At 59.1% G+C, this 57,671-nt stretch carries 38 protein-coding genes and 5 pseudogenes (2 of these 43 running past the window's edge); 18 read left to right on the forward strand and 25 right to left on the reverse strand.

Annotated features, from left to right (window positions below; genetic code table 11):
* Both OGR47_RS19170 and OGR47_RS19175 read left to right on the forward strand, forming a co-directional pair.
* Positions 1 to 4,373 carry the 3' portion of a chemotaxis protein CheB gene (locus tag OGR47_RS19170; RefSeq protein ID WP_165056220.1) on the forward strand. The gene continues 22 nt to the left of window position 1, outside the view, so the window shows 4,373 of its 4,395 coding nt (coding positions 23-4,395); its start codon lies off the left edge, out of view; its stop codon occupies positions 4,371 to 4,373.
* Positions 4,374 to 4,861: 488 nt separating this feature from the next.
* The gene (locus tag OGR47_RS19175) at positions 4,862 to 5,239 is read left to right on the forward strand and encodes a hypothetical protein (RefSeq protein WP_165056218.1); all 378 of its coding nucleotides are present in this window, start codon (positions 4,862 to 4,864) and stop codon (positions 5,237 to 5,239) included.
* Here OGR47_RS19175 and mgtA read toward each other — a convergent pair.
* On the reverse strand, positions 5,186 to 7,963 hold the full coding sequence (gene mgtA / locus OGR47_RS19180; protein WP_165056216.1) for a magnesium-translocating P-type ATPase: 2,778 nt from the start codon (positions 7,961 to 7,963) through the stop codon (positions 5,186 to 5,188). The two genes, OGR47_RS19175 and mgtA, sit on opposite strands and share 54 nt — an antisense overlap.
* A 498-nt stretch (positions 7,964 to 8,461) precedes the next feature.
* Between mgtA and OGR47_RS19185 the strand changes: the two are divergent.
* Both OGR47_RS19185 and OGR47_RS19190 read left to right on the forward strand, forming a co-directional pair.
* Positions 8,462 to 9,238, forward strand: a pseudogene (locus tag OGR47_RS19185) (IS481 family transposase); the annotation flags it as partial.
* A 157-nt stretch (positions 9,239 to 9,395) separates the two neighbouring features.
* Positions 9,396 to 10,301 (forward strand): annotated as a pseudogene (locus tag OGR47_RS19190) (IS110 family transposase); the annotation flags it as partial.
* A gap of 279 nt (positions 10,302 to 10,580) precedes the next feature.
* Here OGR47_RS19190 and ltrA read toward each other — a convergent pair.
* From ltrA to OGR47_RS19245, 10 genes are all read right to left on the reverse strand, one after another.
* On the reverse strand, positions 10,581 to 12,059 hold the full coding sequence (ltrA, locus tag OGR47_RS19195; RefSeq protein WP_165056356.1) for a group II intron reverse transcriptase/maturase: 1,479 nt from the start codon (positions 12,057 to 12,059) through the stop codon (positions 10,581 to 10,583).
* A 612-nt stretch (positions 12,060 to 12,671) separates the two neighbouring features.
* Positions 12,672 to 13,349 (reverse strand): IS6 family transposase, encoded by a 678-nt coding sequence (locus tag OGR47_RS19200; RefSeq protein WP_216697967.1) that lies wholly within the window; start codon positions 13,347 to 13,349, stop codon positions 12,672 to 12,674.
* Positions 13,350 to 13,446: 97 nt separating this feature from the next.
* Positions 13,447 to 16,320 carry a discoidin domain-containing protein gene (locus OGR47_RS19205; protein WP_165056282.1) on the reverse strand — a complete coding sequence of 958 codons (2,874 nt, stop codon included), beginning with the start codon at positions 16,318 to 16,320 and terminating at the stop codon, positions 13,447 to 13,449.
* Positions 16,321 to 16,564: 244 nt separating this feature from the next.
* Complete coding sequence (gene scpB / locus OGR47_RS19210; RefSeq protein ID WP_165056284.1) at positions 16,565 to 17,281, reverse strand: SMC-Scp complex subunit ScpB; 717 nt, start codon at positions 17,279 to 17,281, stop codon at positions 16,565 to 16,567.
* Positions 17,282 to 17,360: 79 nt separating this feature from the next.
* Entirely contained in the window at positions 17,361 to 18,389 is a 1,029-nt protein-coding gene (locus OGR47_RS19215; protein WP_165056285.1) for a DUF1403 family protein, read from the reverse strand.
* 410 nt (positions 18,390 to 18,799) lie between these two features.
* The gene (locus OGR47_RS19220) at positions 18,800 to 19,843 is read right to left on the reverse strand and encodes a TniQ family protein (RefSeq protein ID WP_216697968.1); all 1,044 of its coding nucleotides are present in this window, start codon (positions 19,841 to 19,843) and stop codon (positions 18,800 to 18,802) included.
* Positions 19,840 to 20,721, reverse strand: coding sequence for a TniB family NTP-binding protein (locus tag OGR47_RS19225; protein WP_165056331.1), 882 nt, complete (start codon positions 20,719 to 20,721; stop codon positions 19,840 to 19,842). Before OGR47_RS19225 ends, OGR47_RS19220 begins: the two co-directional genes overlap by 4 nt.
* On the reverse strand, positions 20,714 to 22,225 hold the full coding sequence (locus tag OGR47_RS19230) for a Mu transposase C-terminal domain-containing protein (RefSeq protein ID WP_165056332.1): 1,512 nt from the start codon (positions 22,223 to 22,225) through the stop codon (positions 20,714 to 20,716). Before OGR47_RS19230 ends, OGR47_RS19225 begins: the two co-directional genes overlap by 8 nt.
* 450 nt (positions 22,226 to 22,675) lie before the next feature.
* Positions 22,676 to 23,110, reverse strand: coding sequence for an RES family NAD+ phosphorylase (locus OGR47_RS19240; protein WP_165056040.1), 435 nt, complete (start codon positions 23,108 to 23,110; stop codon positions 22,676 to 22,678).
* Positions 23,110 to 23,538: an antitoxin Xre/MbcA/ParS toxin-binding domain-containing protein gene (locus OGR47_RS19245; protein ID WP_165056041.1), complete on the reverse strand. Its 429-nt coding sequence runs from the start codon at positions 23,536 to 23,538 to the stop codon at positions 23,110 to 23,112. The genes OGR47_RS19240 and OGR47_RS19245 overlap by 1 nt, the downstream gene beginning before the upstream one ends.
* 76 nt (positions 23,539 to 23,614) lie before the next feature.
* On the opposite strand from OGR47_RS19245, the pseudogene OGR47_RS19250 reads away from it, so the two are divergent.
* Both OGR47_RS19250 and OGR47_RS19255 read left to right on the forward strand, forming a co-directional pair.
* Positions 23,615 to 23,767: pseudogene (locus OGR47_RS19250) on the forward strand (VapC toxin family PIN domain ribonuclease); the annotation flags it as partial.
* Positions 23,768 to 23,949: 182 nt separating this feature from the next.
* Positions 23,950 to 25,185: an integrase gene (locus OGR47_RS19255; protein WP_371824448.1), complete on the forward strand. Its 1,236-nt coding sequence runs from the start codon at positions 23,950 to 23,952 to the stop codon at positions 25,183 to 25,185.
* A gap of 34 nt (positions 25,186 to 25,219) precedes the next feature.
* On the opposite strand, the gene OGR47_RS19260 is transcribed toward OGR47_RS19255, so the two are convergent.
* The 5 genes from OGR47_RS19260 to repA form a co-directional block, all read right to left on the reverse strand.
* Positions 25,220 to 25,417, reverse strand: coding sequence for a type II toxin-antitoxin system VapC family toxin (locus OGR47_RS19260; RefSeq protein ID WP_165056042.1), 198 nt, complete (start codon positions 25,415 to 25,417; stop codon positions 25,220 to 25,222).
* 204 nt (positions 25,418 to 25,621) lie between these two features.
* Positions 25,622 to 25,831 carry a type II toxin-antitoxin system VapB family antitoxin gene (locus OGR47_RS19265; protein WP_256367655.1) on the reverse strand — a complete coding sequence of 70 codons (210 nt, stop codon included), beginning with the start codon at positions 25,829 to 25,831 and terminating at the stop codon, positions 25,622 to 25,624.
* Positions 25,832 to 25,864: 33 nt separating this feature from the next.
* The gene (gene repC, locus OGR47_RS19270; RefSeq protein WP_165056044.1) at positions 25,865 to 27,202 is read right to left on the reverse strand and encodes a plasmid replication protein RepC; all 1,338 of its coding nucleotides are present in this window, start codon (positions 27,200 to 27,202) and stop codon (positions 25,865 to 25,867) included.
* Between the two features lie 171 nt (positions 27,203 to 27,373).
* Complete coding sequence (gene repB, locus OGR47_RS19275; protein ID WP_165056045.1) at positions 27,374 to 28,390, reverse strand: plasmid partitioning protein RepB; 1,017 nt, start codon at positions 28,388 to 28,390, stop codon at positions 27,374 to 27,376.
* Complete coding sequence (gene repA / locus OGR47_RS19280) at positions 28,387 to 29,595, reverse strand: plasmid partitioning protein RepA (protein WP_165056047.1); 1,209 nt, start codon at positions 29,593 to 29,595, stop codon at positions 28,387 to 28,389. Before repA ends, repB begins: the two co-directional genes overlap by 4 nt.
* Positions 29,596 to 30,091: 496 nt before the next feature.
* Here repA and OGR47_RS19285 point away from each other — a divergent pair, with 496 nt between their 5' ends.
* Both OGR47_RS19285 and OGR47_RS19290 read left to right on the forward strand, forming a co-directional pair.
* Complete coding sequence (locus tag OGR47_RS19285) at positions 30,092 to 30,328, forward strand: antitoxin (RefSeq protein WP_165056049.1); 237 nt, start codon at positions 30,092 to 30,094, stop codon at positions 30,326 to 30,328.
* The gene (locus OGR47_RS19290) at positions 30,325 to 30,732 is read left to right on the forward strand and encodes a type II toxin-antitoxin system VapC family toxin (RefSeq protein WP_165056051.1); all 408 of its coding nucleotides are present in this window, start codon (positions 30,325 to 30,327) and stop codon (positions 30,730 to 30,732) included. The genes OGR47_RS19285 and OGR47_RS19290 overlap by 4 nt, the downstream gene beginning before the upstream one ends.
* 431 nt (positions 30,733 to 31,163) lie before the next feature.
* Here OGR47_RS19290 and OGR47_RS19295 read toward each other — a convergent pair whose 3' ends face one another.
* The 3 genes from OGR47_RS19295 to OGR47_RS19305 form a co-directional block, all read right to left on the reverse strand.
* Positions 31,164 to 32,333, reverse strand: a complete 1,170-nt coding sequence (locus tag OGR47_RS19295) for a glycosyltransferase family 4 protein (protein WP_165056053.1) — start codon at positions 32,331 to 32,333, stop codon at positions 31,164 to 31,166.
* Positions 32,334 to 32,499: 166 nt separating this feature from the next.
* Positions 32,500 to 34,620, reverse strand: coding sequence for a GumC family protein (locus tag OGR47_RS19300; protein WP_165056054.1), 2,121 nt, complete (start codon positions 34,618 to 34,620; stop codon positions 32,500 to 32,502).
* The gene (locus OGR47_RS19305; RefSeq protein WP_165056055.1) at positions 34,617 to 35,783 is read right to left on the reverse strand and encodes a glycosyltransferase; all 1,167 of its coding nucleotides are present in this window, start codon (positions 35,781 to 35,783) and stop codon (positions 34,617 to 34,619) included. Before OGR47_RS19305 ends, OGR47_RS19300 begins: the two co-directional genes overlap by 4 nt.
* A gap of 286 nt (positions 35,784 to 36,069) precedes the next feature.
* On the opposite strand from OGR47_RS19305, the gene OGR47_RS19310 reads away from it, so the two are divergent.
* The 5 genes from OGR47_RS19310 to OGR47_RS19330 all read left to right on the forward strand — a co-directional run bounded on the left by OGR47_RS19310 (position 36,070) and on the right by OGR47_RS19330 (position 42,886).
* Entirely contained in the window at positions 36,070 to 37,083 is a 1,014-nt protein-coding gene (locus tag OGR47_RS19310) for a polysaccharide deacetylase family protein (protein WP_165056056.1), read from the forward strand.
* Positions 37,084 to 37,151: 68 nt separating this feature from the next.
* Complete coding sequence (locus tag OGR47_RS19315) at positions 37,152 to 38,309, forward strand: glycosyltransferase family 4 protein (RefSeq protein ID WP_165056057.1); 1,158 nt, start codon at positions 37,152 to 37,154, stop codon at positions 38,307 to 38,309.
* Positions 38,310 to 38,370: 61 nt separating this feature from the next.
* Positions 38,371 to 39,963, forward strand: coding sequence for a lipid II flippase MurJ (locus OGR47_RS19320; RefSeq protein WP_267270101.1), 1,593 nt, complete (start codon positions 38,371 to 38,373; stop codon positions 39,961 to 39,963).
* A 118-nt stretch (positions 39,964 to 40,081) separates the two neighbouring features.
* Complete coding sequence (locus OGR47_RS19325; RefSeq protein ID WP_246729889.1) at positions 40,082 to 41,560, forward strand: O-antigen ligase domain-containing protein; 1,479 nt, start codon at positions 40,082 to 40,084, stop codon at positions 41,558 to 41,560.
* Between the two features lie 15 nt (positions 41,561 to 41,575).
* Positions 41,576 to 42,886 carry a hypothetical protein gene (locus OGR47_RS19330; protein ID WP_206527514.1) on the forward strand — a complete coding sequence of 437 codons (1,311 nt, stop codon included), beginning with the start codon at positions 41,576 to 41,578 and terminating at the stop codon, positions 42,884 to 42,886.
* A gap of 139 nt (positions 42,887 to 43,025) precedes the next feature.
* On the opposite strand, the gene OGR47_RS19335 is transcribed toward OGR47_RS19330, so the two are convergent.
* A complete protein-coding gene (locus tag OGR47_RS19335) occupies positions 43,026 to 43,259 on the reverse strand; it encodes a hypothetical protein (RefSeq protein WP_165056059.1) in 234 nt (77 codons plus the stop codon).
* A 426-nt stretch (positions 43,260 to 43,685) separates the two neighbouring features.
* Between OGR47_RS19335 and OGR47_RS19340 the strand changes: the two genes are divergently transcribed.
* Positions 43,686 to 44,414, forward strand: a complete 729-nt coding sequence (locus OGR47_RS19340) for an acyl-CoA acyltransferase (RefSeq protein WP_165056060.1) — start codon at positions 43,686 to 43,688, stop codon at positions 44,412 to 44,414.
* Between the two features lie 6 nt (positions 44,415 to 44,420).
* Here OGR47_RS19340 and OGR47_RS19345 read toward each other — a convergent pair whose 3' ends face one another.
* Both OGR47_RS19345 and OGR47_RS21965 read right to left on the reverse strand, forming a co-directional pair.
* Positions 44,421 to 45,233 (reverse strand): IS5 family transposase, encoded by an 813-nt coding sequence (locus OGR47_RS19345; RefSeq protein ID WP_216697970.1) that lies wholly within the window; start codon positions 45,231 to 45,233, stop codon positions 44,421 to 44,423.
* Between the two features lie 182 nt (positions 45,234 to 45,415).
* Positions 45,416 to 45,520, reverse strand: a pseudogene (locus OGR47_RS21965) (tetratricopeptide repeat protein); the annotation flags it as partial.
* A gap of 324 nt (positions 45,521 to 45,844) precedes the next feature.
* On the opposite strand from OGR47_RS21965, the gene OGR47_RS19350 reads away from it, so the two are divergent.
* On the forward strand, positions 45,845 to 46,816 hold the full coding sequence (locus OGR47_RS19350) for a radical SAM protein (protein ID WP_165056104.1): 972 nt from the start codon (positions 45,845 to 45,847) through the stop codon (positions 46,814 to 46,816).
* A gap of 360 nt (positions 46,817 to 47,176) precedes the next feature.
* Here OGR47_RS19350 and OGR47_RS19355 read toward each other — a convergent pair whose 3' ends face one another.
* The 3 genes and pseudogenes from OGR47_RS19355 to OGR47_RS19365 form a co-directional block, all read right to left on the reverse strand.
* The gene (locus OGR47_RS19355; RefSeq protein ID WP_165056102.1) at positions 47,177 to 48,355 is read right to left on the reverse strand and encodes a hypothetical protein; all 1,179 of its coding nucleotides are present in this window, start codon (positions 48,353 to 48,355) and stop codon (positions 47,177 to 47,179) included.
* Positions 48,356 to 48,671: 316 nt separating this feature from the next.
* Positions 48,672 to 48,917: pseudogene (locus tag OGR47_RS19360) on the reverse strand (transposase); the annotation flags it as partial.
* 97 nt (positions 48,918 to 49,014) lie between these two features.
* Positions 49,015 to 49,944: a class I SAM-dependent methyltransferase gene (locus OGR47_RS19365; RefSeq protein ID WP_165056100.1), complete on the reverse strand. Its 930-nt coding sequence runs from the start codon at positions 49,942 to 49,944 to the stop codon at positions 49,015 to 49,017.
* Between the two features lie 785 nt (positions 49,945 to 50,729).
* Here OGR47_RS19365 and OGR47_RS19375 point away from each other — a divergent pair.
* The 3 genes from OGR47_RS19375 to rfbG form a co-directional block, all read left to right on the forward strand.
* Complete coding sequence (locus OGR47_RS19375) at positions 50,730 to 56,096, forward strand: glycosyltransferase (RefSeq protein ID WP_165056098.1); 5,367 nt, start codon at positions 50,730 to 50,732, stop codon at positions 56,094 to 56,096.
* A 258-nt stretch (positions 56,097 to 56,354) separates the two neighbouring features.
* Positions 56,355 to 57,143, forward strand: a complete 789-nt coding sequence (gene rfbF, locus OGR47_RS19380; RefSeq protein ID WP_165056096.1) for a glucose-1-phosphate cytidylyltransferase — start codon at positions 56,355 to 56,357, stop codon at positions 57,141 to 57,143.
* Positions 57,144 to 57,231: 88 nt separating this feature from the next.
* Positions 57,232 to 57,671, forward strand: the 5' end (the start) of a protein-coding gene (gene rfbG, locus OGR47_RS19385) for a CDP-glucose 4,6-dehydratase (RefSeq protein ID WP_165056094.1). Its footprint extends 676 nt past the window's final position; 440 of the gene's 1,116 nt are visible here — the first part of the coding sequence; its start codon is at positions 57,232 to 57,234; the stop codon falls past the right edge of the window.

Here is a 57,671-nt window from a genome sequence, read left to right on the forward strand (position 1 = left end):
AAATCATGAGGACTCGACCACAACCGAAGAAACGCATCTCTTCGGCGCCAAGGTCCGCCGGGGAACACAGTGAATTTCTGGTCGTGGGGATCGGTGCGTCGGCGGGCGGCCTCGACGCATGCAAGAAGCTTCTGGGCAACCTCCCCGCCTCCGATCGTATGGCGTTTATCCTGGTTCAACATCTCGATCCCACGCACGAAAGCATGATGGTGGAGCTGCTTTCGGCACACACGTCGATGACCGTCGTGCAGGCAAGGGACCGCATGCCGATTGAGCCCAATCATTTTTATGTGATCCCTCCAGGGACATATCTGGCTGTCGACGAGGGAGTGCTACGCCTCACGCAACCGCTTGCGCCTCACGGCGCGCGTCTGCCCTTCGACTTCTTGCTGCATACGCTGGCCAGGAATTTCGGCCCGCGCGCAGTCTGCGTGATTCTATCGGGAACCGGAACCGACGGTAGCCTGGGGTTGAAAGCGATCAAGGAAAATCATGGCCAGGTTATCGTGCAAGATCCTGCGGAGGCGGCATTTGACGGGATGCCGCGCAGCGCGATTATGACCGGCGTGGTGGACTTGGTGCTTCCTGTAGCGACGATTGGAGAGGCGCTCGTCGCATATGACCAACGGATGGCTGGTTCAAACAAGCATTACGGAAATTCTCGAGCGGACCCAGGAGATTATCTTCCGCAGATCGTCGACCTGCTGCGCACAAAGACCGCCCACGATTTTACGCTTTACAAGCCGGGCACGCTGGAACGCCGGATCGAGCGGCGGATGGGGATGATTGGTGGCAAGGTCGCCGACACGAAGCAGTATCTTGACCTGCTACGAGGCGACGCCAACGAGCTTGACCTTCTGGCAAAGGACTTGCTCATCCATGTGACGAGTTTCTTTCGTGACGCTCGGACCTTCGCGCTGCTGGCGGAGAAGATCGTCCCCGATATTGTCAAGAACCACGCGCCTGATCGAAACATTCGCATATGGGTTGCAGGATGTAGCACGGGCGAAGAAACCTATTCCCTCGCCATGCTGTTCCTCGAGCAGATCGCTGCAGAAGATCGTAGCCTCAAGCTTCAGATCTTCGCCTCCGATATCGACCCGGACGCCGTCGCCAGCGCGCGCGAAGGTCTCTACCAGGAAACCATCGAAAAAGAAGTTTCGGCGGCGCGCCTCGCCCGCTTCTTCACGAAAGAAGATCATTGTTATCGGGTGACGCCCGAGCTGCGTTCAACGGTGGTTTTCACGGTACAGGATTTACTCGCCGATCCCCCCTTTTCCCGTCTCGATTTGGTTTCATGTCGCAATCTTCTGATCTATTTGCGGCCCGAGGCGCAGGAGAAGGTGATCGCCCTGCTCCATTTCGCCTTGCGGGAAGGGGGCGTCGTTCTCCTTGGCGGCGCCGAGACGATTGGTAATGTCGAGGGTCGCTTCGAGGCAATCTCCAAAGTGGACCGCATCTATCGGCGTATAGGTCGGAGCCGACCGGGCGAGCTCAGCGCTTTGATAAGCCCCGCCTATGGAGCCGGGCCGCCCCGGCGTCAAGATCAGGAACAGAAAGGGTTGCGCCCGGCGGCCCTAGCCGACCTTTGCCGACGGTTAGTCATGGAGACCTACGCGCCGGCGGCTGTGCTGATCAATCGCAAGTATGAGTGTCTCTATTTTCTCGGGCCGACGGACAGCTATCTGAAAGTCGCGGCCGGTCATCCCGTTCAAAACCTGCTCATGATGGCGCGCGAGGGCTTGCGGACCAAGCTCAGGGCGGCGCTTCAACGGGCGGGTCAGGAGAATAGACGCATCGTCGTCGCCGGCGGGAAGATGAAACGAAATGGCGACGCGCTTTCATTCAGCATCGCCGTGCAGCCGGTTGTGAGCGAAGGGGAAGAGCTGCTGCTGGTTTGCTTCATCGACCAGCCTGAACCCGCTCCCAGGCGAGGCCACCAAGTGGCTTCCGGAGAATTTTCACGGATCACCGAACTCGAGCAAGAACTCGAGGTTACGAAAATCGAGCTTCAGGGCGCGATTCACAATCTGGAGATTTCCAGCGACGAGCAGAAGGCGGCCAACCAAGAAGCGTTGTCCGCCAATGAGGAACTGCAATCCACGAACGAGGAGCTTCTGACCTCGAAGGAGGAATTGCAATCACTCAATGAGGAGTTGACCGCCCTCAACGCCCAGCTCCAAGAAACATTGGAACGGCAGCGCATATTGTCCAACGATCTGCAAAACGTTCTCTACAGCACTGATGTGGCGACGCTCTTTCTGGACGCCAATCTCAATATCCGCTTCTTCACACCGACCACCAAACTGCTGTTCAGCATCATCCCCACCGACGTTGGCCGGCCGTTGGCGGACCTCCGCTCTCTGGCGGCGGATGACGCGCTTCTAGCGGACGCACAAGCAGTGCTGCAAAACCACCTGCCGATTGAACGAGAAATAGAGGCTCAGACCGGCTCCTGGTATAGCCGCCGGATCATGCTTTACCGCGCCCAGGATGATCGTGTCGAAGGCGTTGTGGTCACCTTTACCGATGTCACCGAGAGACGTCAGGCGCTGCAAGCGCTGGAAGCAGCAAAACGTCAGGCGCAACAGGCTAATATGGCAAAGTCGCGCTTTCTCGCCGCTGCAAGTCATGATCTCCGTCAACCGCTACAATCGCTCGTGCTGCTGCAGGGGCTGTTGGCCAAGACCGTCAAGGGAGAGAAGGCAAAGAAGCTGGTCGCGCGCTTCGACGAAACGTTGAACGCGATGTCCGGCATGTTGAACGCGCTGCTCGACATCAACCAAATCGAGGCCGGCACGGTCAGACCGGAAATTGTCTGCTTTCCGATCAACGATCTTCTCGAGCGGCTGAAAAGAGAGTTCGGCTATCACGCGCAAGCACAGGGACTTTCCTTCCGGATGGTCTCGTGCGAGCTTTCGATATGCACCGATCCGGCGCTGCTCGAGCAGATGATCCGCAACCTGTTGTCTAACGCCCTGAAGTACACCCGAAAAGGCAAAGTGTTGCTCGGTTGCCGCCGGCGGAAGGGAATGCTGAGCATCGAAATCTGGGACACCGGAATCGGAATCCCCGATGGCGAACTTCGTGCCGTCTTCGACGAGTATCATCAGATCAACAACGCGGCGCGCGAACGCAAACGGGGACTTGGGCTCGGTCTTTCCATCGTGCAGCGCCTAGGAGGTCTGCTCGGCCATCAGGTCCGCGTCGCCTCTAAACTTGGCAAGGGCTCGGTCTTTGCCATTGAGGTCACAGTCCCGACAGACGGGTCCGCGCCGCTGCCGGAAGGGGGTATTCGCGACAAGATTATCGAAGTAGCCAAAGGCGCTCCGCACACAGGCGCGGTTCTGGTGATCGAGGATGATCCAGAGGTTTGCGATCTCCTTAAAATTCTCCTTGAAGAGGTGGGTTATCGCACAATGACGGCGCCAGATGGAATTGCGGCGCTCGACCTCGTTTTGCACGAAGGCTTCCACCCCGATCTCATTGTCGCGGACTACAATCTTCCAAGTGGCATGGACGGGCTCGACGCCGCCGGGACGCTTCGGAAAAGACTTCAGCGGCAGATCCCGGTCATTATTTTAACTGGCGACATATCGACGAGCGCCTTGCACAAGATCGCGATCGGAGACTGTGTCCAGCTTAACAAGCCCGTAAAATCAGCCGAGTTGATGCGGGTCGCCGAACGGCTTCTCGCGCAGTCCGGTTTCACAGCGTCGCCACGCACTCCTGTTCCGAACAGAGGCGAAGATACCAAGGACCGGGAGCTGGGCGTCATCTCCGTCGTCGATGACGACAAGCGGGTCCGCGAGACGCTGCGGGAAGTGCTCGAAGACGATGGACGGGTCGTCAAGGAATTCGACGCCTGCGAGGGGTTCCTCGAAACCTATCACCCGGGCCGAGAGGGCTGTCTCCTGCTCGACGCCTATCTTCCTGGGATGAACGGAATCGACTTGCTGAGACGGCTGCAAGAGCGCGGCGCGCATCCGCCGACCATCATGCTCACTGGCGCCGCCGACGTAACGATGGCTGTCGAGGCTATGAAGGCAGGAGCGTTCGATTTCGTCGAGAAGCCGATCAGCCGCGACGACCTGCTGGCCTGCGTCAAGCGCGCGCTCGAACACGCGCGGGATGCGAACAAGTTGGCGGAATGGCAAGAGAATGCCGCAGCTCACATGGCTGGTCTGACCGAGCGACAGCGCCAGATCCTCGATTTGGTCCTCGCTGGGCACCCTAGCAAGAATATCGCCGCCGATCTTGGCATTAGCCAACGCACCGTCGAGAACCATCGCGCTTCGATCATGAAGAAGATGGGCGCGAAATCTCTTCCGGAGCTGGCCCGCTTAGCGCTTGCGCCTACTTCGAAAGGCTGATGGCGGGCGACATGTTTATAATTGCGCGTCGAGCAATGGCCTCCACGACCCGATTGCACTTATAGGCGACGATTAATTTTGACGCGATCTCAATGTGCGCGGAGCATGCCCGCTTCTTGAGGCTCACGACCTTCCCTCACTTCTCAGAGACGCGGTGGAGAATTTTTCACTCCGGCCTTTTTCGTGCGCGGTTTTAAATGAGCACCCGGTTCTACGTGCGCCTTCTCGCTCCCTGAGTTTGGCGACGAAGACGGGACCCTCGCAGGCTCATTTGTCGGAGTCGGAGCTTGCAGGGCGCCGCCGCTTTCATTTGTTGGTCTATTTTGTGTAGCTTCATCTCGGCTAGGAACCTCGTCTGGCATAGGTCCCTTGTTGGGAGACCCGCCGACGCATTTCGTGTTGTGTGGATCACAACTTGAACTAGCGTCACTCCGATCTCGCCGGGGTGAGTCGAGTTCTGTCGAAGCCTCCGATGGCGGCGATGTTGGATGTTCGACAGTGGTACTGCCATTAGCTGGGTGATTAGTAGTAAAGATCGCGCCAATTCCGGCGTTAATCAGAGCACGGAATTGGACGATCTCTTCGAGCGGCACCGCATAAACGCCTATTCCAAATCCGATCGCCCCAGTGATCATTGCGGCAATGATGGTCAGGAAAGCTGCTCGCGACATTCGATTCATCCTCCGAAAAAGAATACCCAGCTTATCGCAGGGGCATATTCCATGCTTTGGCTGTTGCAGCAGCGATTATTCCTTTCGGTCCGCATCCATATCCTTATACGCCCCACTGTCATTGTGGATATGTTCCTCGCTTCAGCTCTTCTCTTGGAGTTTTTCCCGCGACAACCCACTGGAAGCGAGCGCTAAATTACGGACGAACTCGTCGCGTTTCGAACCACCGGTTCCACCAAGCCAGCGATAAAAGCTGTTCTTGGCGACTTCGACAATCACCAGATAAACAACCACCATCGCCGACAATATGAAATAAAATCGACCAGGGAGCGGCTCAAACCCGAAATAGGGCCCCAAAGGAGTAAAGGGAAGTATCGCGCCCATCGTAGCGATAGTGAGGGATGTCGCGACGAGGACGGGATGCGCACGGCTTTTGAAAGGATTGCCGCGCGTGCGAATGATGAAGATCACCAAAACCTGAGTGGATAGCGATTCAACAAACCAGCCGGTCTGGAACAGCGCCTCATTCGCCTTCATCACGACCAACATAACGTAGAAAGTTAGAAAGTCGAACACGGAACTGATCGGTCCGATGACGAGCATGAAGTTGCGAATAAAGCTCATGTCCAGGACATGCGGACTGCGTACGTCCTCAGGATCTACTTCGTCAAGAGGGATCGGCACCTCCGAAATATCGTAGAGAATGTTGTTGAGGAGGATCTGAGTTGGCAGCATCGGCAGGAAGGGAAGAAACAGCGCCGCGCCCGCCATGCTGAACATATTGCCGAAGTTGGAGCTGGTGCCCATCATTATATATTTCATGATATTTGCGAAGGTGCGACGACCTTCCAACACGCCGTCGTGGACGACAAGCAGATCCTGATCCAGCAGGATCATATCGGCTGCTTCTTTAGCGACGTCGACGGCTGAATCCACCGACAGGCCTACATCGGCCGAGTGCAAGGAGGGCGCATCGTTAATGCCGTCGCCCAGATACCCGACGACATGACCGCGGGCTTTGAGCGCGAGGATTACTCGATCTTTCTGCGATGGATTGACCCGACAAAACAAATTGGCTTGTCCGACCCGGACACGCAAGGCGGAATCATCCATCTCTCCGATCTCTTTCCCCGTCAGCACTCCCGTAACGGGGATTTTCAAGGTCGTGCAGACGTGTTGGGTGACCAATTCGCTATCGCCGGTGACGATCTTTACCGTTACGCCGCTTTGGGCCAACGCCGCGAGCGCCGCGCCGGCGCTTTCCTTTGGCGGGTCTAGAAATCCCGCGAACCCCGCGAATACCAACCCCTCCTCGTCGCCGACAACGGCATGAGGATGGTCCTTCGGAACCTGCCGCCAAGCGATGCCCAAGAGACGAAAGCCTTCTTTTTCGAGGGCGATGCGTTGTCCCTGAATCCGTCCAATTCCGGTAGCATCGAGTGGAGGCTGGGTCTTATTCCCCTGTTCTTCATACCGATTACAAAGAGCCACGATCTCCTCGGATGCGCCCTTGACCACCAGCAATCGGTCGTCGCCTTTCTCAACTAAAACAGAGACGCGGCGCCGCTCGAAGTCGAAGGGAACTTCGTCGATCTTTTTCCACGCGCTCACGTCGATGTCGTGGTGGTCGAGGATCGCGTCGTCGAGGGGGCTTTTCAGGCCGGTCTCGAAAAAGCTGTTGAGATAGGCAAGTTCCAAAACACGGTCGCTAGGCTTCCCTTCCCCATCCACATGCTGTTCGAGCTTTATCTTCGCCTCAGTCAAGGTGCCGGTCTTGTCCGTGCAAAGGACATCCATCGACCCAAGATTTTGGATGGAGGCCAAGCGTTTGACGATGACGCGCTTCCTCGCCATGTGCAGCGCGCCCCGCGACAAGGTGACGGACACCACCATTGGCAGGAGTTCCGGGGTCAGCCCCACCGCAAGCGCGACTGCAAACAGAAAGGATTCAAGCCAAGGCTTGTGTAGTAGCGCATTAACCAGCAGGACAAACAGCACCAATAAGATTGTCAGGCGCATAATGAGCAGGCCGAAACGATGCGTGCCGATCTCGAAGGCGGTGGGCGGCGGCCGGCGACTAATGCTGTCCGCAATGGCCCCAATGGCCGTGTTGGCGCCTGTCTTCACCACGCGCATTCTGCCGCTGCCGCTGATGACGCTTGTGCCCATGAACACGGCATTGGCGGCGTCTTGCAGATCGGTCGCATCACCCGATAGGGTTCCGGAACGCTTTTCGACAGGATAGGGCTCCCCGGTCAACAGCGCCTGCTTGACGTACAAATCGCGCGCTTCCAGGACCAAGCCGTCCGCCGGGATCATATCGCCGGCGGAGAGCACGACGAGGTCGCCTGGAACCACATCGGTCACCAGCGTATCCAATGGTTTGCCGTCGCGTATCACCATGGCCCGCAGCGATACGGACTGACGCAAGCTTTCTGCGGCTTTACCGGCGCGGTGCTCCTGAACGAAATCTAGCGTCACGCTGAACAGCACCATCGCCGAGATGATTAGAAAGTTGGCGACTTCGCCGGTCAGCGCTGAAATCGCGCTGGCCACGAGCAAAAGAACGACGAGAGGGTTCTTGAAGCGAGAGAGAAATTGCAGAAGCGGTGACTGTTGCTGTCGGTCGCGAAATAGGTTGGAGCCAAACTCGGCGAGACGCGAACGCGCCTCTGCGCTCGTCAAGCCAGCCGCGTCGGTAGCTAAATCCGCCTCGTGGTTCGCAAGAGGCTTCAGCCACCAAGCAGCTTCGTCAGGCTGGACCTTGGATCTTGCGTTGGACTTTTTCCAGAGAAGGAGTCGATGACTCACCCACAAGGTTACGAAGGCTACGAAATATACGGCAAAAAAGTAATAGAGGAATCGAGGCACGATCAAGCCCGCGTGGATCGGCACGATGGCGGAACTGGTGAGAGTCATTAGAGCCCCATTTCTGGATACGCCGCAGCCTGGCCTGGAGACGCGGCGATCCACGCCGACGCGTGAATAAATCCCTCACAAAAACCCCGTGAGTCGACGGGCATTTTTCCTCATATACGCTAAGGTGTTACATATTGGGGCGCAATCCGTTTTACCTCAAGGCCGGCCATAAGGGCTTTCGGCACAAACACGTCTAGACGCAGAAAGGGCCCGGCTGGTCGTGTCTCATTAAGGCGAGCGTGCGCACGCCGACCAATATCCCTAAGAGGTGCCCCATGGCCGATATCCAAATAGCGAATATCGAGCAGCATCCAAACGGAAGATTGCTTTTTAGCGTTCGGGCGCAGGCTAGCGGGGGTAGGATGGAATTTCCGATCGCGGTGCAGGATGAAGGAAGTGCGGAGCGGAATGAAGTAGCTGCCCTCCGATCTACGCTTCGCTTTGCCGAGGAATTGGCCGAATCCGTTCGGCTACGCCTAGGATTATGAACTTCCGGGTGTCGCCTTCCGCCGTCACACATTGCTGCCCTTGGACGACTGCCTCTATGCCCTCCAGGCGACTATTCCCCACCTGACGCGATCGTCGCTGCATCGCTGTCTTCAGCGCCACGGCATCTCACGGTTGCCGAGCGTCGAGGGCGAGGTCTCCGCCAAGCGGAAGTTCAAAGCCTATCCGATTGGCTATTTCCATATCGACATCGCCGAAGTGCGCACGGCCGAAGGCAAGCTCTACATGTTCGTGGCGATCGACCGAACGTCGAAATTCGCTTTCGTCGAACTGCATGAGAAGGCCACGACGCGGATCGCCGCCGACTTCCTGTTCGCGTTGATCAAAGCCGTTCCCTATAAAATCCACACGGTGCTCACGGATAATGGAACGCACTTTACTGATCCCCGCGGCGAGACCTGGACCCCTGCGGAAATCAAGCAAATGCTGGCGGAGGGGCGACCCTTCAGGGCGCATGCGTTCGAGTTCGCCTGCGCCCGCGCCGATATCGATCATCGCCTGACCAAGCCCAAGCATCCTTGGACCAATGGCCAGGTTGAGCGCATGAACCGCACGATCAAGGAAGCGACGGTTAAGCGCTACTTCTATGAAACGCACGCAGAGCTGCGAACGCATCTCGACCACTTCGTCACCGCATACAATTTCGCCCGCCGCTTGAAGACCCTCAAAGGCCTCACGCCGTACGAATTCATCTGCAAACTCTGGACGAAAGAGCCAGACAGATTCATACTCGATCCGCTCCATCAGATGCCGGGACTAAACATCTAGACGACACTGCCGCGATAATGAGGCCAACCGCCAATGCTTGGGTGCACGCATGTCTGACATCGCAGAACAAATACGAAAAGAATTAGGGATTGGCAGAAGCAATGCGGCATCAGCGTGCACCAAATCCTTGTGGCAGCTGTGAGCGCGATCGTCTACGATCCGCACCCGGGCGCCTGCGGCGCGGCGTATCGTGTTCGAAACAGGCCCCTTGTCCGTGTGGTTTTATCATGCCCTTCAAGAAGAAGGATTGCCGGCAATCTGCATTGATGCTCGTCATGCGAAGGCAGCTCTAGACATGGCCACGAACAAGACCGATGCGAATGATGCTGACGGCTTGGCACATCTTGCCGAGGTGGGCTTCTTCCGTGAGGTTCGCGTGAAGGGGTTCGATAGTATGCTTTCCCGCACGCTCGTAGCAGCACGCACCCGCCTGGTCAGGATCGCCACTGAACTTTCGAACCAGATCCGTGGCATCATGAAGACGTTCGGTTTAATCGTGCCACCAGGCAAGGGCAGCTCATTCGAGAAGAATGTCCGTCCCCTTCTTGCTGATCAGGACGGGCTGGCGTCGATCGTGCTGCCGATGCTGGAGGCGTGGCGAAGCGTTCGCATCCGCGCCGCCGAACTTGGACGTCAGCTCATAGCGGCAGCACGACAAAGCCATGCTTGCCGTATCCTTATGTCAATTCCTGGCGTCGGCACGATCACAGCGACCTCCTTCGCGACTGCGATCGAGGATCCGAATAACTTCAAGAATTCGCGCTCGGTTGGCGCTTGGCTTGGGTTGACGACCCGACGCTATCAGTCAGGTGAGGTGGACTATGACGGCCACATATCCCGACGCGGCGATCGCCATTTACGAGGGCTTCTCTACGAGGCGGCGACAGTCATCCTGACGCGCAGCTCAGCCGACAGCGGCTTGCGGAGATGGGGGCTCGCGCTCAAACAGAGGCTTGGCTTCAAGCGAGCTGCAGTCGCGGTCGCGCGCAAGCTGGCGGTCATAATGCACACGATGCTCAAAACCGGGACCTTCTTCGACCGAATGGCGGGGATAGCCGCATGACAGTTCAGAGATAGCGTTCGCACCGAGCGCGCCAGAACGTCCCTGCCGGGACGTGGGCCGAGCCATTCCGTTTGATGGGATGCACCGCTGCTTCAGCGAAGTGCGTCGTCCACATTTGAAGGCTCTTCCCGCGAAGCCCCATCGTGCGGCGACCGATGTCGACCGCGAAGACGACCCTGCACCCGGCATACGCGTTCGACGCCTCGTTCCCGGTAGGGACGCTCATTGCTGAGCGCCCCCCGGACAGATCCGTACGAGCGGAATTCCCGCATACGGCTCCTACCTCGGGTGTCTGGCGGCGAAGCGCGCGCTCGGCCAGGGATGAAGGATTCTCGGCTTGGGGAGAAATTCGTCGGCCAGTTTCCCCATCCGTTCCCACGGCACGTGCGCCCGCTGGCTGCGGCGCGAAAGCTGCCGACGCCAGAGCGCGGTGACGTGATAGCGGAACGCCGTCAGCGCCAACCCGTTGGTCGGCACGGCGTGATAGGCGAAATAGCCCGAGACGACGCTTGCAAGCCATTTACCCGTTTCCGAGATCGGCCTGTTGGTGCGCCGTCGCAACGCCTCCTTGATGTCTCGAAGCTTCGTCCGCATGCGGTCACCCCGCGACTTCCTTCTGACACGAAAGTCGCCGCGGCGGGTTTGGTCGCATATCAGCACGAAACCCAAGAACTTGAAGGTCTCCGGCTTGGAGCGCCCACGCTTCTTGCAGTTCTGCGCCGCAAAGCGCCCGAACTCGATCAGCCGGGTCTTGTCCGGATGCAGCGATAACGAAAACTCCGCCAACCTGTCGCGCATCGCGTTCCAGAATCTCCGGGCGTCGCTCTCATGCTGGAAGCCGACGACGATGTCGTCGGCATACCGAACCATGATCATGTCGCCCGTAGCCTCGCGCCGTCGCCAGCGTTCGGCCCAAAGATCGAAGACGTAGTGGAGGTAGACGTTGGAGAGCAGCGGCGAAATCACCGAGCCCTGACCCGTCCCCTTTTCCTCAACCGTCACGATCCCATCTTCGAGAACTCCAGCGCGCAGCCATTTCTGGACGAGCCGGATGATGCGCGGATCGCCGATCCGATGCTCCAGGAAGCGGACGACCCATTGCTGGGAAACTTCCGTAAAGAACGATCGGATGTCGGCGTCGAGAATGAAGTTCACCTTCTTGCTGCTGATCCCGACAATCAGCGCGTCCAGCGCATCGTGCTGGCCGCGATCCGGCCGGAATCCATACGAGAACCCGAGGAAGTCTTCCTCGTAAATCTCGCTCAGCACTGCGGCGACGGCTTTCTGTACGATCTTGTCCTCGAGAGCCGCAACTGCAAGCGGGCGCTTGCTCCCGTCGTCCTTCGGAATGTAGCTCCGACGCGACGGCTGCGCCCGATACGCCCCGCCGTGAACCCGCGCATGCAAATCCTCGATCCTGCGATCGAGGTCCTGCTCGTAGGTCCTCCACGTCATGCCGTCCACGCCGGGCGCGGCGGACCGCTTCAGCGCATGAAACGCCGTTTCCAGCATGGCGATGTCAACATGGTGCAGGAGCGCCGTGAACTTCTCCTTCTTCCTTTCCCCTGCGACTTTCCGCACGCGGTCCAGCGCCTGTGACACGCTTCCCCGGTTCTGAGCCCGGCGAGTGCTTTGCTGGTCCGCGTTCCCCTCGGTCTCCGCCCTTGGCTCCGCCGGCTCCGCAGCGGATCGCTCCGCTTTGTTCGCCAGCTTCGCAGCTACTACGGCGGAGTCAGACTTCTCGGGCTCGTCCGTCATCGGCTACGACTCCTCGTCTTCCCGATGCGGGCCTGCGGCGTCCATCCGTAGGCCGAACCCGAGACCTCCCGGTTCCCGTTCAAGGAGCTTCCGCACATGCCAGATTCTCCGACCACGCCGGGCCGGACGAAGGCTCGCATAACGCCTCCGTTCGTGTCGCCTTCCGTGATTTTGACCACGTCGGCGCCCGGGACTATCAAGCTTTCGCGGCTCCATGGCTGGCCTATGCGCTCCCCTGCCGACGCTTCGCCGAAGCCCTCGCGGACGCCGACGCACGGCTCGGGGCCAATGCGGATTGCTACTCCTTCATTGCAGCGGACTTCCACCGCCTACTCCTTGCCGGTCTCCCGGCGCACCAAAATCGCTTGACTTTACAACCGCGATTAGACGACCCCATCAGAACCGACTTTCGCTTTGAACTCTCGCACACGCGCGAAAACGCCGAAACGATGGCGCTCATCGGCGGGGACGAGGCCACGCGAGAGTGGCACCGTGCGAGATTTGATCAGGTCGCTTTCAATTGGCTGCTCATGCAGCCATGATTTCTGCTTAAATTAGGTTCTGTTGCGTTAATTTCCTTAGAGTGTAGTCAGGTTGCTCCTCGGGGGTGTTTCAGGCGGCTAGCGAATAGAACTGTTCTGCGACGGAAAGATTTTCGCCCGCATTGGAAATCATCTGGCGTTTGTTGATCATGTGCATGAGTTCGATACCTTGCAAGGTGGTTCGGGCCGAGCGAAATGATTTGAAACCGAGCATCGGCCGCACCACTCGCTTGACGGCTCGGTCCTGTTCGACGATGTTATTTAGGTATTTGTTCTGCCGCATCTCAATCTCTTGGCTCGTTTCCTCCTTGAGCGCCTCGATGGCTGCGGCATTGGCCCCGCTCTTGTCGATCGTGATCTTTTCCGGCAGACCGTGTTGCCCCACCGCTTTCTTGAAAAAGCGCAGAGCGGCTCTTTTGTCGCGATGGGCTGCCAACAAGAAGTCGATGGTGTGCCCGTGTTTGTCGACGGCTCGGTAGAGGTATTTCCACTGACCGTTGACCTTGATGTAGGTCTCGTCCATCCGCCAACTGTTGCCGACCGCCCGCTTCTCGCCTTTCCGGAAGGCGGCCTCTAACTGCGGCGTGAACTTCTGGACCCAGCGGTAAATGTTGGAATGGTCAACCTCAACGCCCCGCTCGAGCATCATGTCCTTCAGGTTTCGGTAGCTTAGGGGATAGGCGAGGTACCAACGGACACAAAGCAGGATGACGGTCTTTTCAAAGCGTTGTCCTTTGAAGTCGATCATGGGGGTCGATCTAAACGGTGTTGGGCGGGCCCACAGCTTACCCAAACCGCGCCGCCTCCGCTAACGCAACAGAACCATCACTTCGGAGCCTAAGCCATCAGAAGTCGATTACGAGCCTGTTCAGGCTCGACGCCGAGATGACGTCATTATGGATTTCGCACGGCCACCCATCCGCCTGAGCCTTTTTGGCGCCCGGATATCGAAAAGTAATTCTTTCCGGCGCGGGCCCCGTGAGGGTCATTTCCACCGTTGCACGTGACTGCCTGCGCTCCGCTCTGAGATTGACAAGTCCGAAGTTGGTTGGCAACTCACGCAGCGTGATCCCTTCGCCGTCCCACCAGGCATCCGGGACGGCTCGGAAAAGCTCGAGCGTGTTTCCATCTTCCCTCAACAGCATCCGCCGGATCGCGGTTGCGAATTCCGCTCCGATCCATGTGTGCGGCATGTCGCCGATGTAGTCAGGCGATCGCGGCGAAGCCCAGGCGACCTCGGCTGATTGCCGCCACCCACTTGGGCGTCGACAAGCAAGCGCCGCCGACAACAGCCTGAAAGCGTCTTCAAAGCGCCCCAACGACGCGAAGGCGTTGAGGTTACGTATAGCGTAGGGCGGATAGCTTCCGTCGAAATCAGGCCTGCCGAACAGCTTGATGCGCGCCGCAGAGATATCATAGGTCGCCTGGATGAATTCGGCAGGGAGGACATCTTCCACCCGGCAGGGCTCGAAGGCGACGGAGGTCGAAGTTGGATCGACGTCCTCGCGATCGGCAGAGCCATGGATAACGCCGATGCCCAACGCTTCAGTCGTTATGCGTATGGAGCGCGCCAAATTTGCGGCGAACTCCTCGCCTTTCGCCTTCGCACGTGCCGCGACGGCCATGTCGCCGATCTCCGTGGCGAGGTATCCGCAATTTCGCCATGCGCTCAAAGCAAAATAATCATCCCAATAGCTGTAAGATGGTTTGCTGTAGCCCTCATGACTGATGGATGGAGCCAAGAGGCCATGGAACCGTGACTCTGGCGTATGCAATGCATTCGTCCTTGCGCAAAGCTCCTCGATAAATTTGGTCGCCCGTACGACGGGTTCGAAAATCGCGCGTAGGAAACGCTGATCACGCGTAACTCGATAAACGTCGGCGGCTATGCCAACAAACTCACCTTGTGAATCGAATTCGATGTCGCTTCCGTAACCTCTATTGACGCGGCCATCCAGATTCAGGATCGGCGGCACCATGCCGTTCTCATAGATCCGTTTGGAATACCAGACGACATAGGCCTTGGCTTCTTCGGCCAAGCCAGCCCAGAGCAGAGCAAGAGCTTGTGAAGAGCCGTCGCGAATCCAGGTGCGATCGTAATTGCGCGGACCGGGCTTAAAGGCATGACGCGTCGAGTTGATGAGGATAAACGCCGTTTGTGCTTCGACCGTGTCGCTGACTTCTCGGTCGCCCACCGTAATTTTGCGCGGCCCGATCTTGTCCCGCCAAAAGTGAACCACCTTGTCATGAATGAAATTAAAATCCAGGTCCGCGCATGGATCGACGTCGTCCCACATGGGTGACGAGATTACAAAAGCGACGCTCTCTCCCTGACCGAGTAAAAACACGAACTCGCAGGCGGCGCTGAGCAGGCCTGAGCATGAACGAAGGCTTCGAGCGGTCTGCTTGGGCGCGTTCTGGATCAGTCTGACCACGTCTCCATTATCGAAATCCGCGATCGAAACGATGTCGGGCTCGTTCGAAACGGCGAGGTAGACCCTGTCGTTGACCCAGACCGTCCGTTCATTGACGGCGATGGCGTTAATGATGGCGTGGCCGCCATGTTGCCAGTACGGGTTTATCTGGACAGGCCGCACGACCAGGACGAGGGCTCCTTCGAGCGGAAAGCCGCTTCGATTTGTGATGCGGTATTCCACCAACGCCGCGCCGGCATGGGCAAGGGCTGTTGCGTGAAGCTCGACATCCTGCAGGGACCATGTGACGCTTGGTATAGGAAGCGAGCCATCGACAAGGGATTGGCTTACGGCAACGCTGGCGGGCGCTCCATTCAGGATCCCACCCAGCCGCAGCAACGGCGTAATCTGAGGGGATTCAGCTTTCGGCTCCAGATTGCCGTATTCATCGAACAGCGCTTCCTCGGAACGGCTCGTTTCCCCCACCACGGTCCAATAAACCTGACGACCCAACAGAGCCTGCGGGTAAAGATCGGCGCGTCCCGCCTGGGCGCCTCGCTCCAATTGGCCAATCGGCATGCGATCCTTGTTCAGAATACGAACCTTGAGTTCGTTGACGACGGCGCCCTCGGGCGAGCTGGTCGCGTGCACGGTCAGGCGGACATAACGGCTGGTCGCGGAGCGCCACCAGAAGCTATCAATATCGCCATTGCCCGGGGTGATGCGGCCGACCTCGCCAAAGTTTTCGCCGTCGTTGGAGAGATGCACGGAAAAATCGGTCCCGCATGTTTTTCCCCATTCGATCAGCGCCCCCAAGGGATACCGGACGTAGCCGAAATCGACTGTGATGCTCTCGCCGGGGCGGAGAGTGACTGGGGCATAGCCGAGCGCTGCAACACGCCCCTCCTCCACAACCGATGCCGCCTCGGCGGGACTATAAAGGTTGATTTCCACGATCTCGAATGATCGCGCCGGTTCTAGATTGCCGCATATCCAACGCACGAAGCGAGCCGCGACTGGCGGAAAGGAGAAGAGTTCTTGTCCGCCTTCGCCATGGCGAGTCTTACAAAGATGGGCCCAAATTTTGCCGTCGAGCGAGGCCTCGAAACCGTATCTTTTTGGGGCCTGCTTGCCCCAATAAACTTCGAGCCCGCCAAGGATGACGACTTTGCCAAGGTCGATCTCCAGCCAGGGTTTCTCGGAGAGCTCCGGTCGCCAAGACGTGGTATACTTGTCGTCGACGGCAAGCGCGGGGTCGCTGCTGCTGGCCGTGATCCTCCACCGGGATTTGTGCGGAATATTCACAAGGCGCTACTTCGGCTCGTTTGGCCTGACCCTAACAAACGCGCGCGATTTTGTCTCCGCAGCAAGCCTAGGGCTCGATAAAATTCAGCCTCGTGCCGGCGTAGCTTTGTTGCTCTGCGAAGCGAAGCGGTAACGCTCAGAGGACCGTTAGGCGTTGGTTCAACGCAACAAGTGGCCTCAACATTGTTCCGCGCGCGTGAGCAGAGGCCGCGGGCGCCATCTCCGGAGTTTGGGCTCTAAACACTCAAAGTTCGCCGTAGGGTTCATCAAACTCTGGCGTCTCAGGCTGCTCTTCGTCCTCCGCGATCCCAACGTCTACCCCCAGCACGCCGTCGAGTTCCATGCCGATGTCGTCGTTTTGCTCTGGCCGCGTCAGCCCGCCCGCCTCCAACGCTTCAAGGTCCGGCAGATCACGGAGGCTTTCGAGTGCGAAAATTTCGAGGAAACGCTTGGTCGTCACCCAGGAGATCGGCGCGCCTAGCGCCGGCGCGCGCGGTCCGGCGTCGATGACGCCACAGCTCTTCAGCCGGCCGATGACGTCGCGGCTGATCTCGCGCCCGGCAAAGCGGGACAACGCACCGCGGGTGATCGGCTGTAGATAAGCGATGGCCGAGAGCGCGACCATCTCGAGCTTAGTGAATTCCGGCGCCCCGACATGCTTGGCGCCGTCGAGGGCGCGCAGCGCCGCAGCGTGGCGCGGCCGTGTGCGGAATTGCCAGCCGCCGGCGACGCGGACGATCTCATAGGGCCGCGGGCGCAGCTCGGCGTCGATGTCGGCGAGAAGATCGTCGAGCCGGCAGGCGGCGCCGACGAGCTGGGTGAGCGTCTCGCGCGGGACCGGCGTCGGGGAGGCGAAGATCGCCGCCTCGACGCGCCCCATCCATTCCCGCCAGCGCAGACTGTCGGGAAGCTCGGCGAGCCCGCGGTCGAATTCCGCAGACGGGTTGCGGCGGCGGCTCATGGGCGCCCGCCCGACGGACGGGACGAGCGAAGGGCTTTCCAAGATTCTCGGCCGGCGCGCATCTGTCGTGGGTCCCCTGTCACAGTCCGTAGATCCTGAAACTTTCGCGCCCGGTCAGCTCGCGCGCGCCGCCGAGGTCGACGAGCCGGTCGAACAACCGCCGCGCCGCGCGATCCGACATGCCGGTCGCCCGGGCCGCGGCGGCGGGCGTGACGCCGTCGTCGGCGAGCAGCAGCGCGACGACGCGGCCAGCGGGCTTGGCGCGCAGTTTTGGCAGGAGGGCGACGAGCGTCGTCGCCCTCCGCTCGAGATCGACGGCGGCGAGATGCACGTCCGCCGCGGCGCGCGCATAGGCGCGCAGCGCCGCGCTCGGCCACCCAGAGTCACCGGGGCGCAAGCGCCGCCCCGTCGCATCGCGCATCTCACTGACCCGCGGGGCCAGCAAGGCGAGCGGTCGATCCCAGCCGAGTCGTTTTGCGAGCACCAGATCGGCCGCCCAGAGCGCCAGGAGCTCGGCGGTCTCGGCGCGCGCGCCGTCCGCCCCTGCCCGGCGCGCAATTGCCGCCGCCGCGGCGATCGATCGCCCGAGCGGCTCGCGGGCGCCGACGACATGGGCGCGAACGATCTCGACATAGGCCGTCACGTCGCCACTCAGGCCCAGCAGCTCCCCGGCGCGTTCGACGTCGTCCTGGTCCCCCTTGAACCGCGCCGCCCCGAACAAGCGAAACAGCGCGTAGAGGCGGCCGGCGGGGCTGAGCGCCGCCGCCGGGGCGGCGAGCGCTAGCGCGTCGCGCAAAGCGGCGTCATCCTCGCGCAGACGCGCCGCCTGCGCGCAATGCGCCGCCGCGGCGCGCGCCTGGCGCGCCCGCAAGACGCCCAGGAACGACGGCGCCTCCCCCTGCCCGCCTGTGACGACGGCGTCGAGCGCGGCGAGACTGGCGCCGGCGAGGACGGCGGCCTCGACGTCGGACATGCTGTCGAGCGCGCCGGCGGGGGCGCGCGCCCATTTCGGAAAGGCGTTTGCTGGCAAAGCGTTGCGCCCCGCCTCGTCTGCGCCGGCGGCGGGTTTTTTGCGGGGACGGTGAGCGAATGGCGCGAGGGCGGTCACGGGAGCGGCGCGGAGAATCGACGTGCATGAGCCTAGCCGACTGCGGCGCTTATGCAAGCACTTTTGATTAAAAACCGCCGCTCTTGTCGTCTACTATTTATGTCCGATAATGTGCGCTTATCGGACACATTGGGAAACCCCCGCTAGATTGGCCGCTAAGCCCCTTTTCGGCCGCCCTCAGCGCGCCGAGGCGTCGGATTTTAACGCCCGATGTCGGCCCGTCGCGAATTGTGAGATTCGGGCGGTTTCTCGAATTTTTGGCGCATGATTGTGAGACTGGCGGCGCACAATTGTGAGACCGGCGAGTCGGAATTAATGAGACTGAGTCGGGTGTCGGCGAGCCATAATTTGTGGAATTTGCCGTTCGACGTGGCCAGCCCGCTCATAATTTCGGGATTTTGATTCACAATTCATGGGACAAAACGAGCCGAAATTTGTGGGACTCGCGCATAATTTATGGAACTGCGCTGCAAACGCCTCGGTCGCGGAGGTTTTCGGGCCGCCTTGGCGTCGGTCAGGCGCCGCAACTCGACGTCGATGCGCCGACGCGTCGCATAGGGCCAGGACTCCAAAATTCGGCGTAGGCTCGTTTCCCCCTCGGCGTCGGCCGCCGCCAGCGCCGCCGCGGCGTGTTCGACGGGGTTTTCGGTCAGGCGCGCCACGCCGACCGCCAAAGCGTAGTTCTGCAAGAGCGAGCCGCACGCGAGAGCGGCGAGCCCAGGGCGAACCGGCTTGGCGAGGACAGGCGCGAAGCGATTGTATTCCGGCGCCACGACGAGCAGAGCCTGTCGGGCGATCGGCCGGGTCAGAAAGGCGTGGTTGGCGCGCCGCGCCTCCAGCGAGAGCCGCGGCTGCTCCGCCAGGGACGGCGGCGACGGACGACGATAGGAGGCGGTGAGGAATCGCAGCAGATCTGGAACCGTCGGCGCGCCCGTCTCGCCGACGGCGTCGCGATCCTCGGCCCAGGCCGCCAGCCGGGCGGCGCCGCGCCTGGCGAGAGGATCGAGGCGTTCGAGAACGCTTTCGGGAAGAAAGCTCTGCATCGGCCGCTTGTCGCGCGCCCACAGCCGGACGCCGTGCACGGAACACCAAAACGTCCAGGGCAGCGCCGCGTTCTTGCGGCCGATCGCGGGGGTCTTGGCGCAGCGCGGACAAAAATATCTGGCGCTCGGCGCGATCAGGAAACGGGCGTGCGGCGCCAAAGCGGCGAATGTCATAGCGTCGATCGTTTGCGCGCTCAACCCGACGCGCACGCCGATCAAGGCCCCCTGCTCCGCCGACAGGCCCTGTTCCAGCGTCAGCGCCGAGACTTCCGCGGTCCCGAAATGGGCGAGGAGCGCATTCGCCGACATGCCGTAAATCCCCGCAACCCGCGACAGCCATGACGACAGGCGCTCCTCGGCCGCCGGTCGCGGCGCGACAGGGAAAAGCGAGGCGAGCGCCTCTGCCGTCAAACGGCCTCCCCCAGGAGCGACGATGTCGTTTTGGCGTCCTCGAAATCGGATCCCATGATCCGCTCCTCGCCGCTCACGATGGCGGCGACGGCCAGCCGCGTCATCAACGAAAAGATCGCCGCCGTGACGCCGCCCGTCGTCTCGAGGATGCTTTTGAGCGCCCGCTCCCCGATCTCGCTTTCCCGGCGCAATGGCAGAGTGCGCTGCAAACTTCCGATCAACGCCGCGAAATCCTGGTCGTTCCGCCAGGGCGGGAGGGCGATGGCCTCGAAGCGGCGCACCAGTTGTTCGTCCGTCCTGAGTGAATTGCGGGCTTGCTGGGTGCCGACGCAGACGAGCGGAATGCGCAGCTCGTTGCCCAAGAACCGCAGCATGTTGAGAAACCGCGCCTGCTCGCGCACAGTCCCCGCCCGCAGACTATGGACCTCGTCGATGACCAGCATGCCAGGCTGCGCCTGCTCCAACACGCGCAGCGCCGCGTTCTCCAACGCGCCCAGCGTCGGTCGGGTCGGCTCCGGCGCGCCGATCGCCGCCAGGAGCCGCTTGTAAAAGCGGGCTTCGTCCGGACCTGAGACCATCTGGACAAGCACGACCGGCATGCGCTTGAGCCCGTTGACGGCGTCGAAATGGGCGGGGTGATCGCGCGCGAACTTTTCGACGATCATCGTCTTGCCCATGCCGGATTCGCCGACAATCAACAGATTGGGCATGCGGGCCCGCCGCGGAAACGAGATGAGGTCCTCGAGCATCGTCAGCGCCTGCTGCGCCCGCGGGTAGTTGATCCACCGGTCCGCGCGAATCCGGCGGAGGCGCTCGTCCGAACTCAAGGCCGCGACCGGACGGCTCGAGGCGAACAAATGCTCAAAATCCTCAGTCATCCCATTCCTCCACCTCGAAATAGGGCAGGACCAGCGGCGGGTCCGCCGCCCGCGGCTCGGCGGCCTGCGGGACCTGGATTGTCTTCGGCAGCGACGAACTGGGACGCCGCGCCGCATCGCGCCGCATCGCCTTGGTGGTGCGCACCGCCTCGTCCACCAGGGCGCGCTGAGCGAGGATCGTCGAGAAGATCAGTTCCTCGTCGACCGCCCGGCGGCCCGCCTCGCGCAAGGCCCGCAACGCCGCCCGCTGCTCCCACAGCGCGATGGAAGGCCGCGTTCGATCGGCCGGGCGCGCTTCGAGATACCCCTCCCCCACCCGCACGAAGACCACCGAGAGGTCGCGCGGATCGTATTTCACCGTGAGTTTTTCGGGGCCCCGCCCCATGTGCCAGCGCAGCTCGTCCGACCAGTAGCGGATGTGATGGAGATGCAGGCCGTCGCGCTGCAAAACGCGCTGCTCGGCGGGAAGGAAATCGATCAGGAACCGCCTGACGTCGCTGGGCATGCGCACCGCGACCTCACCGATGCGAGCCCGCCAGACCGCCGCCGGCGGCGCCCCGAGCGCCTTGTGGATCCGCGCTTGATAAGCCCCAACAATTTCAAGGGCGAAATAGGTCTCGAGCTCGCGCAAGGTCATCACCGCCTGCCGCTCCGGATCGAGATCGCCGCGTTCGCGGATGTTGGAAAAATGCGACCCGGGAATGAGATGGACCGCCCCCATCATCGTCCCGATCAGCCGCTCGATGTGGCCGCCGAAACGAGGCGTTCCCGGCGGCCGATAAACGAGGTCCACGCCGTGTTCGGCGCAGGCGCGCTCAAAAGCCAGCGCATGGAATTCGGCGCCATTGTCGACATGGATGATGCGGGGGATTCCCCGCGCCGGCCACTCCGCCTCGATCCCGCGCGCCGCCAGCCAACGCGTCTTGTCCATCACCGCATGGGTCAGACACAGCGCGACCGCCGCCAGCGAGGGCGGATCGAGCGACAGATGGAAGCCCATCGCCATCCGCGTGGCGACGTCGATCGCCAGCGTCAGCGTCGGCCGGCCAATGGGAAGCCGCGTGATGGGGTCCACGACGGTCACATCCACCTTGGTGTGATCCATCTGCACGATCGCCAGTGGCGCGGTCGCCTCCAGCGTTCCCGGCGTCGCCAGAAAAACCGGCTCCGACTTGCCCTTGCCTTCCCGCTGTCGGAGCAGTTCGGCCTCGTCCTGGCGATCGAGCCAGCGACGCAGACGGCGAATGGACGGAACCGGGAATCCCTGGCGTCGACAATCGGCGGCGACCTCGGCCCAGAACCGCGTCAACGTGGGACGCCGCCGCGTCGCGTAAAACTCCCGAAACCGCTTCAACCACCGAAACAACGTCGTCCGGCCGACCCCGAGCGCGGCCATGGCGTCGCGGATTTGCTCGCCCGAAGGCCGCTCCGGCAGCTTGGAGAGAACCTCCGCCCGCCGTTGCGCCGCCGCCCATTCGTTCGGGTCGATGTCGCCAATATCCATGGACCGCCTTGCTGTCTCGCAGCAATCTGGTTCCACAAATTACGAATCAAACTCGACGCCAGTCCCGAAAATTGTGAATCAATCCCGAAATTATGCAACAGCAAAGTCCAAAGATTCCAATGACCGGGAGTCCCAGAAATTCCGACAATCCGACACTCCGGACGACGATCTGAATGGCAACGACAGCGGCGGCGGACCGATCGCCGCCGAGCGGCCGCTGTCGCCCCATCTCGCCGCGCTCTCCGAAAAAGCCCGTGATTACGCCCGCGCCGCCCGCGCGGAAAACACCCAGCGCGCCTACGACGCCGACTGGCGGCACTTCGCCTCCTGGCTGCGCCGACAGGGGCTCGATCCCCTGCCCCCCGACCCGCAAACCGTCGGGCTGTACCTCGCCGCCTGCATGGACGAGGCGCCCGACCGGCCGCCGCGTGGATTAGTCGCCTCCCGGCCTCAGCGGGGACGCCAGAGGCGTTCGTCGAACGAGAATGGTCTGATTGCGGCAGTGGCTGCGCGCGCCGCGCTCGGATGGGCGACGTTGATCAGGATGTTTGCGCTCTCCGGAATGATGAAGGAAGGAACTTTCAAAAGCGCAGATGCGCCGGCGGCGAGCCAGCTGTCTCCGATCGCGATCGGATCGGGCGGAATATCCCTGATTTCTTCGCGCGAGAGGTCTCCCGGGAGATTAATCTCCATTAGGACGTAATCGTCCGGAAGCACTGTCCAGTCGAGATCCAGATGGACCCGGACTTCGAGGACTGCGAGGGCCGCCGTTTCCGCTGTGTAGACAACCGGCCATCCTGGAGAGTTCCAGCGACCGCCATGGAGGCGGGCGCCGTCGCCGGACAAGTCGGCGAACGGCTTGCGACAGATTCTCCAGACATTCATCAGGCCGCTAGACCGTAGTCGATCCTGGCAAGGAAATGCTCGACTTGGCGGCTGCCCTCGCTCGTGTCCAGAAGCGAGATCGGCGCATCGCCATCGAAGGCGGTAGTCGGTCGGCGAAGCCAGCGAGACGCCTTTTCCTTGGATCCGAAAGTCGTCTCGGCGACCGCGATGACGCGTGCGACGCGGATGAGCCGATCAGACTGGTCAGGCGTGAGTGTCCCGATTTTCCGCCTGTGGGCGAGCGTCTTCCGCGGAAGAACGATTCTGTCAACCTCCGTTGGGGTGAGCCGACCCGACTTCACGATCTCGTCTAGCGCCGCGACCGGAAGTCCGCGCCGAGTCGCCTCGGCGGCCTCGCGGCTGTCCGTCGCGCCGATTTCGAGGATCGCGCCGACCTTGGCGAAATCGAGAGCGTTGCCGCCGGACATGAGCGGTCTCCATAGAAGTAAGGCGATATGCCGTTTAGATAGGGTCAATTCGCCATTACGGCAAGTCACTGATCTGTCGACGCGCGCTGCTGGAAAGGGCTTCCCCACACCGGAGGGCTATATCGCCGCCATAGCTGCGTCGCACGATTTCGTACTCGCCTCCCGCGACGCCAGCGCATTCACGGCCGCCGGCCTCAATGCGATCGACCCATGGACCATGAGCGCCTGAACTGCTGGTTTCTGCGCCAACCGATCAGCACGGCGAGTGAAGCGTCGAGGCCCAGCCCAGGGACCGGACGCGCCGGCATGCTTTTCGCCGCCGGCGCTGCTTGCGTCTTCCTATTCGGAAATGCCAGTCTCATACCTGAATCAATCTCATAACTGGGCCTCTCGTAGGGCCTTGAAAGTCGAATGGTGGAGTCTCGACAATTCCATCCTTCCGACACAGACCGCGCCGAGGCGTCGGATTTTGGGCCCGAACTGCCCCTACCCGCCGCGCGCCGGCCGAACGAGGATGAGATGGCCAAACCGGGCGACGATCTGGACAGCGACAAGTGCGGCGGCGGACTTATCGCCAGCGAGCGGCCGCCTTCCCCCCATCTCGCGAGGCTCTCGGAAAAGGCCCGCGATTACGCTCGCGCCGCGCGCTCGGAAAACACCCAGCGCGCTTACGACGCCGACTGGCGGCACTTCGCCTCCTGGTTGCGCCGGCAAGGCCTCGATCCCCTGCCTCCAGACCCGCAAACCGTCGGCCTCTATCTCGCCGCTTGCATGGAGGGGTCGCCTGGTCTCGCCCCCTTGAGCGTGTCGTCGCTCGAGCGCCGGCTCTCGGGCGTTTGCTGGCGTTATCGCCAGCTTGGGTCGCCACTCGACACGTCGGATCGCCATATTGCGACCGTGCTCGCCGGCATTCGCCGCACCCATGGCCGCCCGCCAGCCCAAAAGGAAGCGATCTTCGCCGACGACCTGTTAGCCATGCTGGCGGCGCTTCCGAACGATCTGCGCGGCCTGCGCGACAAGGCCATTCTCGCCATCGGCTTCGCCGGCGGTTTGCGCCGCTCCGAAATTGTCGGCCTCGACTGCGGCCCGGATCAGACCGAAGACGGAATCGGCTGGATCGAGATTTTCGGCGCCTCGAAGACGCCAAACGGCGCCGCGTCCTGGGCCGCGGAAGGCGGCCAAGAAACCGGGTCGGAGCCAACCGGCGACGGCGGCCTGCTGCTGACCATCAACGGCAAGACCGGCTGGCGCGAAGTCGAAATCGGCCGCGGCTCTTCGCCGGTCTCCTGCCCCGTCGCCATGCTGGAGACTTGGATGCGGCTCGGGCGGGTTAGTCACGGGCCGGTGTTTCGTCCCGTCACCCGCAAAAATGCCGGCGTCTCGCCGGAGCGGCTGACCGACAAGCATGTCGCGCGGCTCGTGCAAAAGACCGCGCTCGCCGCCGGCATCCGCGGCGATCTCCCTGAGGGCGAGCGCCGCTTGGCCTTCTCCGGCCATTCGCTCCGCGCCGGCCTCGCCTCCTCGGCGAAGATCGAAGAGGCGCATGTGCAGAAACACCTCGGCCACGCTTCGCCGGAAATGACCCGCCGCTACCAGCGCAAGCGTGATCGTTTCAAGGTCAATCTTACCAAGGCCGCGGGGTTGTAAATCCACTCTCGCGCGCCTCGCGCATTCGCGAGGTCTAAATCGCCGCCGTCGCAATGTCGGTTTTCGAAAAATCCTCGACCTTGAACAGCAACGGCGCGTGAGGCGCCTTGGTGCAGGCGTAGGACAGGCAATCACCAAGATTTAGCCGAGCTACATGCTTTCCTTTGCCGAAAGTCTCGAAATAGGCGACGGAGATAGCACCCATCTCGTCGTTGATCGCCAAGCTCGACAAATTTGTCTCTCCAGAAAATCATCGAACAAGGCGGCGTTCGCTTGCGCGGGCGCAATATCGAGCCGCGACGCTAGCAACATGCACGCTTCCAGCCTACGACCAGCGAGGTGAATCGGCGCTCCGAAGCTCCGAGCAGTTGCGCGAATTCGGCGGCGTCAGGTTCGCCGCAAATAATGGCGATGATCGCGGAAGTGTCCACAAACATCACTGTCCCCAAATTTCGTCGATTTCCTCGTTGGGGACCTCGCGACCCTCTGGGCCAGCCAGTCGCCGCGCCTTTTCGGCTAAACGGGCGAGCCGGTCGGGCAACGAAACCGTCTCCCGTTCCCGTTTCACCTGGTTCTCCAACGCCACAATAATGACCTCCGTCATTGCGGTTTTGGGTTGAGCGGCGAGTGCTTTGCCCTCGCCCAGCTACGCTAGCGCCCACGCGCAACTCGCCTCGGATCACCCTGCCCTTTTCCGCTCGCGCGTCGTTTTCGCAGCCTTCCCGCGCAGCAACGCCATCAGCACCGGGCCGAGCGAGAATTCCCCCGCCCTTGCCTTGGCGGTCAAGACGCGCAGATAGCCGCCTGCGGACTTGATTTCGTCCCCGCGCTGCAGGATGGCGGCGATGACGATCGAGGCGTCATGCTCGCCCAAAACGTCGAGCGCCTGCGACCAGGCATCTGGCGAAACGCCTAAGGCCGATCGCACGATGGTCGACGCGTCGATCAAATCGCGCCAGCAAGAAATCTCGGCGCCCTTGGCGTAATCGATGATGTCGGGGCAAGCTTGCAGCACCATGCCGAGCGGATAAGCTCGCGGCGAGGCGGTGCGATCACCTCCCAGATTGGGATTGGGTGGCGGCACTTCCCCCGCCCCTGCCCTGTCGGCTTCCGCTCGATGAACCATTGGCCCGGGCGGTTCGGCCCTGCCTTCTCGAAGGCAAGGTTCAAGGTCAGAAATGTTTGTGGTTTGATTCTGTATATGACGCTCAATTTGAGACTCATTGCCGCTTATATTTTGGCGTTTTACGTGATTTTCGAGATCGTTATTGATTTCACCGGCGAGCGCCGCAAACTCCTTCGCCATGGCCTCCATGTCGGCCCGCGTCATTCTGCGCGCTAAACGGCTAGTCAGCGCTTGATAGTCGCCGTGGCGGGCCTCCCAGTCGCCGGAAACGCCCTCTTCCATCCCGGTCTCAATCATTTTGACGATGTCGCGCCTGATGAGCGTGAGTTTCTCGCGCAGCAACGCGATGGCGCGGGTCTCAACCCGGACCTCTTCGGCCAGATTTTCGATCTCTTGGGCACGCGCGACAAGCGGCGTCAGATCGAAGCCGAAGGCCTCGTCAATTTCGCCCCTCTCCCCCCGTCTCGCGAAGCGTTTGCCGTTTGGCGAGTCCCGCCGGATGATCAAGCCGGCCTCGACCAGCGACGCCAGATGCCGCCGCAGAGTCGCCGGCGCCATCCCGTGGGCGCGGATCGAAAGTTCTTTGTTGGAGGGGAACACTACGAGGCCCGGGGGAGGGGTATCATCCCTCTTCCCTTCTGCCTTTGTAAAGTTTTCGGGTACCGTTAGCGCGGTCTCTTGATGGAAACTCAGCAGCGCATGCAGCACCGACAGCGCGCGGTCGGTGACGCCGAGCGCTCCTTTGGCTTCAGTGAGGGCTCGAAATAGTCGCCATTTATGGACGACTGTCTCGTCAGCCTTCGCGAGGAAATCGCGTGTGACCGTCTGCGCCGCAACCATAGCAAGCGACAGCGATCGCCGCCCGAAAGGCGTCGTTGGATGTGTGCCCATGATCTTTTGCCTTGTTTAGGCAAAAGAAATCCGCTCGCCGAAACGGCGTTGTGTCTTGACAGAGATTCGCGGAAGTGAGATTCTCAATTTGCTTAAGATCGAGAAGGGCTTCCGGGACGTCGTTTCGGGGGCCTTTTTCTTTTGCTGGCGATGCTCCTTTTCGCCAAAACCTCATTTTTCTTTCGAATGCCCGGGGCTTCCGAAAGAGCGAAACTCCTCCAACAACTCCGGCATACGATTGGTAAGGAATTCCGCAAATGCGTTTCCTGCCGAGTTCGTCACCGTTACTTTCACGTCTCGCTTAGAGGCGCGAATTTCTGCAATTGGCCGCCCTGCGGCATCCTTGACCGCGATCACGGATGGCGAAGCGACTTTATCCAGGCTGTGTTGCTTTGCTGCATTCAACAAGAGCGCAAAACGATGGTCTCCGTCTGCCTTGATGAAAGCCGGAGTCGTGGCAATGGATTGAGCGCGCTCTATAGCGCCGCTGTTTTGAAGAGCGTCAGCAAGTTCCTGCCATCGCCCACGCCCGATCTTCGGAGCCCGCCCAACGACGGCAATCAATGCATCGGGGACTGTCTTAGCGACGGAAATGAGCTTGGAGGCTTCGGCCCGATCGATGGCGAGCGCCTGCTGGATGATTGACCGACTCCGCCCCGCAACTTCCAGCCTCAAGGCGAAAACGGCTCGCTCGATGAAGCTTAGGTCCTCTCGAGCTGAATTCTCGAGCCCTTGTGCGACGACAAGCTCATCATCATTGAGCTCACGGACGATGGCCTTTACCGGGCGCCCTAGCAAGTGTGCCGCCCGAATACGGCGGTGACCAAAGGCAGTTTGGTAGCGACCGGGAGCCTCTGCACTTTTCCGCAAAAGAACGGGAATTTCTTGTCCGCGCTCGGCAATCGACTGCTTAAGCGTTTCGAAAGAGCCATCCTCCTCCTGAACGAACCGGTCAGCGAAAGGGGAGGGATCAATCAGGCTGGGGTCGATATCAACGACCCGCTCGCCCTCCGCAATACGGGCTCGCAGGAGCTCGTTCTCTCTCTCGATTTCCGAGAAAGTGTCCTTGATCGACCGAACAGCGCCCGCGGCGACCCGACGGGGCTCGGCCTGATTGTTGTCAGCAGACAACACTGGACTGGGCGGCTGGGCGAATAAGGATCGAATGGTATCGGTGCGTTTGCTCATCGCCGCCATACCTTCTTTATGAGCCCAAGAATTTCATTATTGACGCCGTTGACCGATTCAAGGGCCCGATCATACGCCCCGCGCCCCACAGATCCTTTGTCGAGTTCGTAAAGCGATTGCTTAGTGAGACCCGCATTGGCGATGGCGGTTGATTTCCAGGCCGTGGCGCCAAGCACATCTTCGCCAAAGAGGTTTCGGAGCAGGGCGACGATCTGCGTCTCAGGCACATCGTTCGGATCGTGGCGCGTCACCACGTATCGAATGAAGTCATAATCCAGCGAGCCTCCGGCCTCCTCGATTACCGTCATAACGTCGGAGGTCATCAGCAGGAACTGGTTCATCGAGGCGACGTCCACCATCTGCGGATGGATGGTGACGAGCATTGCTGTTGCAGCGTGAAGCGCCCCCATCGTGAGATAGCCGAGCTGCGGAGGGCAGTCGATCACCACGACATCGAAGTCGTCCGCCACTTCCGAAATCGCGCTCCCCACGCGGCGAAAGAATACGTCACTGCCGCGAAGGGAGCGTTCGGCCATGGCGCGAGGGGTATGATGCTCGAACTCCATCAATTCGAGGTTCCCTGGCACCAGAGAGACGCCCTCGAAATAGGTGGACCGCACGACCTCACGCATCGGGCGACGCGCCTCATCATAGCGCAGGGCGCCGTAAAGCGTTTCCCCTTCGCCGAGATCAAACTCGGGCTGAAAGCCAAACATCGCCGAAAGAGACGCCTGGGGATCGAGATCGATCGCCAGAACCCGGTATCCTTCGAGCGCAAGGAACTGCGCGAGATACAGCGCTGTTGTCGTCTTGGCGGACCCACCTTTGAAGTTGGCGACGGCTATGACCTGGAGCTTGTCTTCCGGAAGACGACGCGGCAGGAAACTCGTCGCCTCCTTCGGTCTTGCAGTCGCAAGGTAACTCCGAAGTTCGCCAATTTGCGTTGGGGTGTAAGATCGACGCCCTCCCGCAGAGAGGGAAGGGGAAGGCCCAAGCCCGTCGAGCGATAATTGTCTGAGGTATCCGTCGGACACGCCGAGGAAACGCGCCACCTCTCCCGACGAGAAGCTACGAAGAGTCTTTCTCGATGATGGAGGGAAAAGCGTTACGCTCAGCGCCTGCATCTGCGCCGATAACACCTTGGCGTGCCGCGTCATGCGCGCGAGCGCATTCTCGGAAGAGCGTTGAGCAAGCTGGGCGATCATCGGTTGAGACGGTTCCTGGCCGTTAAACGGATTATTACCGTCTGCGAATAAACTCCGATTCTCTGCGGCTTTGCAAGAATTAAACGGTTAACGAAACGCTAATGCGCAAAGCAGCTCGCTAAATACAGGGGCTAAACGCCGGCCCAGCAAGAGAGCAGGGGGCGGGGGTCCGGGTCCCCGCTTAGGGACGATAGAGACGCAGCGAAGTCCGATTTGGAGCATGTGACGCGGGCGGCTCAGGACCTTGATTTGGAGGAAAGGCGCGCAGGGCAGGGAGGTCAAATTCGACTTGTAATCCGCGAATTCGGACGCTCGAACTGAGCGGCCGCGCAAAAGAACGCGCGCTGACATCCAGTCTGCGAGTCGCCAACACGCAAGCCGCGGCCGACGCCAATGCGTATCTGCAGGCGAAAATTACGGATCTCGACGGGCACAACAGATCTTGCCATCGAGCCCCACAAGGCATATGTTATAGGCATATGCTATGAGGCGTCGCATGAGTGCAGTCAGACACGTAAAGCTATTCCGAAATGGTCGGAACCAGGCGGTGCGGATTCCAGTCGAATTCGAACTCCCGGGTGATGAAGCGATCTTGAGGCGTGAGGGAGACCGGCTCGTTCTCGAGCCAACGCGCAAGCGCGGGCTTTTAGCCTTGCTGGAGACGATGCAACCCGTCGAAGAAGATTTCCCCGAGATCGAAGATCGTCCTCCACCTGCAGAGAAAATATTTTGACCCGCTATCTGCTGGACACAAATATCATTTCTGATTTGATCAGGCGCCCCAGCGGGGCGGTTGCGAGCCATATAGCTCGGGTGGGCGAAAAGAATGTTTGCACCAGCATCATTGTGGCCGCCGAGCTTCGCTATGGATGTGCGAAAAATAGTTCCAAGCGACTCTTACAGGCCGTCGAAAGTCTTCTGGGAGAACTGGATGTGCTCTCATTAGAAGAGCCAGTCGATATGGAATATGGGCGAATTCGAGCGCAGCTCGAACAAAAAGGAAGTCCGATCGGGGGGAATGATCTGCTGATCGCAGCCCATGCGCTCGCGGTCGATGCAACGATCGTGACGGCGAATGTAAATGAATTCGCAAGAGTCGAAGGCTTGAAGGTCGAAAACTGGCTTGCCGCCAAGTGAGTGCTGAGCCACGAACGGGTCCCAACGAGCCTTTGAGGAGCCGCGTTAACCGCTCCGTTGGACGGGCTGAGTCCGGAAAGATCCGTCATTTGGTGGTTTCCTCTGAAGACAGACCCCGGACCGGCACGCGCTTCAGCGCTTCTTGCATCTTTCATAGGTCGTCGCGGCGGCGGCGCACATTCCTGCCTCAGGCCCGTGCACATTCGGTCGATCATCCGGGGTCACGTCTTTCAGAGCCGCGGCTGGATCGCCCGCGCTAAAGGGCGGGGCAGGGCGGTCGACGAGGAGCTGGCATAAACCGGCGAGATAGCTGCTTTATACCAAGGGAGTGCTCTACCACTGAGCTACTGCAGCGCTGAGTTCCCCAAATGGGCCTTCGGCGACCCAAAGGTACCCGCTAAGCCAGGGCTACTTTTTCCAAGCGATTCACATCAAGGGCGCGGCGGCCTCTCCCCCGCCTTTTCCGCCCATACCTGCCGCAGAAGCATTTCATAACGCTTGGCTATCGCGGGCCACCCGAACTGTTGCGCCGTCGCATAGGCCCCCTCGCGCAGCCGCGACAACAGAGCGGGATCCTCCAGGACGCGGCCTATTTTTTCTGCAATATCGACCCCATCGGGCTCAATCGCGAAGCCGTTCGCGCCGTCCTCAAGATAGTCTTCTATCCCGCCGACCATCGTCGCGAAAATGGGAACACGGCAGGCTAGCGCCTCCATGCAGACCAAGGAGAATGTTTCATAGGCTGTCGGCAGGACGAAGGCGTCCGCTGCGGAATAGAGGGCTGGCATATCCGACCGAGCGCCAGCAAAGATCACACGGCCATCAGCTCCGACCTCGGTCGCCTGCTTCTTGTAGGGTTCGGTTTTGTCGGAGCCGATGACGAGCAAGCGAACATCGGACGGAAGCTTGCCCAGCGCATCGATCACATGGCGAAGGCCCTTGCGTTCGAATTCATGGCCGACGAATAGCAGCAGCGGAGCGTAGCTTGGGATATTGAACTCGGAGCGGATGCTCGCGCGGTCGGCTTCCGACGGGCGGAACCGATCGAGATTGATCCCGTTTGGAATGACGACGATGCGTTCGCGAGGGACATTGTGAAGCTCCATGAGCTCCTGTACCACGCGCTGCGATACGGCCACATATCTGCGAAACCGAAGCCCGTCGATCATCAGAAAATCCCGGGCGCTTACCCAGTAATGCATGGGATTCAGGCGCCACAATTGGCGGCCGTTGCGTGACTTCGCCGCGAGACTCGCTTTGTTGACGGCGTGCACGACGACAATGTCGCCGGCCAGGGTATCTCCATGGCTGACTGTCACCGCATCCTTCTGGCGACGAACCTCCAGCGTCGCCGCTATCGTAAAGATCGGGACGACGACCATGCGTCCGAAATATTGCCCCCAACGGCCCCGCGTCGGAATTTTCGTGAGCCAGGGCGTGATGAGTCGGACCTGCATTTCCTCCGCAGCGGGAGCGATGCGCGCAATGACCGTCGAAGGGACGCCCTCGGCCTCCCAGGCGCGTTGAAGTTCGAAGGCGACGGTCTCGACGCCTCCCGCCGTGCTGAATTCCTGCACGACTTGGAGTATCCTGAAGCCCATCCCACCCTCTCCATGCCTGCCGGGGCTCAAGCGCGCCGTTGAAAAAAATTGCCGCGCTACTGCTTAAAAAAATTTCCCGGCGAGGCCGCGACGAGAAAGAAGGGGCGCGCGTAGTTGAGTCTGCGCCCATCCGGGAGCGGCCCGCCCGAGCGGTAGCGCGACGCGCTTATGCGGCGGTGCGCCTCCTGTCGAGCCTCTCCACGAGGTCGTCCGCCAGCCAGCCGCCGCCGGCTACAGCCTTTGTGATGACGACGCCGAGAACGTCACCGCCCGCGGCTCGTAGGCGCTTGAGAGAGTTTCTCGCGTCGTCCGCCAATTCGCCGCCCCATTTCGCGCAGTAGAGCACGCAGGACGCCCGCCGGGCGATGATCCTCGTTTCCAGAGTCTCTGCCGGGGCGCAATCCAACAGCACGAGATCATAGGCGTCGGCATCGTCGAGGACGTCGCGCAGGCCTTTGAAGAGGTTGGGTTTAACGACCTCGCCCACCGCCCCGATCGGCAGTGCGTCCACGTTCGGGAAGGATGTCGCCGCCACGGCGTCCGCGAATGGAACCGAGCCCTCGAGGACGTCGATCAGACCGGGCCCGCTTTCGAGATTGAGAACCTTTTCGAAGCAGGGATTCTTTGCATCGCATTCAACGACCAGGACAGCATAGCCGTGGTCGGCGATCAACTGGGCAAGAGACAACGTCGTGAAGGTTTTGCCATCGCCTTCGCCCTTCGACGTTATTGCGACGGCCTTGAACTCTTCGAGATCCAACGCGGAGCCCAGATCGTAAAGCGCGTTTTGCAGCGACGCATCGTCTTGGGCCAATCGAAGCGCGATTTCGAGAGGGGGGTCCGTCGGGCTTCCAAAAATGGACGCGCGCATAGATTCCGATTTAGGTCTGAGTCTCGGAAGCTCGACGCAGAGCTTCTCGCCCGTCAGTACCGCGAGTTCGGAGGATGTGCGCACGCTCTTGTCGAGATGGTCGCGAAGGATCGCCGCCGCCGCGCCAAGAAGACAGGCGACCGTGAGGCCGGCCGCGAGGAAAGGGATGCGCTTTGGAAAGAAGGGCTTTGTTGGTAGTTCGGCGAGATTGACGAGCCGAACGCTGCCGAGCAGAATCCGCTTCTCGGTTTCCAGCTCGCTTGCGCGCTTATAAAGATCCGAATACTGCTTGCGCTTGAGTTCGGCGCTGCGGACCATATTCTCGACCGAACCCTCTTCGAGCGTCGCCAGGCCGACGTCGTCCTTGACGGTATCCATTTTGCGCTTGAGCGACTCGACGAGGGCCTTCGCCGCGTCGCGATCCTTCTTGATGCTTTCCGCGACCGCCGCAATCTCGGCGCGCAGACGCTGCTTGACCGTCGCGCGCTCCTGTTCCAGGGCGCGCAGGGTGGGGTGTAGGGACCCGAGGGCGTTTCCCGCCGCGGCCACCTGGACTTCGATCGCGGTCAGTTGGCTCTTCAGGTCGGAGACGGTTCGGCTTGCGAGAACGCTCGGCGAATTTGTCGTCCCGTTGATCCTGTCCGCGTTGATCTCCTTCAGGCGCGCGTCCGCATCCGCAAGCGCGCCTTCTGCAGTGGAAAGCTGTTGAGAGACGCTGGTCAGCCGTTCCGAGCCGATCGGGGCCGCCGTCCCGCGCACCAGACCCTTCGCCCGACGGAATTCCTGGATTTTCGCTTCCTCACGACGCAGCTCCGCGTCGAGTTGATTTGTTTCCTTCCACAGCCACTTGGCGGCTTGTTCGCGACTCGCCGCCAGCGCGGACCGCTGGTCTTCCAGAAAAGCTTCAATGAGCGCGTTGACCATCTTTTGCGCAATTTCGGGCTTCGACGCCTGATAGGAAACATTCAGCACGCGCGAACGCCCAACGTTGCCAAAGCCGTAATGCGGTTGGACAAACTCGAAGAGGGCCTGACTGTCCGTCCTGAGCTTCTCGCATCTGGCGCGCGACGAAAAAAAGCCCAATTGCGCCGCGCATTCATCCAGCACCAAGTCGAGAACGCCAGGCATGGCGAGCGCGAGACGGATGATCCTCGGCGAGCTCAACATCAGGAGCTGGCTCTCGAGATCCGCCGGGTCGCCGACTTTCTGCGCAGCGGCCGGCGAGGTGTTCACGCCGGGCTCGGGCTCGGTGACGATGACGGAGCCGGAAGCCATGTAACTGACCGGGAGGATAATGAGCGCGACCACGGCCAGCGCCATGATGCTCCCGGCGACGATCAGGAACACGCGGCGCCGCCTCCACAGACGCGACAATAAACCAGTCGTCCGCGCAGGCTCCGCGGGTTCCAACGTCATGCTCGAAGCTCCGAAGCGGACAGAGCGCCAGAGGGCTGATGGCGTTGGATGTGTTTCCGATAGGCGGACTCTATTAAGGCAGTCAGTTCCGAGCGAAACCGGTCGCTTGAAAAGCGAGCGGCTTGCGCGCGACACGCCTCGGGAGAGAAGCTCGCCTCCCGCTGGACGAAGGATCTGACGCAGCGGGCGATCTCTTGTGGATCCGGGCTGCTGAAAAACATTCCCGTGCCGTGATCCGGTCCTTCGCGCACCGTCTCGAGCGCGCCGCCTCTCCCCAATGCGAGGACCGGCAAGCCTTCGGAAGAGGCTTCGAGGACGACGATGCCGAAATCCTCTTCCGCAGCGAAAATGAAGGCGCGCGCCGTCGCCATCAATTCCCGCAGCCTCTCATTGGATACGAAGCCGGCGAAGGCGACGTTAGGGCCCGCCATCTCCTTGAGGCGCGCCGCTTCGGGACCATCACCCGAGACGATCAGTTCCAGGTCGGGAAGCTCTTCGAAGGCGCGGACGATCGCTTCGATGTTCTTATAGGGAACCAGCCGGCTGGCGGCGAGGAAATGATTCCTCCGCCCGCGCGCCATCGGCTCCTTGGCGAGTTCGACTGGCGGGTGAATAATCTGCGCCGTGCGGCCGTAGATCTTCTTTATGCGGCGAGCGACGAACTGCGAATTTGCAACGACGACGTCTGGACCGTGGGCCGTCCGAACGTCCCAGAGCCGCATAAAATGAAGGAGCATGCGCGCGGCGACGCTTTTGAGGCCCTTTGAGTAGCCCAACTCACGCAGATAGGTGTGCTGAAGGTCCCAGGCATATCGCATTGGCGAATGGATATAGGCCACATGAAGCTGGTTCGGCCCGGTGATGACGCCTTTAGCGACGGCGTAGCTGCTGCTTATGACCAGATCATATTCCGAGAAATCGAACTGCTCTATCGCGAGAGGCATCAGCGGGAGATAGAGACGGTGCATTTTATGCAGCAGCGGGAGCTGCTGAATGAAGCTCGTTCTCGCTTCGGAAAAGCCGATAAACTCCCGATCCTTTGCGTCGAGGATATCGAACAGCGTAAAAACATCCGCGGAGGGATAGCACCGAAGGATCTCGCGAAGAACGCGCTCCGCGCCCCCTGCCACGTAGAGCCAGTCGTGAACGATTGCGACGCGCACTTTGTCCTCCGGAAAACCAAACCTGAGCCGAGAGTCACGCGTTAAAACAAACCGAGCGCAGTAAATATTTCTTTAAGCATTATTACGGAATTCGCTTGCAACGAAATCTGTCGGGCAACGGACGGCGCCGGCCGCGCGCAGTTGCCGTAAGCGCTTACAGCAGCAGCCTGTATTGAAAGCGCATGTTATCTATCTCGAGAACTTTGTCTGCGCGGGTTCGGGTTTTTGAATTAAACCCCATATGAAATTCGACTACCTACGTTAGAGCCAAGGAGCGAAGATCGCAATGCTTCAGCGGGATATCGCCAACTCGCTGTCGGGCGTTGAGCCCTTGCAACGGGCGGCGGACGCGGTGAAGGCCGCCTTCGTAGGTCCGAGGGCTTGCTTTTTCACCTTCCACCGCGCCGCGCCGTCCTCCCTCTGGGACGCGCTTCCCAATAGAAACTTCTATCTCGATTCTGATTATCTCGAGCGATTGCTCGCCTATCTGCTTAAAAGCGGATGGGAGATCGTAACGGTCGAAGAGGCGCTCTCTCGCGTTAGCGCGCGCGAGAATGGTAAAAAATTCGTTAATTTTTCGGTCGATGACTGTTATCGAGACACTTTCGAACTCGTCGCGCCATTGTTCCGGAAGTTTCAGGTTCCCGTAACGCTATTTCTAACGACGGGGATACCCGATGGCGGCATGCCTTTGTGGGGTGCCGGCCTCGAGGAGATCTTGCTGCGCCGTGACAGAGTGCTCTGCGAGGGCGCCCCCATCGATGTCGAAACCCCCGAGGCGAAGCGAGAGGCTTTCAGCCGGATACATCATCTTTGGGACGGGCCCGGAGCCGCCGAGCATTACGGCTCCTTCTGTCGGGCCAACGGATTCGATGCAGAAGAAATCCATTGGCGCCACGCCATTTCCTGGGAAATGCTCGAGGCCTTGCGTGACGACCCCTTAGTCGAGATCGGGGGCCATACGGTGACCCATGCGCGCATATCCGCCTTGCCCGAGGATGATGCTCTTTCCGAACTGGCGGGTTGTCGCGCCCGAATAGCGGAAAGGCTCGGTCTCGACGCGCGCCATTTCGCTTTTCCTTACGGTCGCGCCGCCGACGCCGGCCCGCGCGATTTCGAGCTCGCGAGAAAAGCAGGCTATTCCTCTGCAGCAACCACTCGGAAAGGCGTTTTCCGGGGTGGAGACCCGTTCAGTTTGCCGAGGAACACGTTGAATGGCGCGGCCAAGAGTCTGACGATGGCGCAAGCGCATCTCATGGGCCTTACCGGCTTTGCGGCACGGGCGCTTGGTCGCGTTTGACGCCTTGGCAGGGTTGTATCGAGCGGATCGCTCTCGTCTGGAAATAAGAAGCAGAAAGCGACGTTCCAATGTCGGATGGTCCTCTGAGAGTCGTCTCTGTCGCACATTCCGCCATTAAGCGGGCAGGAGGGCGCCAACGTTATTTGCCGCTTCTAGGGGATCGTGACCTCGACATGCATCTTGTCGTGCCGAAGCAGTGGCGTGAATTCGGACGAGTGCTGGACGCGGAGGGGGAAACCGACCCGCGCATGAATCTTCACATCCTGCCGATCGTGATCCCCGACGCCGGGCCAATGAATTGGTATCTCCATTTCTATCCGGGCCTGCGGCGGCTCCTGAAGCAGACGCGCCCCGATGTGCTGCATCTGTGGGAGGAGCCCTGGAGCCTCGTCGCGCTCCAGGCGGCGCTTCTCAAATCCAACGCCGCCCTCGTGCTCGAAGTCGATCAGAATATTCTGAGAACCCTCCCGCCTCCATTCGAGTGGATTCGCCGCTTCGTACTGGGCCGAACCGCCCACGTTCTGGCGCGAAGCGCCGATGCGCAAATGGTCGTCCGCGCTAGAGGCTATAAGGGCCCTGTGAGCTTTATTGGCTACGGCGTCGACCGCGACCGGTTCCACCCTGGCCCGGTCGCGGAGAAAGGCGCAGGCGCGCCGTTGAAGATCGGCTATGTCGGTCGCGTGGTCATAGAGAAGGGTCTCGATGATGCGCTCGACGCGTTGGCCCGAACCGAGGCGGCGCATACTCTCTCTATCCTGGGGGAGGGACCCCATCGACCCGCGCTGCAGGCGCGCGCGGAGCAATCGGGACTTTCGTCGCGCCTATCCTTCGCGAGTTGGGGTTCGCCCGACGAGGTGGCGTCTTTCCTGCGCGGGGTCGACGTTCTCATTCTGCTGACCCGCACAATGCCTAGGGTCAAAGAACAATTCGGCCGCGTGATCATCGAGGCGCAAAGTTGCGGCGTGCCGGTGATTGGGTCCACCTGCGGCGCCATACCCGACGTCGTCGGCGAGGGCGGTTGGATCATCCCGGAATCGGATCCTGCGAGCCTCGCGCAGCTGCTCGACGAAATCGGGAAAGATCCTGCGCTTCTGAAGGCGAAGCGGGAGGCGGCGATTAAGAACGCCGCGCGATTCTCATACGAGGCCGTGGCCTCCGTGCTGAAAGCGGCCTGGGTCGAGGCCGCGGGCGAGGCGATACATCGAGAATCGCGCGCTCGAGCATGAAGCGTTTTGAGAGCCGAAGACGGCACCGGGCATGGCCTGCGCCAAGATGAAAGCAAGAGCATTGAAGGGGACCGTCAACAGCGCCGACCCTGAGGCCCCCCTCCCGGCGGCGGCGGAAAAGAGCGCGCGGCCCAAGAGAATGGCCATTGTGCTCATGGCGGGAGCCCTCGCGAGCAAATTGCTCGGCTTCGCGCGCGAGATCTTGATGGCCCAGATCATCGGCGTCTCGCTTGTCGGAGACGCCTTCAGGGGCGCAATCACCTCCGTCCTTCTTCCCGTTTCGTTCCTGCAAAACGAAAGCGTGCCCGCCATCCTTATTCCCATGCACAAGAACGCACAAAGAAGGGGCGTTGCGAGGGAGTTTCTCACATCGATTGCTGCGGCTTTGGCGCTCCTTTCCCTGATGCCGACCATCGCGGTCCTGGCCTATGGCGAATTCTGGGTCGACGCGATCGTCGGGGGCCTGAGCGAAGAAGGCCGCGACCTCGCGCTGCGCTTCATGAAAGTCATGACGCTGGCGATGCCGGCGGCGGTCGTCGCGAGTTGCCTTGCAGGCGGGGAGCTTGCCTCGGGGGTGTCGAGGCTGACCAACATCAGGGCCAGCCTGATGAACGTCTCGCTGATATTGAGCCTTTTTGTGACCGCGGCGACCGGCCGCGTGGAGGCGCTGGCCTGGGGTTTTGCGGCCGCGTTCAATCTGCTGGCTTTTTGGGGCGTGTGGCGATTATCACGAGAGGGGATGCTCGATATTGGCGGTCTTGCGCCGGCAAAGGTCGCCGCTGCCGGAGGGGAATTTCTCTGGCGGCTGCGTCCCCTCATTGCCTTTCCCTTCGCCGAGCAGGGTAATCTCTGGGTCGAACGTCTCCTCGCATCGCGCATCGAGGCCGGGGCGATCTCGTCGCTCGATTACGCGCGCACGCTTTCCGACTCCGCCTTGTTGTTGATCAGCCAACCTGTCGGCCTCGCTTTCCTGGCGTCGACCGGGGTCGAAGACAAAAGCGCGCGCATCGAGGCCCATTTTCGCCCGCTTCTTGCGATCATGGCTCCCGCTTCGGTTTTCCTCTGCATCTTTGCGCCCGACATCGTCCAACTTGTCTTCCATCGCGGGGCCTTTTCACAGGCCGGCGTGAACATGACGAGTCAGGCGCTGTTCGGGATTTCGGCCGGATTGTGGGCCTCGACTCTCGGCTGGGTGCTTTTGAGGGCCTTGAACAGCGAAAATCGCAATGCGCTCGCGACGCTCATCGTGGTTTCCGCCTATTCGGCGAACGCCTTGTGGAATCTTGCGGCCTCCTATCTTCCGGCTTGGGGACTGACCGCTTTGGGATTCGGGGAGGCTATGCGCGGCCTGGTTCTTCTTGCCGGGACGGCGCTGGCGTTGCCAAACCGGCGCAAGCTTTTCATGCTGCTGATCGTCGCCGTCGCGCCGGCCTGCCTGATGGCTTATCTGGGCTGGCGTGTCCGGCTTGAATTTGACGGCGGATTGCCGCGGCTTTTCGCAGGCGGCGCCGCCTATGTGCTTTGTGCCTTGTTCGCTTTGGCGATCCTGCGGCCGCAAACGGAAAATGCTGCAAGGAAACTGGGCCAGAGTCTCGACCGCCTTGTGACCGCCATCCGGCGGCGGCAGACGTTGAGGGGAAGCGCGCGCAAGTAAGCGACGTTAACGGCTTGTTCACCAAGTTCGAAGATTTTGCGTTACTTCGGCCGGCGGCGTCTGTTCCAGCCGTCAGCTTGCTTCGTGCGGGCAGGGGAAGCTGGCGCGGAGACGCCAAATGAATCAGAGAGACAATCCGGGGCGCATTCCAGGCTGGGCGCCGGCGCTCGGCGTTCTATTGGCCACCGGTCTCGTCGGCCCCTTCTTGGGCGGATCGTCGCGCGCCTTGTTCATCGCCGCCTGCGGTGCGGCAGGCTGGTTTGCCTGGCGGCGCGGACCGTCTGCTCACGTCAAGGCAGCGCTTCTCCTGTTTGTCTTCACGCCACTGGTGCGGCGCATTGTCGACGCCAAGGTCGGCTTCGATGCCAGCAACCTGATGATCGTCGGGCCGCTCGTGGCGATATTTCCCGCCCTGTTGGGCGTCTTGTCGGCGCTCGAATCTCCCTCGGTGCTGCGCCGGCTCTGGCCCCTGGCGATGGTCGGGGTCTCAGTCGCCTACGCTCTGGCGTTGACGATCCTGCACGGCGAGTGGGTTGGGGCCGCGCGGGATTGCGTGAAATGGTTCGTGCCGCTGCTTTACGGTCTGGTCATGATGCACGAGGCGGAGCGGGAGGAAGTCCTGGACGCCGCCGCTGACACATTCGCCTTCGTTTTACCGGTTATCGGCCTTTACGGCGTCGCCCAATACGTAAACCCGTCGGATTGGGACATCTATTGGATGCGGAACTCGACGATCATGTCCGCCGGCTCGCCCGAGCCCTATGGCGTGCGCGTCTTCAGCACGATGAACGGTCCAGCGAGTTTCGCAACCTTCACGGCCGTGGGCCTTCTTCTCGTTTGGTTCAGGGGCAAGAGCAAACTCTTTTTGGCTCTCGCGATCCCGGCCGCGCTCGCGCTATTTCTCTCGCTCTATCGCACGGCTTGGATCGCCATGCTGGCGGCGATGCTCTATCCCATGTTCTTCAAGTCGACGCGCGGCCGGTCAATTCCGCTATTTGTCGGACTTGGGGGAGCGATTGTCGTCGCGGCGACCCTGACGCCCTTTGGAGACGTCATCGCCGATCGCTTTGCGACCTTGTCCCAAGGCGCCAAGGACGGCAGCGCGCGGGAGCGTATCGAAGAATATCTCACCTTGTGGAATTCCCCGGACAGCTCACTCTTCGGGGCAGGATTCGTGACGACCGATGTCGGCAGCGCGGGAGCGATGGGCGTCGACGGAACGATCCTCTCCTGTTGGCTGTATATGGGCATCGTTTTCGGCCTCATCTGCATCTTTGGCCTGATCTGGGCCATAGTCCAGGCGATGAGCGGCCCGCTACGGGACGCGAGCCCATCCTCCGTGCTCCTTGGCGCGCTCGGATTGTTCTTCCTCGTTCAGATGCCGCTGGCCGCCATCGCTCCTGGAGAGGCGGGCTACCTTTTCTGGACTTTCATGTGTCTTGCGATGAAATCAAATCCGCGCTCGAACCTTGCTTTTCAGGGCGCCGGCATGACGCGCCGCGGCACGGCGCCGGTCGTCAAGCGTACACAGCCGCTTCCCAAGCGACCGGTTCTTCGCTATCGCCCGGGCGCCGAGGCCGGGGTTCGACGTCACTGAGCCTGGGAGACTGATATGGCGGCTGGGATTCTGACGCGACGCAGCCTGATCGGGAGCGCCGCAGCGTCTCTTTGCCTTGGGGTTGCGCGCGCGCAGCCGGCGACGACCGCAGCCGGACTCGCCGCGCGGGCGCCGATCCACGACGCGGATGCCTTCATCGACAGCGTTGGCGTGAATGTGCATTTGAGCAGCGAGCCCTACGCTTCTCGTTTCGAATTCGTGACGCGCCTCTTTGAAAAGAGCGGCATCCGCCATTTTCGTGACGAACTCCGGCCGAGCAACGACCTTTCCCGACCGCGGGAGCTCTTCGAGCGCCTGGCCGTGCGGGGCCATCTCCTCGTCTCTCCCGTGACGAACTCGCAGGCCGAGATGATGGATTACATTGCGGCGCTTGGGAAGGAGAAGCTCTCCGCCATCGAAGGTCAAAACGAGGGTGACCACGATTGGTTCAAGGCGCAAAAAGCGTCGAAGGGGAACTGGAGCAAGACCGTCTGCGATTATCAACGGGCGACATACGAGACGCTGAGGGCGAGCTATTCCGCGGCCGAACTGCCAATCGTCTCACCGACGGTCCTGGACTATAAGCCGCAGGACATGCTCTTGCTGCGGCCCGCCGCCGCCTATTGCGACATCGCCGCCATTCATTCCTACGCCCAGAACGGACAGGAGCCGGAGACGGAAGAAGATTATGCCGCGCTCTCCTGGTATCTGCGACAGATTCGGGACGCATTCAAACCCGGCGCTCCGGTCATGGCGACCGAGGCGGGCTACAACAATTCGCGGGCTAAAAAGGCTGCCGTTCCCGAAGCGATCGCCGCCATCTATATCGTTCGTCTTCTCCTCAATAATTTCGCCGCTGGCGTGACGAGGACCTTTCTGTACGAGCTTCTTGACGGGCCAAACCTGAGAGAATGGGAGGATAATTGGGGGCTGGTCCGTTATGATGGGACCTGGAAGCCCGCCTTTACGGCGATCGCCGCCTTGCTCGACGCGCTCACTGCTGACCGTCGTCCGGATCCGCTACGCGAGCGCCGGATTAGTTTGAATTTGCAGGAGGCTCCACCGGACGCCCGCCTGCTTCAGTTCAGGCGAAGCGACGGCGTGGGAGTGATCGTCGCCTGGCGAAGCGCGCGCTGCTTCGACCCCAGCCTGCTCTCGGAAATCGAAGTCGCGCCGAGGCCCTTCGTCTTTCGTGCGGAACATCCCGTCCCGCAAACAGTCTCAACCGCAGTCCCGAATGATGGCGGTCGGTGGGCGGAGGTCCCGATCAAAACCCGGCAGCTGGAAATACCGATCGGCGCCAAGGCGACTCTCATTCGCTTCTGAACAGGGCTGTAACTCGGAGCCGATATCACCCGTTAAAACAAAGAGCGCTGCAAAACCGCGCAGCCCTTCATCTGGACAAAGCCGGCTAAGGCCATCCTTCTAGCAGCTCGAGGTTGAATTCTCCTGTCGAGCCAGCGCCCTAATTGGAAACGCCGTGCAGCCCGTCGTGCAGCGCGACGATCGAAAATCTGGAGGAGCGCCCGCCAGCGCGCTGAACGAAGACTTGCAGATAAAACAGGCGCGCCGAGGCGAGTTGAAGCAACATGGCAAGGACGCCGACAACGACGCCGGCCGGCAGCGGTCCGCCTGTGAGCCATTGCAATAAAAAAAGATCGAAACGGACAGAAGCGTAACCACTCCCGCGCTTAAGCATGCGACCAGCGCCAGCGTCGTCGCCCAGCAAACCCCGCCGGCGAGCAAGACGATGGCCGCGGGCGCCGAGTCGAAGGCGAGGACCGACAGAAAAATTGCTAGCGCACAATCAGGCAAATGCGTCTCCTAATTGGATTTCTGTAAATTTGTTTTTAACCTCCGGCTCCCGTTATTACAACAGCGCCCCGTCCGACCAATGAAGTTTAGCGGACAGTTGGTTTAAAAGCCACGATCCTGGAGGTTTCCCATGGTGGAAGAGCGCATCGACGACGCCCCGGCTCGAAAAGCGCTGTCGGGCGGAGCCGACGCGCCGCCGGCCAAGCGACGGATCTCCGTTCGCGAGCTGAGCTACGAGGACGCGGAAGCGGTCATAGAGCTGCTTCTTGCAGGATTCTGGGATCGCTCTCCCGACTATTGGGCGCGGGCGATGCAGGTCCTACGCGACCGCGAGTTGCCTGGTCCTTACCCGAGATTTGGATATTGCCTCGTCGACTCCGGCCGCCTGGTGGGCGTCTTGTTGCTGATTTTTTCCCGTGACGATCAAGGCGATATTCGCGCCAATGTATCGAGTTGGTATGTGCGGCCGGAATTTCGCATATTTTCGAATATGCTTCTGGCGCAGGCTCTCTCACGTTTCCCCGAAGCTACCTTCGTCAATGTGTCGCCCTCGCCCCACACGCTCAAGACGATCGGGGTTCAGTCCTTCGAGCTTTACGTGACAGGAACCTTTGTGGCCATGGCGGCTCTTGGCCCTTGGCGGCCAAGCGCCAATATTTCCCTGGTGGCCCCGAGCGAAGAAAAGTGCGCAAACCTGCTGGAAGCGCACGCGGCCATGGGCTGCATTTCCGTCACCGTCCTGTATCAAGACGAGACGCATCCATTCGTTTTTCTTCCACGGCTGGCCCACCGAAGCGGCCTGAAATTTGCCCAGCTCGTCTACTGCAAAAACCTTGAGGACTTCGTCTTTTTCGCTGGTCCTTTAGGGCGCTGGCTCCTGAAACAGGGTTTTCTTTTCGTGATCCTCGATTCGACCGGCCCTGTTGATGGACTAGTCGGCCGGTATTTTGATGGCCGTAAAGTGAAATGCTGCCGTGGGCCCGCCAAACCGCGTCTTGGCGATCTTACGAACACCGAACTCGTGCTATTCGGCCCCTAGAGGGTGTTATGCACTCTGTATTATGAAGTCGGCTGCGCGTTTGAGCATGAGGCAGGCGAAAGCGACGACGTGGAGGCCAGCGAGTGTGTCGGCGTAGCGTTCGTAGTCTTTGACCAGCCGCCTGCATCGGGTCGCCCAAGCGAAGGATCGTTCGACAACCCAGCGTTTGGGCAACAGCACGAAGCCTTTTTTCGCTTCGGAGAGTTTGACCACGCAGAGTTCGACGCCCTGCGCTTTGGCCGCCTCGGCGGCTTTCTCGCCGGTATAACCTTGATCGACATAAATAAGCTCGACGCTCTCGCCGGTGGCGTCCTGCACAGCGGCGGCGAGCTTGCCGACCTCGGCGCGGTCGTCGACATTCGCCGGCGTAACGTGCAGCGCCAGCAAGTACCCCAGCGTGTCGACCGCCATGTGCAGCTTGGAGCCGCGCTTGCGCTTGGCGCCGTCATAGCCAGCCCGTGGACCGCTTTCCGACGTAGAGCGCAGCGTGCGGCTGTCGATGATCGCCGCGGTTGGCTCCTCGGCGCGACCGGAGGCGACGCGCAACAAGGCGCGCAGGTCCTGCGCAAGCTCTTCGAACACGCCCGCCGCCAGCCAGCGCTGCGATTGCTGATACACTGCGGACCAGGGCGGCAGATCGTTGGGCATGGCGCGCCATGCTATGCCGTAACGCAGAACGTAGCGCAGGCCGTTGAAAAGCTCACGAAGCAAATGCTGACGTTGCGGAGCGCCCTCGTCCATCAGCGTCAGATACGGCGCAACCAGCGACCATTCCTCGTCGCTGACATCAGACGGATACGGTTTGCGAATCGGAGACATCCGATTCCATTAAGACAATCAACCACCAAAGTACATAACACTCTCTAGGAAAAGATTCAAGCGGTCCGAAAGGGTTCAGCACACACCGCCCATTCGCGCTTACTCTGCCAAGGATCCGGTGTCTAGTGACATTTCATCGTCAGACAAGCCTTGAATGGCTTTACCAATCTGGAGATAGGCCATCACCCGGCTATTGCATGCAGAGGCGTTTTTGGGTCGAGTTCGATCGCATTGCTCAACTCCGCGATTGCCTGTTCGAGTTCACCCTTTTGGGCATGTGCCATGGCGCGATTGTAGAGCTAGGCAGCATCACGCCCTGAGGGAACTGCGAGGAACACGTCGACTGTTTTTACCCGCTGCGCAGAATCGATCACGAAAATGATTCCATGCGAATACCAGATTAAGGATTGAGATCCTCAGGTAATTGTTTGGTTCCAGAAGCTTCACCCAACCAGTTTGTCGCCCTGCGCCCGCGCAGTGACCGATCGTGTTGCGTGATTAAAACGGTCGCGTGCTTGACAACCGCATGGTAGAGTGTCGCTTCAACAAGCGCTGCTGCAGAGCGTGTGCATAGGTTTTTCTCAAGAAATAACCAACGTGTAGGCAGTCAAATGGATATCAACGGGGACGCGCAGCCAGAAGTTCTTCCTAAAATCACATTTTACATCGATGTGTTTGGCTTCTGTAATCTTCGATGCCCGTCGTGTCCTGTTGGAAATATAGGCAACACAAGCGGGCATTTTCAAAAGGGGTTCATGTCTCCAGAACTTTTGGACGCAGTGTTAACGAAGGCAAACGCAGAGTGCGATGTCGATATGATTGGACTGTTCAACTGGACGGAACCGCTGTTACACCCGGATTTACCGGCGGTTCTACGCGTAGCGAGTCGTCACTCTGATAACGTTATGGTCAGCTCAAACCTAAACAGACTGCGTGACCCGTACGGAATTATGCAACATGCTCCGGCACGGTTCCGGGTGTCCGTATCGGGGTTCAATCAAGATGTTTATTCTCGGGCTCATCGCGAGGGTAATATCGAGCAGGTCAAGCTCAATATGCGCACACTCGCAAACGCCAAGCGTGAAACTGGCGCAAATGTCGATCTTGAGGTGCTATACCATCGCTACAACTATAATCGCTGCGACGAGGCGGAAATGCGTTCCTACGCTGAGAGCCTCGGGTATCGGTTTGAGACGTGCTGGGCGATGTACATGCCCGCCGAAAAGATACTCACTTATCGCGGGCGCGATGAATTTGGCCTCATTATATCAGAGCATGATCGCGAACTTCTTAGCACGCTCTCGATAGATCTCAATTCCGCGCTCGAAGCAGCTAAGCAGATACCGCATAGTGAATGCGTTTTATTCAATAATCAGATTGTTTTAGATGTAAACGCGGACGTATATCTTTGTTGCGGAACAACATCTGCATTCTCCAATAAGATCGGTAATTATCTTGATTTGTCGATCAGCGATATACAGCTGAAAAAGGGCCTGAACAATCTCTGCGGCCCGTGCATGGTAGAGCGAGTTCATCAATATTTTGTTCATCAAGACATATTCGCGCGCTCCGCCGAATATTAGTCCGCTCTGCATAAACTATCCAATGCATGCTGCCCCAAGCTGTTTAGCTGATTTGGGGATTATTCCTTTAGTGGGATAATTCCCCATCTGTTTAGTCGTTTGTGAAGAACGCTGCTAGTGCGGGAGACGGAAGGCAGCGAGCAAGAAGACGCACAAGAGCTTCAGCTGCCAGCAGGCGGTGGAAGTTGTAGCCGGGGCAGCGGCGAGGACGGCGTTGGCGGCGTCGCACCTCGCGTTTGAGCGCTTCCGTAACGCGGCGGTGCTCGGCCGCGTCGCGAATCTCCTCTCGAAATCCGACCGAGCGAATATCACGACGTGAGCGCTAGATCAATTTGCAGGGAAATCGCCGCCAACCCACGCTTACGAGTTAATCCTGTAGACCTCCTCGACATAGCCTTCTCTTACCCAGCATTTCGAACGATACAGTTTCTCGAAGCTCTCGTGACTCGAGAAAAAATGATGCGCTGTCCGCGGGTAGAAGTATTCATGATTGATACTTAAAACGTATCCAGCCCCAATTCTAGAAAATTGGACAAGGTACTGGCGGATCAAATTATCGTCAATTTCTGGCAAACTATCCTGATTAACAATAATTCCATAGCTTTTATCAGGAAGACTCATGCATTTCCAGTAAGGTAGTATTTTTATAGCATCCTTTTTCTGCTCTTCGCCATAAAGAGAAACTTCATCGGCTCCCACCGCATGGATGAGGTAATGCCCCGCGAGAAGGCAGCTGATCGGCAGGTCCAGAATCGTGTAGTCTCGATAGCCGAGACGACGTGCATACATCGCACCTATGCCTATTCCTCCGCCGAGTTCGCAAACGGGATAGAAACCCCTGTTTAGCACCGAGATGCGGGCCGCCATATACAGGCTGTTGATGTGTCTATAGTGCAATACCCCACGGCTAGTTTCGACCCCGTCAGTGTGAATGACGCCCAAAGGCGGCGATATTTCGATACCCAGCGCATCTTCGATCTGTTGCGCAATTACATCGATATTTGCACGCAAATTCTCTCCCCATGGACCGCTTTCAGGATTCTCAAGGGGCAGCACACCCAAAGATTCTGCAAGACACACAAGCTTGTCGAGATATGTAAGCGCGACATTGTCGGGTCCAAGATCGCGGTTGTAACCGTCAACGCAAGTTGTTATTCCGCCGAACCACACGAACGACCTTCCAAACTGCAATAAGTATTCCGCTAGTTGCGCAGGATTTCGTGTTTCAACACACTCGATGAGTTGAGGCAATTCATTTCGCAAAAGCCCTGTCCATAAGTCTTCGCCCTGCCGCTTCAGAGCTGATGCAGGTTCATCATCAAGTGCCTTGTGATATGCAGCGATTAACCGTGCGGCCACCTCGACGCGATTGTTTTTCTGTTCCGCCGGCTTGCTAGCAAATCGGACGGGGGGCAACGGGAATTTAGCCGGATGTGCAAGGAGACGCTCAGTCAGGAGCCCTGATTCTGAGAACAAACCCGGACTTCTTGATTCTGAAATTAGTTTCGTTAAATCCGCTAGTCGCTGCTCCAACGTCATGTTGCTTGCCTATTTGACACTATGTTGCATGAGGTGTGTGAACTTAAAGTCTGACGATCATTCATCTAGCCAATTTGATCCGAGTTTCGCCGGATGGCCCTTAATTTTTCACGAAACCCGACCCAATTGGTGGGCGCTGGCAAGAGCCCGGATCGTGTTCTGACCTTGCCCGCGTTTAGCGCCGCCCTTGGCTGAGCGATTATGCGGCAAGCCGTTCTTTGTCGGCAAGCCACTTTTTTCGAACGCCATCGGGCTCGATATCTTATAAAACGCTCCGACTCTAACTATTGCTGGATGAGAGTTCAGGGGCAGGTCAGTATGTCCAAAGATCGAAATAGCCGTAGACCGTGCTTTCCGGCGGCAAATCCTTGGGTATCGCGCGCCACTGGCAGCCGGTCGAGAGCACGTACATCAAGCCGTTCACGACCGCGCGCATCGCGACCGTGCGTTTCCCTCCGCCCCGCTTCGCAGGTGGCATCAGGGGCTCGATGAGCGCCCACTCCGCGTCCGTCACGTCGCTCGGGTAGCGCAATTTGCTACGATCATAGCGCGCGCTTTTCATTCGTCCCCGTCGGCGGTCTCCGCGAGAATCAGACCGCGTCATAGCATCACAAGGGACCAATTCTACTTGTCATCGGACCGACACTTCAAGTCAATAGCTATTCCGCAACTGTTTCTCTGCATTGACTCAGCTCCTTTTGTAGACTTTCGATAGCTTCGCTCGACTCTCGCATAACCCACGCAAGCCTTTCCTCCAGTACGCGAATCTGCTCGGATTGGGCCACTAGCCGCGCTAGCATAACCTGATTAGCTTGCCGGACGGCGGTGTTGCTAAATCGCACAGATTCAGAAACATATCGGGGGTTGTTTTCTATTAGATGCTTGACCAGCGGAACAACCTCACCGGTTGAACCAGCAATAAGTCGGCAAAATGGACGGTCTTTTTCAGTCTTGAACTTTTCAATGACGCAAACGGAGTTATAAAAGCTGACGCTTGCTACACTACGAGAGAGGTGTCGATAGGACCACAAGACCTGAGTAGCGACCTCCGATGGTAAGATATGGTCGCAATTCACCACGTCAACTAGTTGTTTTAGCCACTCAATGGCCGATCCTTCTCGCCGATAACCGCCTTCAAATTCGGGTACATAACTACAGTGGAGGTCTTCGATTATGTAAACTCCACCGGGCTTAAGTCGATCAAATAGAATTGAAAATGTCGAAATGATATCGGAGGAAATATGTGAGCCATCATCGATAATGACATCGAATAACCTATCACCCAATTCTCGCTCTAAAATTTCATATTTAGTCGCATCCGCAACTATAACGTCAATGCGGTCGTCTTGAAAGACAAGCGAACTCACGGCTGGCGATATATCTACCCCGGTTATCGTCGAGCCTGAAGGGAGGTATCGCGCCCATAGTTCCAGGGACCCTCCGTTTTGCACACCTATCTCAAGCAGCGACACCGGATCTCCAGATTCACTAAACCTTTTGAGCTCCCGCTCGTAAATTTGGAAATAGTTTTCCCATTTATCTGCGTATTTTGATTCGCTTCCCAGGAACAAGTCTTCAAGCGATGCCATCGAGTGCGCCATTGTGATCGGGTTGATTACGAGGAGGTTGCGGCAATAGCGCAAGCTACGCTATCTTTAGCTTGCAAGCTTACCCACCCGAGCATGGCTTTGGCAACCTCTAAATGTCCAGTGATAGGGACAAAAATGACAAAGTGGATGCCTCCGCAAGTCTTATCCTACGTATGGAGAATTTTTGTTAGCAGGTTCTTTTCAAATGGGCTCATAGCCAGCTGCAGTGAAGAAGTTGGCGCCTTGCCATGGGGGCAACACCAAAACGCGACTTTGATGCACCGGGCTCTTGTGCAAACAGCGGAAGCGGGGCATATTTGCTGCCGAACGCGCTGAGCTCCTCTCATGCGGTGCGGTTCAAGCCGAGTTTTTTTGAGACCTCGTCGAGATGATCGCCGAGCGCGAAGTTAGTTTAGAGCATACGCCGATAATGCGATGGATCCAACACTACGCTCTCGAATTCGAAAAGCGGGACCCTTTCGCCTCCTAAGCCGGATCGTGGTGGCGGGTCGACAAAATCTGCATGAAGATCTTTTTTCCGGCGGGCGTTCAAGGGCAGGGCCAAGGTCCATTCAAAGTCGAAGCCACTTCGCATCAAAGATACCCGCGTGCCCGGAACCTGGTACGCAGCGCTCACCGCAGAACCCCGCTCATGTCCTGTGCCGTTCGTCGTGCCGTCCCGGAAAATTTGCAACCAGAACCACTCTGGTTGATTGACATAAGGTTGACAAAGCGACTCACCACGGTATTGATCGGTCCAAATTTTTGAGGAGCGTCGGAGACGTATGAAAAAGAAACGGGTATCGATTTCCCTCGAAAAGCTCTTTTACTCTGCGGAGCAAAAGAAATTGTTCCGTGCACTTACCGGCTCTCATCATAATCAGCTGTTCGACCCAACGTGGTATCGGGACCGCTATCAAGAGGTTGCTGCGCGGGGAGTGGATCCGTTGCGCCATTATATTCGCCGCGGAGTCTATGAAGGGAGGGCCCCTCACCCTCTTTTCGACCCATTATGGTATACCGTGCAATACGAGGACGTGGCACAGAGTGGGCAGCTGCCGCTGTTGCATTATTTGCAATACGGAGTGCATGAGTGGAGATCTCCTCACCCTTTGTTTGATGCCAAGTGGTACATTAAAAACAATATTGACATAATCGAAAATGGTTTTACACCTCTCGATCATTATCTACGTTACGGCTATAAAGAAGGTAGGCAACCTAACCCGTTTTTCGACCCTGCATTCTACCTTCGCGCCAATCCCGACGTGGAAGCAGCTGGGTTGGAGCCCTTGTCGCACTTCATCTCGTCCGGCGCGCGAGAAGGACGAAACCCTAGCCCGTACTTCGATACCAAGAAATACTCAGAAAGGCATCCTGAGGTCTATGAAAAGGAGATCAATCCTCTTGTTCACTATCTGGCATCGGACAATAAGTTCAATACCCAATATGTAAAGATAGATGCTCATTCGAGGCCGGAAACGGCCGAGAGCGATTACGACCTTTTGAGCCGAAGCGGCCTTTTTAACTCCGATTTCTATTTGGAAGCTTATCCAGACGTCGCTCTGGCGGGTGCCGACCCGTTGGCGCATTATCTCAGTTCTGGTTATACTGAAGGAAGAAATCCAAATCGGCTCTTTTCTTCTGCATGGTACGCGCGTCAGAATGACCTACCGCCGACCAAAAATCCGCTGATCGATTATCTGCTTCGAGGCGCTGCCGAAAGAAGAGATCCGCACCCGAATTTTAGTATTCGTAAGTATTTGAACGCTCATCCTGATGTTGCCGAATCCGGTGTCGAACCGCTTTTTCATTTTTTGAATGGCGGCGTCAAGGAGGCTAGGCAGATTTTTCCGAGCGATTACGGTTTGCCTATTTCAGATGAATATACGGCGTTGAATGAAGTAACCGCGTCGGCGCTGTCCCGCATGAGGGAAGACGGAATTACTCAGTTTAATCCTCAATTCGGGTTTCAGCCGCTCAACATCGAAGTGGATTCAGCGTTGGGAGCGACTCCATCTCTCCTGATAATTTTGCCGGGTCTGAACCGGAGATATGCGACGGGTGGGCCGAATACCGCTTATATTCTCGGATGTTTATTAGCCGCGGAGGGGGTCTCAGTCAAGTTCGTCTCCAATGATGCACCCCCTGATACGGACTTAGGCCCGCTCAAGAAGCACCTGAGTCTCTTGACCGGATTAGACCTAGATGAACTAGGGGTCGAATTCTTGGACGCGCATGCACGTGACAACGCTTTCAAGATCGGCTGCAATGATGTCTTCATGGCGACCGCGTGGTGGACCGCGCAGCCAGCCAAAGCGGCGACCGCGTTTGTGAATTCGAACAGATTTTTATACTTGATACAAGACTATGAGAGCATGTTTTATGGGTTGTCTGTGATGCATGCCGTTGCAAAACAGACATATAGCTATAATTTCCTGCCCATCGTAAATTCATCGTTGCTGCGCGATCACCTGGCCGAGGAAAAAGTAGGTCGCTTTGCTGAGCCAGCATTCGTCTCGAATGCGCTGTGTTTCGAACCGGCGGTAGACACGAATTATTTCTACCCGGACAGAGACCTGTCTCAAACACATCGTCGCCTTCTCTTCTATACACGACCGACGATGGCAGACCGGAATCTTTTTGCGCTCGGCGTCGCGTCGCTGCGCGCCGCCGTTACCGCCGGTTTGTTCGGGGAGCAGGGATGGGAGTTCATCGGGATGGGGGAACATTTCGAACCCATCGCGCTCGGAAAAGGCTTCGTTCTCAAGCCCGCGCCCTGGCTCGATTTCTCTGGATATGGGGCGCTGCTGCGGAGCGCGGACGTGCTGCTGTCTTTGATGTTGTCGCCGCACCCGAGTTATCCGCCTCTAGAAGTCGCGGCATGTGGTGGCATCGTAGTGACAACAGAGTTCGGAGCCAAAACCGCCGAACGAATGGCGAAGATTTCACCGAATATCATTGCCGTTCCGGCTACGTTGGAGGATTTGGTTCCGGCGCTTGTAAGGGCCGTCGGCCTACGCGAGCGTCAAAAAGGCTCGCCGAATGAAATTACGCCTCTGCCGCGGACTTGGGTCGAAAGTCTCTCTGCTATCCTTCCTCGTTTGCTCCAAGAGCTCGCGAAAGAGGGAATTTCGGGACGAAATACTTCGATCGGGAAGACACGGACGCAGGCGGTACGGATGTTGTTGGAAGAAAAAAGTAATCGTTCCATATCTACAGCTACATCCATCTCTCGGCATGTCACTGAAAGACGGCGACGTTTTCGGAACGCGGGGGATGGGCCAAGTTTGACAATCGTCTCCGCTCTAGAGCAAGTTGATGGTCTGTTTGAGTTGGCCTCGGCTATTCTGGGTCAAGAATCCGAGATCTCGGAATGGATCATTATCGACCGAACTGCGCAAGTGCAGGAACTCACATCCGTAATCAACGTAGTCGATGCGTCAAAGATTAAAATAATTCGGGCTCATGATTCGAACTCTATTCACGCATTGGCAAGCGTGGCGATTGGCGACTACTTGGTGTTGATCAACGCGGACGGTATCCCGACCATTGACGCGTTTAAAACGATAAGGGCGTTTTTACAGCAGTCAGGCGAGCCGCCGGCGATCGTGGCGGACGATTATGACGCTCGCAAGAATCCTTCTTTGACACCGATGATGCGTACGGGGTGGGACGAGCCGCTTTCTGCCTTTCAATCGGTCTCGCCAGGCCTCATCGCTTTCAAGCGTGACTGCGTGCCGAAGCGGCGCGATGAAGGGGCTCACGACGAAGCCTCACCAGCCGATATACTTTCTTTCGCTCGCTCGGCGGCACATCTTCCTGAAGTCCTCTGGCTCAGAACGAGAGGGGAGAACACCCGCGCCAACGCTTCAAAGGTTGACGGGCAAATTACGCAGAGCCGGTCGTTTCCGGTCATTTCGCTGAAAGAAGAAATTATATTGAAATTGCTGAAAGGAGAGCTCGCGAAACATTCGAAGGCTGAGATCGTGCATCTGCGGTCAGAACTGGCACTAGGGGAGACCGGTGACGCGACCCAGGAAGTTCATAAGATTTTCGAGCTTTTTCCGGATGCTCTAATAGTCGGAGGGCCAATCGAAGGGCCAAACGGAGCAATGTTGGAAGGCCCCATTGTTTTTGGTTATGGAGAGCTGATTGGATACCCCGAAGTGGAGCCAGACGTGCCCACGGCGCAATTCGATCCAATAACCATTGTACATGTCGTCAATGCTGTATCGGCCCGCTGCTGTTGGGTGAACAGAGCCCTTCTCGAACGAGAACTCGACGAAATGCCAGAGAAATTCTCGGCAGCTCTAATTGGCCCTTGGCTCGGCGCCGCCGCGACTAGATCGGGAGGAAAAGTCATATATGCCCCTCGAAGCGGAGCGAGAATGCGGGCCGAAACGAACTCGTCGCGAACGCGAAGCATAGCGGCACAGCTCGCAGAAAGGTTCTTCCTCCGGGAAAAAATCCAGCAAAAAGGCTACGCAGCCCAACTCGATGCGTCTGGGCAAAGACCATATAGCTTGCGGTTGGAGCCGATCAAGCCGCTTGCCGCTCTCCCCTACAGGGACATTCTCGAGCAGCGGGAAAGAGATTCTCGCGCGAGCTTTAAGGAGATCGGCGCGGCGCGTTCTAAAGTTGGCGTGTTATCGACGGTCTACATCAAAACCGACCCTCAGTTATTTCGCGCGACCGTCGCGTCCGTGACGTCTCAGATCTTAAACGCCGCAGAATGGATAATTCTGGCAAATGGACCCGTTTCTCCCGAAGTTGACGGGATCCTCCGCGAGATAGCCACAGACAGGCAGCTGTCGGACACGAGGACGTCTCAACAGAACGGCCTCGAGATCGTCGTTTTGTCTACTCCTGTAAATCTCGGCATCCATGGAGGGTTGAGGGTCTGTCTGGAAAATGCCACGAGCGAGTACGTGACAGCCCTGGATGCGGACGACTTGCTCACTCAAGACGCCATTGCACTGATTGAGAAAGAACTCGAAAAAAGCCCCGACGAGATTTTCTATACGGACGAGGATTTATACGTCGACGGTCGACCCGTCCATCCATTCTATCGAAGCGATTACGACCCGGTCCAACTCCGCGCGCACTCGTCGATCTGGCATTCGATCGTTTTCAAACGAGAAACAGGTCTGCGTTTAGGAGTGTATAGTTCCCACGCGGTGGAATATGCTTTGGATTGGGACACGCTGCTTCGGTTTGAGATAAACGGTTTCGCGCCTCGACACATCCCCCGAGTCATTTATCATTGGCGACAGCATAAAAGCTCGCTCTCCAATAGTGGATCTGTCTTCGAAGGCAGTCTGAAGTCAGTTCGGTCATCATTGGAATATATCCGTTCGAAGATGCCTGATCCGGAACTGTATCAGGTGTCGCCTTATCCATGTAATATGGGAATGCCTGATTTTTTCCTCGAGCGCCGCAAGACAAAGGCACCGATGCTCTCTTGGGTCGTCATGGGTTCGGAAGGAGAGCTGGTCGACGTTCCGTTTGGCTCGGTGCGGCGTCTGGAACTCTCCCGAGGAACTTTGGCCGTCGAGCGATTGGGAAGCGCGCTCAGGGCTATGTCTGACGAATTCGTGTGTTTGCTGGGGCCCGGCGTCCGCCTTTGGGACCTGGAGACAATATGGCAAGCCGTTCGCCATTTCGAAATGGTGCCTGCCGTGGCGGGCGTCAGCGGCCCCGTCACTCGGGAAACCGGGGAAATCGTCCTTGGCGCGGCCGTGCAAACGGGTGTTCGCGAGTATGCTGACCCCTACGCGGGCCGATCGATGCTCGACCGGGGCGCGGAAATGATGTCATTCATGAAGCCCTGTTGCGTCAGCGCCGTCTACTCGGATTTGCTCGTCGCAAGGCGAGAAGCGTTGGTGAATGCCATTTGCGAAGCGCCTAATAACTTGGCGATGCGGAGTCTCGGGCTATGGTTTGGAATATGGGCCGCCAGAAACGGGACATACCTCGTTTACGAACCTCTTTTGCGGGGAAGAGCGCAAGATGATGCGAGACTCATTTCAGATCCTGCCGAAGTTTTCGCATTCTCACTGGACGTCTGCCGGCAGGGCGCTTCTATCGACGGGCGAGGTGCCATTCGCGGACATGCAGCGATCGTCGCAGCTAGGCACGTTCACCCAAAATGAAGACGCGACAACGCCACGCGGGAGCGGCAACGGCTCGGGCCACCATCTCGGGCCAAGGAATTCGCGGCCTCGCGCCGACCGCGAAGAGAAGCGTGTGCCCCACGGGGCCACGCAGGATTCGGAACAGATTCTGTGATAGCCTGTATTGGCGCGCCGCCTCGGGATTGCTTTTTAGGGCGACGTTCCTTATTAGGAGGGGCCCTCTCGATTGGGCCCTCTTGTGCCGCGAGCTTTAATTGAAATTAGGCAGCACTAATCATGAAACATAATATAACAAAGGCTGTCATTCTTGCCGGCGGCCTAGGAACGCGCCTCGCGGAAGAGACTAGCGTGCGGCCTAAGCCTATGGTTGAGATCGGTGGCCGCCCGATTATTTGGCATATTATGAAAATATACTCGAACCACGGGATTAACGAATTTATTATCTGCCTTGGCTATAAGGGATATGTGATTAAAGAGTATTTTCAAAACTATTTTCTCCATACCTCCGACGTTACGATCGATCTTACTAGAAACGGAACAATAGTCCACGCTCAACGGACGGAGCCCTGGAAAATCACGCTCGTCGACACCGGCGACGCCACCATGACCGGCGGTCGCCTGAAGCGGATCCGCGATTACGTGGGCGACGCGTGTTTCTGCATGACCTATGGCGACGGTGTCAGTGACATCGACATCGCCGCCGAGATCGACTTCCATCTTAAGCATGGTCGGGACGCCACAATGACCGTGGTGCGGCCCGCCGGGCGCTTTGGTGCGGCGGAAATCGCCGACGGCGGCGCGGTGAAGGGTTTTCAGGAAAAACCCGAAGGCGAATCCGGCTGGATCAACGCCGGCTTTTTCATTCTGTCGCCGCGAGTTTTCGATCTGATTGACGGCGACGCAACGATCTGGGAGCGCGCTCCGATGGAACGGCTGGTCGCAGATGATCAATTGATGGCGTTTCGGCACCCCGGCTTCTGGCACGCCATGGACACGCTGCGCGACAAGCAGCAGCTTGAGGAAATGTGGGTCGCGGGGAAAGCGCCCTGGCGCAGCTGGGTCTAACGCGCTCATCGCTCGAACAGTCGCGTTCGAATGACGAGGCCTATCGCTGACCTTTCGCCAGCGCGGTCCATCGCTTATGGAGCTATTAATGCCGGTCCCTGAATCGTTCTCCGTTTACGCCGGCACCCGCGTGCTCGTCACCGGACATTCCGGGTTCAAAGGCGGCTGGCTCGCGGCATGGCTAGCGAAGCTTGGTGCCAAGGTGACCGGCGTCAGCCTGCCCCCGGATCAGGGGCCCAACAATCTCTTCGAGCGTGCGAAAATTGGCCAGCGCTGCAGTGACAACCGCTGGATCGACATACGCGACGAAAGCGCGATCGACCGCCTCATTCAGGAGATCCGCCCGAAGATCGTCTTTCATTTGGCGGCGCAGCCCCTCGTCCATCGCAGCTACCGCGAGCCTTTGCTGACTTTCGCAACCAATATTCTGGGGGCGGCCAACGTTCTCGAAGCCGCACGGCGCTGTGATGAGGTGGAGGCGGTGGTTTTCGTCACCAGCGACAAGGTCTACGATAATAAGGAATGGAC

It is taken from the genome of Methylocystis sp. MJC1, assembly GCF_026427715.1.
Lineage (GTDB): Bacteria > Pseudomonadota > Alphaproteobacteria > Rhizobiales > Beijerinckiaceae > Methylocystis.

Excerpts from the sequence above, each read along its gene's own strand:
- OGR47_RS19175 (WP_165056218.1), top strand. The coding sequence starts at position 4,862 with ATGTTCGACAGTGGTACTGCCATTAGCTGGGTGATTAGTAGTAAAGAT.
- mgtA (WP_165056216.1), bottom strand. The coding sequence starts at position 7,963 with ATGACTCTCACCAGTTCCGCCATCGTGCCGATCCACGCGGGCTTGATC.
- ltrA (WP_165056356.1), bottom strand. The coding sequence starts at position 12,059 with ATGACGGACGAGCCCGAGAAGTCTGACTCCGCCGTAGTAGCTGCGAAG.
- OGR47_RS19200 (WP_216697967.1), bottom strand. The coding sequence starts at position 13,349 with ATGATCGACTTCAAAGGACAACGCTTTGAAAAGACCGTCATCCTGCTT.
- scpB (WP_165056284.1), bottom strand. The coding sequence starts at position 17,281 with ATGAGCCGCCGCCGCAACCCGTCTGCGGAATTCGACCGCGGGCTCGCC.
- OGR47_RS19225 (WP_165056331.1), bottom strand. The coding sequence starts at position 20,721 with ATGACTGAGGATTTTGAGCATTTGTTCGCCTCGAGCCGTCCGGTCGCG.
- OGR47_RS19230 (WP_165056332.1), bottom strand. The coding sequence starts at position 22,225 with ATGGATATTGGCGACATCGACCCGAACGAATGGGCGGCGGCGCAACGG.
- OGR47_RS19240 (WP_165056040.1), bottom strand. The coding sequence starts at position 23,110 with ATGAATGTCTGGAGAATCTGTCGCAAGCCGTTCGCCGACTTGTCCGGC.
- OGR47_RS19245 (WP_165056041.1), bottom strand. The coding sequence starts at position 23,538 with ATGTCCGGCGGCAACGCTCTCGATTTCGCCAAGGTCGGCGCGATCCTC.
- OGR47_RS19255 (WP_371824448.1), top strand. The coding sequence starts at position 23,950 with ATGGTGGAGTCTCGACAATTCCATCCTTCCGACACAGACCGCGCCGAG.
- repC (WP_165056044.1), bottom strand. The coding sequence starts at position 27,202 with ATGGGCACACATCCAACGACGCCTTTCGGGCGGCGATCGCTGTCGCTT.
- repB (WP_165056045.1), bottom strand. The coding sequence starts at position 28,390 with ATGAGCAAACGCACCGATACCATTCGATCCTTATTCGCCCAGCCGCCC.
- repA (WP_165056047.1), bottom strand. The coding sequence starts at position 29,595 with ATGATCGCCCAGCTTGCTCAACGCTCTTCCGAGAATGCGCTCGCGCGC.
- OGR47_RS19285 (WP_165056049.1), top strand. The coding sequence starts at position 30,092 with ATGAGTGCAGTCAGACACGTAAAGCTATTCCGAAATGGTCGGAACCAG.
- OGR47_RS19295 (WP_165056053.1), bottom strand. The coding sequence starts at position 32,333 with ATGGGCTTCAGGATACTCCAAGTCGTGCAGGAATTCAGCACGGCGGGA.
- OGR47_RS19300 (WP_165056054.1), bottom strand. The coding sequence starts at position 34,620 with ATGACGTTGGAACCCGCGGAGCCTGCGCGGACGACTGGTTTATTGTCG.
- OGR47_RS19310 (WP_165056056.1), top strand. The coding sequence starts at position 36,070 with ATGCTTCAGCGGGATATCGCCAACTCGCTGTCGGGCGTTGAGCCCTTG.
- OGR47_RS19315 (WP_165056057.1), top strand. The coding sequence starts at position 37,152 with ATGTCGGATGGTCCTCTGAGAGTCGTCTCTGTCGCACATTCCGCCATT.
- OGR47_RS19325 (WP_246729889.1), top strand. The coding sequence starts at position 40,082 with ATGAATCAGAGAGACAATCCGGGGCGCATTCCAGGCTGGGCGCCGGCG.
- OGR47_RS19330 (WP_206527514.1), top strand. The coding sequence starts at position 41,576 with ATGGCGGCTGGGATTCTGACGCGACGCAGCCTGATCGGGAGCGCCGCA.
- OGR47_RS19335 (WP_165056059.1), bottom strand. The coding sequence starts at position 43,259 with ATGCTTAAGCGCGGGAGTGGTTACGCTTCTGTCCGTTTCGATCTTTTT.
- OGR47_RS19340 (WP_165056060.1), top strand. The coding sequence starts at position 43,686 with ATGCAGGTCCTACGCGACCGCGAGTTGCCTGGTCCTTACCCGAGATTT.
- OGR47_RS19345 (WP_216697970.1), bottom strand. The coding sequence starts at position 45,233 with ATGTCTCCGATTCGCAAACCGTATCCGTCTGATGTCAGCGACGAGGAA.
- OGR47_RS19350 (WP_165056104.1), top strand. The coding sequence starts at position 45,845 with ATGGATATCAACGGGGACGCGCAGCCAGAAGTTCTTCCTAAAATCACA.
- OGR47_RS19355 (WP_165056102.1), bottom strand. The coding sequence starts at position 48,355 with ATGACGTTGGAGCAGCGACTAGCGGATTTAACGAAACTAATTTCAGAA.
- OGR47_RS19365 (WP_165056100.1), bottom strand. The coding sequence starts at position 49,944 with ATGGCATCGCTTGAAGACTTGTTCCTGGGAAGCGAATCAAAATACGCA.
- OGR47_RS19375 (WP_165056098.1), top strand. The coding sequence starts at position 50,730 with ATGAAAAAGAAACGGGTATCGATTTCCCTCGAAAAGCTCTTTTACTCT.
- rfbF (WP_165056096.1), top strand. The coding sequence starts at position 56,355 with ATGAAACATAATATAACAAAGGCTGTCATTCTTGCCGGCGGCCTAGGA.